General features: G+C 65.0%; 45 protein-coding genes (2 of these 45 cut by a window edge). 24 read left to right on the forward strand and 21 right to left on the reverse strand.

The window, feature by feature from the left end; genetic code table 11:
- A protein-coding gene (locus SH602x_RS06510; protein WP_479476015.1) for a phosphohexomutase domain-containing protein crosses the window boundary here: on the reverse strand, nucleotides 1-129 show its start. Its footprint begins 1,218 nt before the window's first position; 129 of the gene's 1,347 nt are visible here — the first part of the coding sequence; it begins with the start codon at nucleotides 127-129; its stop codon lies beyond the left edge, outside the window.
- A 161-nt stretch (nucleotides 130-290) separates the two neighbouring features.
- Here SH602x_RS06510 and SH602x_RS06515 point away from each other — a divergent pair, with 161 nt between their 5' ends.
- From SH602x_RS06515 to SH602x_RS06525, 3 genes are all read left to right on the forward strand, one after another.
- Entirely contained in the window at nucleotides 291-1,094 is an 804-nt protein-coding gene (locus SH602x_RS06515) for a hypothetical protein (RefSeq protein WP_479476016.1), read from the forward strand.
- Nucleotides 1,095-1,264: 170 nt separating this feature from the next.
- Nucleotides 1,265-1,819 carry a hypothetical protein gene (locus tag SH602x_RS06520; RefSeq protein ID WP_479476017.1) on the forward strand — a complete coding sequence of 185 codons (555 nt, stop codon included), beginning with the start codon at nucleotides 1,265-1,267 and terminating at the stop codon, nucleotides 1,817-1,819.
- Between the two features lie 343 nt (nucleotides 1,820-2,162).
- Nucleotides 2,163-3,926 (forward strand): serine/threonine-protein kinase, encoded by a 1,764-nt coding sequence (locus SH602x_RS06525; RefSeq protein ID WP_479476018.1) that lies wholly within the window; start codon nucleotides 2,163-2,165, stop codon nucleotides 3,924-3,926.
- Between the two features lie 34 nt (nucleotides 3,927-3,960).
- Here the strand turns inward: SH602x_RS06525 and SH602x_RS06530 are convergent, their stop codons facing one another.
- A complete protein-coding gene (locus SH602x_RS06530; RefSeq protein ID WP_479476019.1) occupies nucleotides 3,961-5,310 on the reverse strand; it encodes a hypothetical protein in 1,350 nt (449 codons plus the stop codon).
- A 258-nt stretch (nucleotides 5,311-5,568) separates the two neighbouring features.
- Between SH602x_RS06530 and SH602x_RS06535 the strand changes: the two genes are divergently transcribed.
- On the forward strand, nucleotides 5,569-6,102 hold the full coding sequence (locus SH602x_RS06535; protein WP_479476020.1) for a hypothetical protein: 534 nt from the start codon (nucleotides 5,569-5,571) through the stop codon (nucleotides 6,100-6,102).
- Between the two features lie 267 nt (nucleotides 6,103-6,369).
- On the opposite strand, the gene SH602x_RS06540 is transcribed toward SH602x_RS06535, so the two are convergent.
- Nucleotides 6,370-7,032, reverse strand: a complete 663-nt coding sequence (locus SH602x_RS06540; protein WP_479476021.1) for a hypothetical protein — start codon at nucleotides 7,030-7,032, stop codon at nucleotides 6,370-6,372.
- Nucleotides 7,033-7,217: 185 nt separating this feature from the next.
- Here SH602x_RS06540 and SH602x_RS06545 point away from each other — a divergent pair, with 185 nt between their 5' ends.
- The 4 genes from SH602x_RS06545 to SH602x_RS06560 all read left to right on the forward strand — a co-directional run bounded on the left by SH602x_RS06545 (nucleotide 7,218) and on the right by SH602x_RS06560 (nucleotide 14,376).
- Entirely contained in the window at nucleotides 7,218-8,708 is a 1,491-nt protein-coding gene (locus tag SH602x_RS06545) for a sulfatase family protein (RefSeq protein WP_479476022.1), read from the forward strand.
- 195 nt (nucleotides 8,709-8,903) lie between these two features.
- Nucleotides 8,904-9,917 carry a YybH family protein gene (locus tag SH602x_RS06550; protein ID WP_479476023.1) on the forward strand — a complete coding sequence of 338 codons (1,014 nt, stop codon included), beginning with the start codon at nucleotides 8,904-8,906 and terminating at the stop codon, nucleotides 9,915-9,917.
- 51 nt (nucleotides 9,918-9,968) lie between these two features.
- Nucleotides 9,969-11,777 carry a protocadherin gene (locus SH602x_RS06555; RefSeq protein WP_479476024.1) on the forward strand — a complete coding sequence of 603 codons (1,809 nt, stop codon included), beginning with the start codon at nucleotides 9,969-9,971 and terminating at the stop codon, nucleotides 11,775-11,777.
- Between the two features lie 103 nt (nucleotides 11,778-11,880).
- A complete protein-coding gene (locus SH602x_RS06560; protein WP_479476025.1) occupies nucleotides 11,881-14,376 on the forward strand; it encodes an arylsulfatase in 2,496 nt (831 codons plus the stop codon).
- Between the two features lie 84 nt (nucleotides 14,377-14,460).
- Here the strand turns inward: SH602x_RS06560 and SH602x_RS06565 are convergent, their stop codons facing one another.
- Nucleotides 14,461-15,204 carry a hypothetical protein gene (locus SH602x_RS06565; protein ID WP_479469415.1) on the reverse strand — a complete coding sequence of 248 codons (744 nt, stop codon included), beginning with the start codon at nucleotides 15,202-15,204 and terminating at the stop codon, nucleotides 14,461-14,463.
- Nucleotides 15,205-15,418: 214 nt separating this feature from the next.
- Here SH602x_RS06565 and SH602x_RS06570 point away from each other — a divergent pair, with 214 nt between their 5' ends.
- The 3 genes from SH602x_RS06570 (at nucleotide 15,419) to SH602x_RS06580 (ending at nucleotide 16,882) form a co-directional block, all read left to right on the forward strand.
- On the forward strand, nucleotides 15,419-15,574 hold the full coding sequence (locus SH602x_RS06570; RefSeq protein ID WP_479476026.1) for a hypothetical protein: 156 nt from the start codon (nucleotides 15,419-15,421) through the stop codon (nucleotides 15,572-15,574).
- A 69-nt stretch (nucleotides 15,575-15,643) separates the two neighbouring features.
- Nucleotides 15,644-16,237 carry a methylated-DNA--[protein]-cysteine S-methyltransferase gene (locus tag SH602x_RS06575; protein ID WP_479476027.1) on the forward strand — a complete coding sequence of 198 codons (594 nt, stop codon included), beginning with the start codon at nucleotides 15,644-15,646 and terminating at the stop codon, nucleotides 16,235-16,237.
- Between the two features lie 138 nt (nucleotides 16,238-16,375).
- Nucleotides 16,376-16,882: an FxsA family protein gene (locus SH602x_RS06580; protein ID WP_479476028.1), complete on the forward strand. Its 507-nt coding sequence runs from the start codon at nucleotides 16,376-16,378 to the stop codon at nucleotides 16,880-16,882.
- A 93-nt stretch (nucleotides 16,883-16,975) separates the two neighbouring features.
- Here SH602x_RS06580 and gap read toward each other — a convergent pair whose 3' ends face one another.
- Nucleotides 16,976-18,013 (reverse strand): type I glyceraldehyde-3-phosphate dehydrogenase, encoded by a 1,038-nt coding sequence (gap, locus tag SH602x_RS06585; RefSeq protein ID WP_479469419.1) that lies wholly within the window; start codon nucleotides 18,011-18,013, stop codon nucleotides 16,976-16,978.
- Between the two features lie 267 nt (nucleotides 18,014-18,280).
- On the opposite strand from gap, the gene SH602x_RS06590 reads away from it, so the two are divergent.
- The 7 genes from SH602x_RS06590 to SH602x_RS06620 all read left to right on the forward strand — a co-directional run bounded on the left by SH602x_RS06590 (nucleotide 18,281) and on the right by SH602x_RS06620 (nucleotide 22,484).
- Entirely contained in the window at nucleotides 18,281-19,093 is an 813-nt protein-coding gene (locus SH602x_RS06590) for a class I SAM-dependent methyltransferase (RefSeq protein ID WP_479476029.1), read from the forward strand.
- 39 nt (nucleotides 19,094-19,132) lie between these two features.
- Entirely contained in the window at nucleotides 19,133-19,462 is a 330-nt protein-coding gene (locus SH602x_RS06595) for a thioredoxin family protein (protein WP_479476030.1), read from the forward strand.
- A 237-nt stretch (nucleotides 19,463-19,699) separates the two neighbouring features.
- The gene (locus SH602x_RS06600; protein WP_479476031.1) at nucleotides 19,700-20,494 is read left to right on the forward strand and encodes a thymidylate synthase; all 795 of its coding nucleotides are present in this window, start codon (nucleotides 19,700-19,702) and stop codon (nucleotides 20,492-20,494) included.
- Nucleotides 20,491-21,018, forward strand: a complete 528-nt coding sequence (locus tag SH602x_RS06605; RefSeq protein WP_479476032.1) for a dihydrofolate reductase — start codon at nucleotides 20,491-20,493, stop codon at nucleotides 21,016-21,018. The genes SH602x_RS06600 and SH602x_RS06605 overlap by 4 nt, the downstream gene beginning before the upstream one ends.
- 202 nt (nucleotides 21,019-21,220) lie before the next feature.
- A complete protein-coding gene (locus SH602x_RS06610) occupies nucleotides 21,221-21,610 on the forward strand; it encodes a DUF4440 domain-containing protein (RefSeq protein ID WP_479476033.1) in 390 nt (129 codons plus the stop codon).
- On the forward strand, nucleotides 21,607-22,038 hold the full coding sequence (locus SH602x_RS06615; RefSeq protein ID WP_479476034.1) for a VOC family protein: 432 nt from the start codon (nucleotides 21,607-21,609) through the stop codon (nucleotides 22,036-22,038). The genes SH602x_RS06610 and SH602x_RS06615 overlap by 4 nt, the downstream gene beginning before the upstream one ends.
- Entirely contained in the window at nucleotides 22,035-22,484 is a 450-nt protein-coding gene (locus SH602x_RS06620) for a DUF6941 family protein (protein WP_479476035.1), read from the forward strand. The genes SH602x_RS06615 and SH602x_RS06620 overlap by 4 nt, the downstream gene beginning before the upstream one ends.
- 69 nt (nucleotides 22,485-22,553) lie before the next feature.
- Here the strand turns inward: SH602x_RS06620 and epmA are convergent, their stop codons facing one another.
- Together epmA and efp are read right to left on the reverse strand one after the other, a co-directional pair.
- Entirely contained in the window at nucleotides 22,554-23,537 is a 984-nt protein-coding gene (gene epmA, locus SH602x_RS06625) for an EF-P lysine aminoacylase EpmA (protein WP_479476036.1), read from the reverse strand.
- A gap of 182 nt (nucleotides 23,538-23,719) precedes the next feature.
- On the reverse strand, nucleotides 23,720-24,289 hold the full coding sequence (gene efp, locus SH602x_RS06630; RefSeq protein ID WP_479469427.1) for an elongation factor P: 570 nt from the start codon (nucleotides 24,287-24,289) through the stop codon (nucleotides 23,720-23,722).
- Nucleotides 24,290-24,417: 128 nt separating this feature from the next.
- On the opposite strand from efp, the gene epmB reads away from it, so the two are divergent.
- Complete coding sequence (gene epmB, locus SH602x_RS06635; protein ID WP_479476037.1) at nucleotides 24,418-25,539, forward strand: EF-P beta-lysylation protein EpmB; 1,122 nt, start codon at nucleotides 24,418-24,420, stop codon at nucleotides 25,537-25,539.
- A 30-nt stretch (nucleotides 25,540-25,569) separates the two neighbouring features.
- On the opposite strand, the gene SH602x_RS06640 is transcribed toward epmB, so the two are convergent.
- The 4 genes from SH602x_RS06640 to SH602x_RS06655 form a co-directional block, all read right to left on the reverse strand.
- Complete coding sequence (locus SH602x_RS06640; RefSeq protein WP_479476038.1) at nucleotides 25,570-28,422, reverse strand: O-antigen ligase family protein; 2,853 nt, start codon at nucleotides 28,420-28,422, stop codon at nucleotides 25,570-25,572.
- Nucleotides 28,423-28,424: 2 nt separating this feature from the next.
- Complete coding sequence (locus SH602x_RS06645) at nucleotides 28,425-30,788, reverse strand: polysaccharide biosynthesis tyrosine autokinase (protein WP_479476039.1); 2,364 nt, start codon at nucleotides 30,786-30,788, stop codon at nucleotides 28,425-28,427.
- An 89-nt stretch (nucleotides 30,789-30,877) separates the two neighbouring features.
- Nucleotides 30,878-32,362 carry a polysaccharide biosynthesis/export family protein gene (locus SH602x_RS06650; protein ID WP_479476040.1) on the reverse strand — a complete coding sequence of 495 codons (1,485 nt, stop codon included), beginning with the start codon at nucleotides 32,360-32,362 and terminating at the stop codon, nucleotides 30,878-30,880.
- Nucleotides 32,363-32,654: 292 nt separating this feature from the next.
- Entirely contained in the window at nucleotides 32,655-33,467 is an 813-nt protein-coding gene (locus SH602x_RS06655; protein ID WP_479476041.1) for a M90 metallopeptidase family protein, read from the reverse strand.
- A gap of 204 nt (nucleotides 33,468-33,671) precedes the next feature.
- Here SH602x_RS06655 and SH602x_RS06660 point away from each other — a divergent pair, with 204 nt between their 5' ends.
- Nucleotides 33,672-34,469: an RMD1 family protein gene (locus SH602x_RS06660; protein WP_479476042.1), complete on the forward strand. Its 798-nt coding sequence runs from the start codon at nucleotides 33,672-33,674 to the stop codon at nucleotides 34,467-34,469.
- Between the two features lie 148 nt (nucleotides 34,470-34,617).
- Here SH602x_RS06660 and SH602x_RS06665 read toward each other — a convergent pair whose 3' ends face one another.
- The 4 genes from SH602x_RS06665 to SH602x_RS06680 all read right to left on the reverse strand — a co-directional run bounded on the left by SH602x_RS06665 (nucleotide 34,618) and on the right by SH602x_RS06680 (nucleotide 43,169).
- Entirely contained in the window at nucleotides 34,618-37,926 is a 3,309-nt protein-coding gene (locus SH602x_RS06665; RefSeq protein WP_479476043.1) for a redoxin family protein, read from the reverse strand.
- A 241-nt stretch (nucleotides 37,927-38,167) separates the two neighbouring features.
- Nucleotides 38,168-40,060, reverse strand: a complete 1,893-nt coding sequence (locus SH602x_RS06670) for a hypothetical protein (protein WP_479476044.1) — start codon at nucleotides 40,058-40,060, stop codon at nucleotides 38,168-38,170.
- A gap of 183 nt (nucleotides 40,061-40,243) precedes the next feature.
- Complete coding sequence (locus SH602x_RS06675; RefSeq protein ID WP_479469242.1) at nucleotides 40,244-40,690, reverse strand: response regulator; 447 nt, start codon at nucleotides 40,688-40,690, stop codon at nucleotides 40,244-40,246.
- Between the two features lie 121 nt (nucleotides 40,691-40,811).
- Complete coding sequence (locus SH602x_RS06680; protein WP_479476045.1) at nucleotides 40,812-43,169, reverse strand: alpha/beta hydrolase family protein; 2,358 nt, start codon at nucleotides 43,167-43,169, stop codon at nucleotides 40,812-40,814.
- A gap of 227 nt (nucleotides 43,170-43,396) precedes the next feature.
- Between SH602x_RS06680 and SH602x_RS06685 the strand changes: the two genes are divergently transcribed.
- On the forward strand, nucleotides 43,397-46,456 hold the full coding sequence (locus SH602x_RS06685; RefSeq protein WP_479476046.1) for a PSD1 and planctomycete cytochrome C domain-containing protein: 3,060 nt from the start codon (nucleotides 43,397-43,399) through the stop codon (nucleotides 46,454-46,456).
- Between the two features lie 8 nt (nucleotides 46,457-46,464).
- Nucleotides 46,465-47,940 carry a DUF1501 domain-containing protein gene (locus tag SH602x_RS06690; protein WP_479476047.1) on the forward strand — a complete coding sequence of 492 codons (1,476 nt, stop codon included), beginning with the start codon at nucleotides 46,465-46,467 and terminating at the stop codon, nucleotides 47,938-47,940.
- Between the two features lie 180 nt (nucleotides 47,941-48,120).
- Here the strand turns inward: SH602x_RS06690 and rpsU are convergent, their stop codons facing one another.
- Entirely contained in the window at nucleotides 48,121-48,315 is a 195-nt protein-coding gene (gene rpsU, locus SH602x_RS06695; protein WP_479469236.1) for a 30S ribosomal protein S21, read from the reverse strand.
- 364 nt (nucleotides 48,316-48,679) lie between these two features.
- Between rpsU and SH602x_RS06700 the strand changes: the two genes are divergently transcribed.
- The gene (locus SH602x_RS06700) at nucleotides 48,680-49,012 is read left to right on the forward strand and encodes a hypothetical protein (RefSeq protein WP_479476048.1); all 333 of its coding nucleotides are present in this window, start codon (nucleotides 48,680-48,682) and stop codon (nucleotides 49,010-49,012) included.
- A 30-nt stretch (nucleotides 49,013-49,042) separates the two neighbouring features.
- Here SH602x_RS06700 and lpdA read toward each other — a convergent pair whose 3' ends face one another.
- From lpdA to SH602x_RS06715, 3 genes are all read right to left on the reverse strand, one after another.
- Nucleotides 49,043-50,479, reverse strand: coding sequence for a dihydrolipoyl dehydrogenase (gene lpdA, locus SH602x_RS06705; protein ID WP_479469234.1), 1,437 nt, complete (start codon nucleotides 50,477-50,479; stop codon nucleotides 49,043-49,045).
- Between the two features lie 99 nt (nucleotides 50,480-50,578).
- A complete protein-coding gene (odhB, locus tag SH602x_RS06710; RefSeq protein WP_479476049.1) occupies nucleotides 50,579-51,940 on the reverse strand; it encodes a 2-oxoglutarate dehydrogenase complex dihydrolipoyllysine-residue succinyltransferase in 1,362 nt (453 codons plus the stop codon).
- Between the two features lie 272 nt (nucleotides 51,941-52,212).
- Nucleotides 52,213-55,050: a 2-oxoglutarate dehydrogenase E1 component gene (locus SH602x_RS06715; RefSeq protein WP_479476050.1), complete on the reverse strand. Its 2,838-nt coding sequence runs from the start codon at nucleotides 55,048-55,050 to the stop codon at nucleotides 52,213-52,215.
- A gap of 363 nt (nucleotides 55,051-55,413) precedes the next feature.
- Between SH602x_RS06715 and SH602x_RS06720 the strand changes: the two genes are divergently transcribed.
- On the forward strand, nucleotides 55,414-55,884 hold the full coding sequence (locus SH602x_RS06720; RefSeq protein ID WP_479476051.1) for a CBS domain-containing protein: 471 nt from the start codon (nucleotides 55,414-55,416) through the stop codon (nucleotides 55,882-55,884).
- A gap of 76 nt (nucleotides 55,885-55,960) precedes the next feature.
- Here the strand turns inward: SH602x_RS06720 and SH602x_RS06725 are convergent, their stop codons facing one another.
- Both SH602x_RS06725 and SH602x_RS06730 read right to left on the reverse strand, forming a co-directional pair.
- On the reverse strand, nucleotides 55,961-56,452 hold the full coding sequence (locus tag SH602x_RS06725; RefSeq protein ID WP_479476052.1) for an NUDIX domain-containing protein: 492 nt from the start codon (nucleotides 56,450-56,452) through the stop codon (nucleotides 55,961-55,963).
- A 380-nt stretch (nucleotides 56,453-56,832) separates the two neighbouring features.
- On the reverse strand, nucleotides 56,833-57,671 hold the 3' portion of the coding sequence (locus SH602x_RS06730; RefSeq protein WP_479476053.1) for a glycosyltransferase family 9 protein. It continues 214 nt past the right edge of the window; only the last 839 of its 1,053 coding nucleotides appear in the window; the start codon falls outside the window, past its right edge; it ends in the stop codon at nucleotides 56,833-56,835.

A 57,671-nucleotide genomic window follows, 5' to 3' on the forward strand; every position in this document is an offset into this window, starting at 1 on the left:
GCCCAGCACGACGACGCCGTGCGGAAGCTCCGCCGCGAAAGCGGAGACGTATCGCACGATGCGATCAGGCGTGAGCGACTGGCCCACGATTCCGCGGAGGCCGGAGACGCTGATAATCGGTTCGCTCATGCCGACCGGAAATCCTGACGATGAATTAAAGAATCTGCGATGGATCGCTTCGGAGGCTCGCGGCGAAGTCGCCGTTGTCGCAATCGAGGTTGTCCACTAATAACTCGGTTGAAACTGTCCGAGTTCGCGATTCTACTACCGTTCGTTCAGGCGTCTGGCTCGTGAGCGATTTGCGTCTTTCCGCGATCTCCCGTCGGCGACTGCTGGCGCTCGCCGCCGCAGCGGCGGGGTGCGGGATCGCGCGCGGGCTCTACGCGGACCAGCGTCCGTGGCCGGACGAGCGTTCGCTCGGCCCCTACATCTGCCACGCGGACTTCAATCTCGATCAGATCGCCGCAGAGCTGGAACAGATCGTCCTGTTGCAGCGGGACGTGTCGCGCACGCTCGGCATTCCGGGGCCGACCCAGCCGATTCACCTGTTCCTGTTCTCCGGCGTCGGCCCGTACCAGCGCTACCTGGCGACCTATCTGCCGGAAGTCCCCCGGCGTCGGGCGGTCTTCGTCAAGGCGGGCGGGCCTGGCATGGTCTTCGCCTACCTCAGTTCGGAATTCGAGGTCGATCTTCGACACGAAACGACGCACGGCATCCTGCATGCGGCACTGCCGTTTCTGCCGCTCTGGCTCGACGAAGGCATCGCGGAATACTTCGAAGTGGCGGCGGCGAATCGCGGAACGCAGCATCCGCACCTGCGAACGCTGAGGTGGACGGTCCGCTTCGGCGGGCTCGCGAAGATCGAGGATCTCGAAGCGATCGAGGATATCAACGACATGGGCCAGGCGGAGTATCGCAACGCCTTCGCCTACGTCCACTTCGCCCTGCACGGCGACGCCGAAGCGCATGCCGAACTGATCCGCTATCTCGACGATATCGGGTCGGGGCGCGACGCCGGCAAGTTCAGCGAACGCCTCCGCTCGCGGGTCGCCAATCTCGACGCCGCCGTCGTCGAGCATCTGCGCAACTGGTAGGCGAAGCTCTCTCGGTCACATCCCTGATGGCTGCGGCAATCTGGGCAGGCCGCGCAGCTTGCTCCAATCTTTTCGCGACGCCCTAATTGGCTGTTCCGCGAAGCCGCTCGCCGTCGATGGAAGCAGATATCTCGGCTCCGCTCGTGTCCATGTTGCAAGGGAATGCGACGTTGGCTGGCGTGCAATTCCTGCGGCAGATCTATCTCACTCGCTTCTCGCATCCGGCTCAAAACCGCGATGTCTTTCGCGAGTTCTATCGCCGCAAGCCGACGTCGGTGTTCGTGCTGGGCGTCGATTCGTCGACGCTGGCGATCGAACTGACCGGCCTGATGCACGAGTGGCATCCGACGGAGCGGCTGCGTTTGGCGTTGCTCGATCCGTTCGATGCACGCCCCGCTTCGGCGCCGAAGCTGACGGTTCGGGAAACGAACGCTCAGTTCGCCGAACTTCCCGTGCGGCTGACGCTCCACCCGGGCGATCCGACGTTTACGCTGCCGCGGGTGGCGAACCAGCTCGGAACCGCCGACGTGATCTTGCTCTCGCCCTCGATCGACGCCGAGGCCTTCGCTCCGTCGTGGTATTTCCTGCCGCGGCTGATGCATGCGACCTCCGTGCTTCTGGAAGGGCACGTCGGTCCCAGCGGTGCAGGTTATCGCGCCGTTACCGCGGAGGAAGTGTCTCGTCGGGCGGAGCGAGCCGGGTCGAAGGTCCGCCGCGCGGCGTAGGCCCGGCCGGGCGGGCGACAGGGAACGCGGCGGACTTTTCCCTCAGGATCGCCTGAAGGAGGCATCGCCGCCGTTGCCGTTCTTGGCCGGATCATCTGGTCAGTCGAAAAACCGACCGAACGCTTTAGCTCTTTCGCCTCCTCCCGCTAGAATGGGGGCGATTTCCGGTCGAAGGGCGCAGGATCAGCGGGACAGTCTGTCCTTTCGCGTCAGGTTTCGCCGCGAACATCGTCAGTCCGAACGGGCTCCTGGAAACGTCGCATCGGCGACGGATCCGCGGCAGATCGATTCCATCCGAATCGCGACGCAGGAGCAGGGATCGAACCGGCAGACGAGAGCCCTGATGAGTTCATCCGCCCCTTCTTCCGGTCCGCTCGACGTCACGCTGGCTGCCGTCGACAAAGACCTCGTCGACGTCGTCGGCGACAGCGTCCACGCGAGAGTTCCCTTCTTCGCCCGATTCGTGCGGGTCTGGAGCAAGTCGTCCAAGCGCCACCCTTGCTCGCTGGCGCTGGAGAGCGATTCGAACTGCGACAGTTCGAGCGACACGCTTTTGCTCCTGCGGAGTCGCCTGCGTGCGGTGGCCCTGCTGACGACGATCGCGTTCTTGTCCTTTCTTATCTTTCACCTGGCGGCGATCTTCACGTTCTACGACGACGGAACGCTGAAGCGAGGTTCCGAATTCGACCTGCTGCCGACGCACCTCGTCGTCACCGCGGCGGTCGCGTTGATCTTCGCCTATCTCGCCTTCGGGAAGTGCGTTTCCAAAGCCAAGCTTCAGGCGGCGGAGTGGATCGTGTTCGGCGCCCCTGCCGCTTTCACGCTGCAGTGGCAATATCTGAATATCACGACGATGGCGGAACGGTTCGACTTCCTTCCGCCGCTGAATCCGCTCTGGCTCGTTCTGATGTTCACGTACGCGTTGTTCATTCCGTGTACGTGGAAGCATGCCGCGATCGTGCTTTCTTCGATCGCCGCCGCCCCGCTCGTGCTGGTCGCCTTTCTGCTGGCCACCGACGTCGAAGTGCGTAACGCTCAGAACACGAACATCCTTTACTTCGTCGAGCACACGCTGGAGTTAGGAATCGCCGTCGCGACCGGCGTGGTCGGCGTGGCCGCGATTCAGAAGCTCCGCCGCGAGGTCTTCGAGGCGCGCCGGCTGGGACAGTACCGCCTGGGAGCTCTCATCGGTCAGGGGGGGATGGGCGAGGTCTATCTGGCCGAGCACCAGATGATGAAGCGACCTTGCGCGATCAAGGTCATTCGCCCCGAGAAGGCGGGCGACCCCACGAATCTCGCTCGGTTCGAGCGGGAAGTGCGGCTCACTGCCCGGCTCTCCCACTGGAACACGATCGACATCTTCGACTACGGCCAGGCCGAAGACGGCACGTTCTATTACGTGATGGAGTACCTGCCGGGTCTGAGCCTGAAGCAACTCGTCGCACGGTTCGGACCGATGTGCCCGGGCCGCACGATCTATCTGCTCCGGCAGACGTGCGAAGCGCTGGCGGAAGCGCACGGCGAAGGACTCATCCACCGGGACATCAAGCCGGCGAACATCTTCGCGGCGCATCGCGGCGGGGTGTACGACGTCGCCAAGCTGCTCGATTTCGGGCTCGCGCGACCTATCGCGTCGACGCTCGATTCGGAGTTGACCAACGCCGGATCGATCACGGGATCGCCGATGTTCATGTCGCCGGAGCAGGCACTGGGCGAGGAACCGGACGAACGATCGGATATCTACTCGCTCGGAGCGGTCGCGTATCACCTGCTGTCGGGCCGCCCGCCGTTCGAGCACGACAATCCGGTCCGCCTGATCGCGAGCCATCTCCACGAGACGCCGCGGCCCCTGCACGAGTTGCTGCCGAACGTCCCGAAGGATCTCGAACGGGTCGTAATGACCTGCCTGCAGAAGCGTCGGGAAGATCGTTACCAGACGGCGGAAGAGCTGCTGAAGGCGCTCAACGAGTGCGAATCAGCCTACGCCTGGGGGCGCGAACAGGCCGCCGTCTGGTGGAATGAGATGGAGCGCACCGCGTCGTGCGGAAGTTCTGCCGATCGCGTCGAGAAGCCTGCCGAGCGCTCCGTCGCGTCGCTTCCGGCCTGATCGCGGATTCGGCGGAACGTCATCCGTCGATCCTTCATTCCAGTTCGGCCTCCGCTTCGAGGCCCTGCGCCGTCCGCTTCACCACGACGCGAACGGTATCGGAATCCTCGACTCCCAGTTCGTCCCGAACGGTCAGCGTCACGCGAGTCGTGCCGATCGGGAAAGAGCCGGCGGTCTCGCGTCGCGTCGAGTCCTCGAACCGGACGCCTTTCGCGGACCATCGGTACCGCAAACCGTCCCCGTCGCGATCACGAGAGGCTCTGCCGTCCAACTCGACACGGGCTCTGTTTCTCGACGTCCGAACGACGATCGAATCCTTTGCGATCGCGGCCACGGGCGGACGATTGAGAAAAGGGAGTACGGCCCGGAACGACGAGTCCCAGGCGAGCCCGACTACGACGCGTCCGCTTTGCGAGCAGTCGACCGCCTCTTCGAGATCCCAGTCGGTCAAGTCGACGCCTGCGGCTTCCAGCACATCTCGCAGGTAATAGGGTTCGCGGTCGATCCAGACCGCCGCGGCCTCGTCGATGCGGCCGACGATGACCGATCCGTCGCCGTTCGCCGAGTTGGCGCAACCGCCGTTTCCTTCTCCGACGGAGAGTTCGACGATGCCTTCGCGATCGGTCCAGACCCACGGCCGGTCAGTCTTCGAGCGAGGATCGCGTTCGACGCCGACGATGACGCGACCGTTGCCCGACAGGCCGAGCGCCTGGGTCTTGGAGACGTCTCTACGGGAAAGCCTGCCGAGGTCGGTCATTCCGTCCCGCTCGGTCCATCGAAAGGCGCGCAGGTTGCCGCGTTCTCCGTCCGACGTTCCGACCGCGACTCGACCGTCGTCAGAGACCGCGGTCGCGGCGCTTTTTCCGCCGTAGAGCGTTCCCAGATCGTGCGCTCCTGCGCCAGCGACCCAGCGGAACGCGTGTCGCTTGCCGCCGGAAACCTGGAACTCGCCCACGACTACGTCGCCGTCGTACGAGACGCCTGATGCAGAACTCTCGACCGAACCCGGCGGCGCTACCGACAGCATTTGTCCGCCGACGAGGTATCGAAAGGCGCGAAGTCCCGTGTAGGGAGGTTCGTAGACCCAACCGACGAACGTGCGCCCGTCGCCCGAAACGTCGGTCCCTTCGCTTATACGCTCGTCTCCGGAGGGAAAATGGCGAGGTCCCTTCGGCGTCAAATAGAAACCTACTTCGGTGTAGATGTCGTCATCGAGAACCCGCCCTGTTATGGCGACCCCGTCGCCTGAAATCGCGGTAGGCTCCACGGGATAACCGCTCATGTAGGGAAGTTCTTCGATCGAGGCTTCCTGGCCCCATGAACACGCCGCGAACCGCCCGAGGCAGCAGACGAGAACGGCGATGCGGAACGTCGTGACTTTCACGGGGCTCATCTCGTTTAATGCAGGCGAATAAGTTCGTGCGGCGAGCGACCGTCTGGCGTTCGGCTGTCGCGAACGCCGCTCCGGGTCGTTCTTTAACGCAACATCGCGCGACGACGGTCGCTCCTTCTTGACCGAAGTCGATGTCGACTACGACCGAATATCTCGAGACATTCGCTTCAGCGTCCGACCGGCCGCGGTATCATGCAAAGCGAGCCTGAACCGTCGCGCCGCCGTCGCTTCCCGTGCGAGGATTTTTATATGTTCCGCGCCGCTTTCGCCAGTCTTTGCTGCGTCGCCTCATTCGTTTTGTTCGCTGCCCCGACTCTGGTCGTCGGTCAGGAGAAGTCCGAAGAGGAGCGCTTCCAGGCGTTCGCCAAGACGATGGCGAACGTGAAAATGGTCGGGAGCTTCACCGTCGCGGGCGAAGCCGCGGCGCCGAAGCAGGACGGTGCGTACGTCATCAAGAGCGTGCGTAAGATCCCCGAAGGCGATTATTGGGTGTTCGACGCCCTCGTCGAACATGAGGGCAAAGAGATGCCCCTGCAGATCCCGATCGAGGTGAAGTGGTCGGGCGACACGCCGGTCATCACGCTCGAGAACCTCACGATCCCCGCCCTCGGCACGTTCAGCGCCCGGATCGTGATCTACCGCGACTCCTACGCCGGGATGTGGGTGCACGGCCCCGTGAAGGGGCACATGTACGGCGTCATCGAGAAGGCCGCCGCCGCAGCGCCCGCTGGCGAAGCAAAGGCGGAGGAAGAGAAGAAGCCGGCCGACAAGAAGCCTGAATAAAGTCAGCCGACGACGCACAGCCCCCTGTGTGCCATGGCGGGGTTGATCAGCCGCGCGTCTCGCGTATCGACGATCCACTCGTTCGGGTTAGCTCGCCCAAGGCGCTCGTAAAAGCGCCTGCTGCGTGGGCGACCGCCCGCTCGCTTCCTGCACGGCTGGACAAGCCAGCCATGGCACACGGAGAAACTCGTCAACTCTGGCCGAGCCTGACAGTCGCACTTCAGTAGGACGCAGCAGCAGAATAGGGGCGACCCTCGCCGCGTTCGGTCAACTCTCTTCTTCGCCCAGGTCCGGCGCCGAGTTACGACGCTCGGGCGGGTTCTTCCCCGGCTCCGACTCGTCGCCCGGGATCTTCTTCTGCCGCGCCTGAGCGAGGATCTCGGCGGTCAGCGCAGCCTTCTTCGAGGGCGCCGACTCCTGGGCCCCGCGTGCGGCGGCGAGGATATCGGCCGTCGACAGCTTTCGCTTCTCGGCAGGAGCCTCCGTCGCCGCCAGCGAATCGACGCTGTCGTCGGAGATCGACGTTTCGGCGTTCGCGTCGACCGTCTGGTTATCCGACTCGGCGGTCAGCGAATCGACGGTATCGTCGGCGGACTTCTTCGCGGCCTCTTCGGCAGACGCCCGACGCACGTTCTCGGTCGAAGCCTGCACGACGTCGCGCGGCGGAGCCTTGGGCTTCGCCGGACCGGCCGTCGGACTCCGCTCGAGCGCCGGCGCGGCGACGACCCGCAAGCGGGCCAGGTCGATGTCGTACCAGCCGATGTCGTTCGTCCCGGCGAACTGCACGAGCGCGTGACCGTTCATGTTGACGGTCATCACGCGTCCGACGCGTCCGGCGAAGCGACTCAGCGCGGGAACGCTGGCGTCGGCTTCGACGTACTTATCGCTCCATTCCCGACGGAGGCGATCGATCCGGTCGAAGTCTTTCATCGCATACGTCGAGGTCGGGAAACGCGGCAGAGCCCACGCTGCATCTTCGCACTGCATTGTCCGACCGTCGGCGCCGGGTCGCAAGGACGGCGGGAGTCCCGCGAACGCTGAAGCAGCACGGGTTGCATGGTCCTCGGGTTACACTGGGAACGCCCTCTCGTTCCTACTCGAAGCTGGGAATTTCCATGTCGTTCCGCTCGGCGCCGCATCTGGTTTTCGCGCTCGCGCTGCTCTCGCCCTGCCTGTCGAAGGTCGAAGGTCTGCGAGCGCAGGAGGCGGTCGACTCTCCTCCCAACGTCGTGCTGATCTTCTGCGACGACCTGGGGTACGCCGATATCGGACCGTTCGGCGCGAAAGGGCACGCGACGCCGCATCTCGATCGGATGGCGGCCGAGGGGCGGAAGTTCACGCATTTCTATGTCTCGCAGGCCGTCTGCGGAGCGTCGCGAGCGTCCCTTCTGACAGGCTGCTATTCCAACCGCGTCAGTTGGCTCGGAGCGCCGGGGCCGAACGCGACGACGGGGTTGTCGCCCGACGAGACGCTCCTGCCGGAGATCTTCAAGTCGCGGGGCTACGCGACGGCGATGGTCGGCAAGTGGCATCTCGGGCATCTGCCGCCGTTCCTGCCGACGAAGCAGGGCTTCGACGAATACTTCGGCCTGCCCTATTCCAACGACATGTGGCCCTATCATCCCGAGAAGATTAAGTTCCCGCCGCTCCCGCTGATCGAAGGCGACCAGATCGTCGACGACGACGTCACGGCGGAGGATCAGCAGACGCTGACGAAGCGTTACGCCGAGCGGGCGGTCGATTTCATCGATCGCAATCACGAGCGGCCCTTCTTTCTCTACCTCGCGCACTCGATGCCGCACGTGCCGCTGTTCGCGTCGGAGGCCTTCGAGGGGTCGCAGCCGTCGGGCCTGTACGGCGACGTGATTGCGGAAATCGACGACTCGGTCGGGCAGGTGCTCACCGCGCTGGCGAAGCACGACATCGACGACCGGACGCTGGTGATCTTCACCTCCGATAACGGCCCGTGGGAGTCTTACGGCAATCACGCCGGCGACGACGGCGGCCTGCGCGAAGGGAAGGGGACGGCCTTCGAGGGGGGCGTCCGCGTCCCCTGCGTGATGCGGTGGCCGGGGAAGATTCCGGCGGGGACGACGTGCGATTCGCTCGCGGCGACGATCGACGTGCTGCCGACGCTGACGGAACTGATCGGCGCCGAACTGCCGGAGCGCAAGATCGACGGCCTGGACATCTCGGAACTGATGACGGCGGAAAAGTGCCCTCCCTCGCCGCACGAATTCTACGCCTTCTATTACGGAGCGCCGCTCTGTGCGGTCCGCAGCGGAGACTGGAAGCTCGTCTTTCCCCACGAGTTCCGCAGCCTCGTCGGCGAGCCAGGCCGCGACGGCATGCCCGCAGGCTACGCCCAGCGGAAGACCGAACTGGCGCTGTTCAATCTGGCCGACGATCCGAACGAATCGCGCGACGTGCAGGCCGAACATCCCGACGTCGTCGCGAAGCTTCAGAAGTACGCGGACGAGATCCGTTCCGAACTGGGCGACCCGCTGACGCAGACCCGCGGCAGCGAAGTCCGTCCCCACATGACGCTGGAGGAGGCCGTCCGACGCGACTCCGCCGGCGTAACGTCCCACGGGGACGCAAAATGAAGAGCGAAGATTGACGGTCGGCCGGGCGAAAGTCTGTGGCTCGCCTCGTTTTCCGTGGTACGCTTTTTGGGGGGCGGATCGAAGCGTAAACCCGATCATCGAAGGGGTTGCGGGTCAGTCCGCCGCGGATTCCATGACGGACGAATCGTCCTGCGCACGGCTGCGCGTTTCACGCACAAGCTGGGAGCGTATGAGATGGGGTTCCGTTTCGCGTCGTATTCTTTCGCCGTCTTGATCCTCGCGGGGTCTGCCGGCGTCTCTTTCGCACAGACTGCGCCGCATCTGCCCGCGGAGATTCCGGTTGATTCGCTTCAACCGGTCGAATCGCCGGAGGTCGCCGCCGCTCCTGCAACTCCTGCAGTTCCCGCAGCGGTCGACAGCGCGTCCGAAGCGGACGTCGCGGCGATCCGTTCCGCTTCGCTCGCCTTCGTAGACGCGTTCAACGCGGCGGATGCGAAGGCCGTCGCTGCGGCGTGGACGACAGACGGCGCTTACGTAGACGAAGCGGGTCAGACCTTCGAGGGTCGCGAGGCGATCGAGAAGGAATATGCCGCCTTCTTCGAGGCGGCTCCCGGCGCTCGACTGCGACTGTTCGTCGATTCGGTTCGCCTGCTGAGCGACAGCGCCGCGATCGAGGACGGACGCGCGTTCGTGGATACGCCGGACGGCGCTTCGCCCGCATTCGGGAAGTACGTCGCCATTCACGTCAAGTCGGACGGCAAGTGGCTCATGTCCCTCGTGAGGGACACGCGGGTGGAGGTGGCGTCGGCTCACGCGAACGTCACGGATCTCGACTGGCTGATCGGCGAATGGTCTGCCGAGGAGCGGGGCGCCTCGATGACGTCGGTCTGCCGCTGGGTCGCCAACAAGAGTTTCGTCGAGCGTAAGTACGCCCTGACGCGGCCCGACGGCACGACGACCGCCGGCGTGCAGATCATCGGATGGAATCCCCAAGCGGGCCATGTGCAGTCGTGGAACTTCAGCTCCGACGGCGGTCATGCCGTCGGCGTCTGGTCGCCCGTCGAAGGCGGCTGGGTCGCGGAGCTGATCGGCACGACCGGCGACGGCGCTACGACGCGGGCGATCAACCGATTGACGAAGCTCGACGACGACGCCTACGCCTGGCAGTCGACGGAACGCTCGGTCGCGGGAGCGCCCCTGCCCGACTCCGAGGAGATCGTGATGAAGCGAAGCAGCAAGGACGACTGACCTCTGCCCTCGCCTGTTTTCGCTCCCCACTTCAACGACCGGACAAGACTCATGCTTCGACGAACGCTGGTGACCGCGCTGCTTTTGCTTCTGACCGCTGCGATCGCTCCCGCGGAATGCTGGGGGCGCGGATTCGGCGGCGCCCGCGGCGGCGGAGGAGGAGGCGGAATGCGCGGCGGCGGCGGCTTCTCGGGAGGCGGTTTTTCCGGAGGCGGATTCTCCGGGGGCGGATTCTCCGGCGGGAGCATGCGCGGCCCCAGCATGACCGGCGGCGGCTTCTCCGGGGGGAGCATGCGCGGTCCCAGCATGACCGGCGGCGGCGGCTTCTCGGGAGGCGGTTTTTCCGGAGGCGGGTTCTCCGGGGGCGGCTTCTCCGGCGGAAGCATGCGCGGTCCAAGCATGACCGGCAGCGGCGGATTCAATGCCGGCGGGTTTAACGCGGGCGGATTCAACGCCGGAGGTTTCAACGCCGGCAACCTCGACGCCGCCGGAGCACGCAGCGCCGGAGGTTTCAACGCCGGCGGATTCAACTCTGGCAACCTCAACGCTGCGGGGGCGCGCAACGCTGGAGGTTTCAACGGCGGCGGAGCGGGCGCGGGTAACTTCGACCGAAGCGGATTCGGGGCTGCCGGAGAGTATGCGGCCGGTCGCGGCGGCGAAGGCGGCTTCAACGCGCGGAACGCGGCGCCGAACAACGCTCAGCTCGGAAACTTCCTCGGGCTTCCCTCTGACGAAGGCATGCACTCGGTCAGCGGCGAAGGGACGGGCCGATACGGCAACGTCGACTACAGCTATGGAGCCGCCGAAGGCCCTCGCGGCAATGCGATCGGCGGAGCCACCGCGACAGGTCCGAACGATAACACGGTCGGCGGCGCGCGAGCCGTCGGCGCGGACGGAGGCGTCGCCGGGGCACGCGGATTCGAAGGAGCGAACGGAGCGTCGGGCTTTCGCGCGGCAGGCGTCGGCGCGGATGGCGGAGTCGCCGGAGCGCGCGGATTCGAAGGAGCGTACGGAGCGGGAGGCTTCCAGGCGGCAGGCGTCGGACCGGACGGTCGCGCCGCAGCAGGCGAAGCGGTGCGCGGCCCTTACGGCGGAGCGGCGGCACGCGGCATCGCTGCCGGTCCTGCAGGCGTCGCGGGCGGATACGCTCGCGTCACTCCGGCAGGTCGCTATACGTGCGCGGCGGGCGTCCGAACGAACTTCGATCGCTGGGGCATGTACGGCGGCGGCTGGTATACCGATCACCCCGGCGCGTGGTACGCCGCCGGCTGGGCGACCGGCGCCGCCTGGAACGCGGCGACCTGGAACTCGCTCGGGGCGTGGATGAATTACTATCCCGCCCAGCCCGTGTACTACGACTACGGAAATAACGTCACGTACCAGGACGGAAACGTCTACGTCGACGATCAGGCGCAAGGAACCTCGGAACAGTACTACGACCAGGCGTCCCAGGTCGCTTCGACCGGCGCCGAGGCGGAGGCTTCGCCGGAGGACCAGTGGCTCCCTCTGGGCGTGTTCGCCCTGACCAAGCCCGAGGATCCGTCGAACAACCTCACGCTGCAGTTGGCCGTGAACAAGCAGGGCGTCATCCGCGGCAACTATAGCGATTCGTCGACCGGCACGACGCAGACGGTGCAGGGAGCCGTCGACAAGCAGACGCAGCGGGCCGCTTTCACGATCGGGGATCAGACCGAGGACGTGGTCGAAACCGGCATCTACAACCTCACCAAGGACGAGGCGCCCGTGCTGCTGCACTTCGGCAAGGAACGGACCGAGCAATGGCTGCTCGTGCGATTGAAGAATCCGGAATCGACGACGTCGAATGATTCCGGAGTGGACTCGACGAACGTCGACAGTTGAGGTCGAATCAGTTCCTCTGGATTCGCATTGACTGGCGCTTTCCCTTGAACAGAGCGGTGCGGCGATGACGTCGAACGGATTGCGGGGATTCGGCAGGGTCGCGATGGCGACCTTGCTCGTTTTCATGACGGGGGTGACGGGGGTCGACGGTGACGACGCCTTTACGCCTCAAGTCACGGGCGCCCTGGGCTCGCCCAGTGCGACGACGACGATCCCGGGCGATCAGCTCCCGGCCCCTCCGCCGAAGTTCGGAGGCGTCATCGAAGGGAACGCGTCGCAGTCCAAGGCCTGGTGGCCGCCGCGGGTCGTGCCGCCGAAGGGGGCTCCGAACGTCCTGTTGATCATGACCGACGACGTCGGTTTCGGCGCTCCGAGTACGTTCGGCGGCGTCATTCCGACGCCCGCTCTCGACCGCATCGCGAACTCCGGCCTGCGTTACACGCAGTTCCATTCGACCGCACTCTGTTCGCCTACTCGCGCGGCGCTGATCACGGGACGGAATCACCACTCGGCGGGCTTCGGCGTCATCTCGGAGCAGTCGACCGGCTTTCCAGGCTATGACAGCATCATCGGGCCCGAGTGCGCGACGGTCGGACGCGTTCTCAAGGAACACGGCTACGGCACTTCGTGGTTCGGCAAGGATCACAACGTACCGACCTTCGAGGCGAGTCAGGTCGGCCCGTTCGACCGGTGGCCGATCGGCATGGGCTTCGACTATTTCTATGGATTCGTGGGCGGCGACACGAGCCAGTGGCAGCCCAATCTGTTTCGACAGACGACGCCGATCTATCCCTACGTCGACGATCCGGAGTGGAATCTGACGACCGCGCAGGCGGATGAGGCGATCGACTGGATGGGCGACCTGAACCAGATCGACCCGACCAAGCCCTTCTTCTGCTATTACGTGCCCGGCGGCACGCACGCGCCCCATCATCCGACGAAGGAGTGGGTCGACAAGATCCACGAGATGCACCTCTTCGACGGCGGATGGAACGCGCTCCGCGAAACGATCTTCGCCAATCAGAAGAAGCTCGGCGTCATTCCGCAGGACGCCAAGCTCACGCCCTGGCCGGACGATTTGCTCAAGAGGTGGGACGCGTTGAGCGAGGACGAACAGAAGATGTTCATCCGTCAGGTCGAGGTGTACGCCGCGTATCTGGCGTACACCGATCACGAGATCGGACGCGTCATCCAGGCCGTCGAGGACATGGGCAAGCTCGACGATACCCTGATCATCTACATCAGCGGCGATAACGGCGGAAGCGTCGAGGGGACGCTCCTCGGCACGCCGAACGAAGTCGCTTCGTTCAACGGCGTCAACGTTCCCGTCGAAGTCCAGTTGAAGGATTTCTATGACGTCTGGGGTACGGACCAGACGTACAACCACATGGCAGTGCCGTGGTCCTGGGCCCTGAACGCTCCGTTCAGCTGGTCGAAGCAGGTCGCTTCGCATCTCGGCGGGACCCGGCAGGGGATGTGCGTCTCATGGCCCGGTCACATCGAAGACGAGGGCGGCATCCGGACGCAGTTCCATCATGTGATCGACGTCGTTCCGACCATCCTGGAAGCCGTCGGCGTTCCGGCGCCCTCGACGGTCGACGGCATCGAACAGCGACCGATCGAGGGGACGAGCTTCGCCTATACCTTCGCTGAAAAAAACGCGAACGCGCCCTCCACGCACACGACCCAGTACTTCGAAATGATGGGAGACCATGCCATCTACCACGAGGGGTGGATGGCGAGCACGAAGGTGGTTCGGCCGCCCTGGGTGATCGTCGGGCCGGTGAATCAGGACCCGCTCGATAACGTGACATGGGAACTGTACGACCTGACGAAGGACTGGACGCAGGCTGACGACGTCGCCGCGAAGTTCCCGGAGAAGGTCGAAGAGCTGAAAGCCGTCTTCCTGGCGGAGGCGAAGAAGTACGACGTTCTACCGCTCGACGCGACCGTCGCCACCCGGCTCGTCGCTCCGCGACCCAACATCACCGCAGGTCGCACGGAGTTCGTCTACACCCGACCGATAACCGGCATTCCGCAGGGAGACTCGCCTTCGATTCTGAACAGTTCGTACTCGATCGTCGCTGAGGTGGAGATCCCCGCGGAAGGCGCCGAAGGGGTGCTTCTCACGTCGGGAGGTCGATTCGGCGGCTACGGCTTCTACCTGTCGAAGAGCAAGCCTGTCTTCATCTGGAACGTCGTGGATCTCCAGCGAGTCCGGTGGGAAGGTCCGCAATTGGCGCCCGGCAAGCACACGCTGGAATTCGCGTTCGAGTACGACGGGCTCGGCTTGGGAACGCTCGCCTTCAACAGCCTCAGCGGCATCGGAAGGAGCGGCACGGGCACGCTCAAGGTCGACGGCAAGGAGGTCGCGACCGAGAAGATGCCGCATACGATCCCGCTCATCCTGCAATGGGACGAGACGTTCGACATCGGCTCCGACACCGGCACCTCGGTGAATGACGCCGACTACGCGTCGCCCTTCGCGTTCACGGGCAAGCTCGACAAGATCACCTTGAAGGTCGATCGACCGACGCTGTCGCCCGAGGACGTCAAGAAGCTCGAAAGCGCCTTGCGGAACAACGCGTCCAGCGAGTGACCTCCGAAGCCCAGCGTTCGGGAGGGCCTTCGTTCGGTCCGCAATTCGATTCGCGGACCGAACTCGTGACGGCGCCTGCTGGCGTTACTTCATCGAGATCGCCTGCTGCAGCGGGGCGAGCACGTGCTCGGCGAGGTAGCCCTCGACCAGTTCGCGACCCGTTCGCGCGAGGCGTTCCATGATCGAGACGAACGTCTCGCCCGTGCGGAGCGAGCCGAGGTTGCGCATCGTCAGGTAGACGCTGAGCTGCTCGTCCGGAAAGTCGCCGACGCGAACATGGTAGGCGGTCGTCCGCGTCTCCATGCTGATGCGGCATTGCGTGCGGCACTCGGCGTCGAGCGCGAACTGATACGCCGGTTCGTACAGCAGCGCGGCGGAGCCTTCGATCTCCAGCAGTTTCTCGAACGCGGGGCTGACGCCCAGAGCCTCGGTCAGCAATTCGTTCTGGTTGCCGCGGTACGTGAAGTCGAAGCCGTACGTCACGTTCAGCGATTCGCAGTCGAGCGGGCTGATGGAGAGCGTATAGGGGACGTTCTCCATCACCTCATGATGCTGCCGCATCGCTTCGTCGACGCTGGCCGGGTTCACGAAGCCGGACGAGACGCGGCGATTCTCGATCGTGCACCAGCGGTACGAGCCCGAGTCCTTATCCTCTTCGAGGACGAACTCCTGCCTCTCGCGGGCGAAGAAGTTTCGCATCGACGGGTACTTCTTCTGAATCTGCTCGAAGAAGTGGAGCACCGTCTCGCGGTTCTGCGGCAGGTCCATCTCCGTGTGGAGATTGACGTTGACGTAGTAATCGTCGGCGTACGACGTGAAAGGATTCAATCCGGCGCCTTTCCGTTGTCGTGCGTGCGGCGGGGCGATGCCTCGAACCAGTCTTCGCATCCTGCGAAAGCGTACGCGGCGGGCCCCCTTCCAGTAGGGTATCGCACGACGTACGGCGGTTCGATCGTTCGCCGTAACCCGTAGAATATAGCCGTTCTGCGAGGGGTCCGTCAAAGAGGCTGCTGTCGTGTCGAACCCGTACGAGCCTCCGAAGATGTCGCAACCGGAGCAGGCGCCGCCGCGCGTGGAAGTCCAGCCACATCGCGAGGCGCTGCGGGCGGTCTTCGCCTTCGCGCTCATGACGATCGCCCTGGCGATCATCGCGGTCGCCGTCTTCGCGTTCGGCATCTCCTTCCAGCGCGGCGGCTGAGTCTCCGTTCCTCGACCTGATCGAGAGCGCGAAGCCCCTCGTTTTCTGCCGTTACCTCTGAACGTCGCTATGTCTCGCGATTCGGTCGCGTCCGTTCCCGTCGTCGACCTCGTACGAACCGAGTTCGGGTGGTGCGCGTTCCGCTGGGAAGGCGAGGCGCTGGCGGGGATCGTCGTGGGATACGATTCGCCGGTCGAGGCCGCCCGGGCATCGCTGGGCCAGACGAGCGGCGATATGAACGTTCGCAGCGAACTGGGAACGGGGAAGGCGATCGCGAGGGCCGGCTTGCCCGATGCGGCATCGAATCTGGCCGACGCGTTCGTCGCCTACGCCGCCGGGGAACGGATCGAGTTCCCGCCGGTGAAGCTCTCGCGCATTCCGTCCACCTCGTTCGCGACGGCAGTCCTCGAAGGCTGCCTGGCGATTCCGTACGGCGAAGTGCGGTCGTACGGCGAACTGGCCGCGACCGCCGGCTCGCCGAGGGCGTCGAGAGCGGTCGGGAACGTGATGCGGACGAACCGGTATCCGATACTGATCCCCTGCCACCGCGTGATCGCGGCGCAGGGCCGCCTGGGCGGCTACTCCTCGCCGAAGGGCCTCGACTTCAAGCGGCGTCTGCTGGCGATGGAATCGCGCGAAAGGACCCCCGCGAACGGCTCCTGAGCGGAAGGGTCCGCTTCCTCGGCGAGCGGCGAAGCTGCGCGAATGTCCGCAGCGGAGCTAGAATTCTTCGGCGGGCGCCCGATCGAACGGCGCTGACTCGACCTGAGACGACCGACTTTCCGCGAAGACAGAAGTAGCGTGCGCCGAATATTCTTCGCCATCCTGACGCTGTTCATCGTCGTTCCGATCGTGGAACTGACGCTGCTGCTGCTCTTGGGCAGCTACACGGCGTGGTGGGTTCCGCTCGCCATGGTGCTGGTGACCGGCATCGTCGGATCGTTGCTCGCCCACAGCCAGGGCTGGCGGACCATGAAGACGATCCGCTCGCAGCTCAGTTCGGGGCGGATTCCTGCCGACTCGCTCATGGACGGCGCGATGATCCTCGCCGCAGGAATCATGCTCCTGACGCCGGGTCTGATCTCGGACGCCGTCGGGATCAGCCTGTTGCTGCCGCCCATTCGCCGGCTGTACAAGCACTGGCTCATCGGCTGGTTCGCCGGACGCTTTCATGTGAGGACGATGCTCTCGCACTTCGGTTCGGGCAGGGCCGACGACGACGAGGACGATCTGCCGATGCGTTCGACGCGTCGAACGACGGGCGACGTCGTCGATTCCTACGTCGTGAAGGAAGAGCGTCGTCCGTAGCGTCAGAAAGCGCCTCGATCCGGTCTACGAAGAAAGCCCGATCGGATGCCGACCGGGCTCTCTGAATGATCGCGACGCTCAGGCGAGCGAAGGCTACATCTTGCCGAACATCGCGCACAGGTCGGCGGTGCGGCAGCTATAGCCCCACTCGTTGTCGTACCAGCTCACGACCTTGATCATCTTGCCCGTGTCGCCGCCGCCGTCAGCAAGGACCATCGTCCAGGGCGCGGCGAAGATCGAGCTGTGCGGGTCGTCGATGATGTCCGACGAAACGATCGGGTCCTCGGTGTAAGCCAGGATTCCCTTCAGCGGGCCGTCGGCCGCGGCCTTGACCGCCGCGTTGATCTGCTTGACCGAGACCGCCTTCGACAGGTTCGCGACCAGGTCGACGACGCTGCCGGTGCCGACAGGAACCCGCATCGAGATGCCGGTCAGCTTGCCGTTCAGGGCGGGGATGACTTCGCCGACCGCCTTTGCGGCGCCCGTCGACGTCGGGATGATGTTCAGCGCCGCGGCCCGGGCACGATACGGATCGGCGTGCGGAAGATCCTGCACGTTCTGATCGTTCGTGTAGGCGTGCGTCGTCGTCATCAGGCCCTGCTCGATGCCGAATTCGTCGTTCAGCACCTTCGCCAGCGGGGCCAGGCAGTTCGTCGTGCAGCTCGCGTTGGAGATGCACTTCATCTCCGGCTTGAGCTGATCGTCGTTGACGCCGAGGACGACCGTGAGGTCCGGCTTGTCCTTCGCCGGAGCGGACAGGATCACCTTCCGGGCGCCCGCCTTCAGATGCGAATCGTAGCCTTCCTTCGTGTCGGTGGCCTTGCCGGTGAAGACGCCCGTCGATTCGATCACGACATCGACGCCGAGATCCTTCCAGGGAAGCTTCGAGGGGGTCCGCTCGGCCAGCGCGGCGATCTTCTTGCCGTCGACGGTCAGGCTTTCCGCATCGTAGGAGACCGTTCCCTTGTAGCGACCGTGAATGCTGTCGTACTTCAGGAGCGTCGCGAGCATCTTGTTGTCGGTCAGGTCGTTGATCGCGACGACCTCGAACTCGCTCGATCGCTCGAGCAGATTGCGGAACGTCAGGCGACCGATGCGACCGAAACCGTTGATGGCGACCTTGATGGTCAAGACGAGGCTCCTTAGGGAGAGTCGGAGTGAAATCGGCTTCGGACGCTGTGCCGAAGGAGGGGCGCAGAGTAAAACGTCGGATTATAGAAACCGCCGGATGGCCCTTCAACGGGGCCGAAAACGCCGCTGATCGGACGTTATTTCCGGCAATCCGACGAACGGCTTCGCGGCGGACGCTAGCCGCCCGCGTCGGGCGTCGCTCCCGCCGCTGGGGAATCTTGCTCCCATCTTCGCTTCTCGCTCCGACTTGCTGCACGGTCTCGGTTCATGACGAAAACTCCGACCGACTGGCAGCTTCCGCCCGGCGTGACGCGATCGCTGTGGGATTATTTCCAGCGCGACGCGATCGCGGAGGACTACGACGCCTACTTCGAACATCACGCGCTCCTGCAACTCGATCAGCGGCTGGTCGAGGGCGTGGTCGCGAAGACTCCCGCACGAGCCGGCGGCCCCGCGACGCTCGCCGATCTCGGCTGCGGCACCGCGAGAGCGCTGATCCCGTTCGTCGAGCGGGGGCATCAGGGACTGGCCATCGATCTTTCCTGGAAAATGCTCGGCGTGGCGAAGCGCAAATCTGCGGAACTGCCGGGCATGCAGTGCCTGCGGGCGAATCTCGTCGACCTTGGCGCAGTGAAGGAGGGCGTCGTCGACGTCGCCTTCTGCCTGTTCAGCACCCTCGGCATGATTCGCGGCAGCGAGCATCGGGCCGCCGTGCTGAAGGAAGCGTTTCGCATCCTCAGGCCGGGCGGTCGCCTGGTCGTTCACGTCCATAACTTCTGGTTCAACCTGTACGACCCCGGCGGCTGGCGTCGCACGCCGACCGACCTCTTGCGACCCTTATGGAACCGCTCGTTCGAGCGCGGCGATCGGTACTTCTACTACCGCGGCGTGCCGAACATGTTCCTGCACAGCTTCACCGCGGGTGAGTTGCACGCGCTGACGCAGCAGGCGGGGCTCGTTCTCGAAGAACTGATTCCGCTGGCCTCGACCTACGACGGGCCGTTGAAGAGTCCCGCGATTGCAGCCAGCTTGCGAGCCATCGGATGGATCGTCGTAGCGAGTAAGCCGGAGGCAGGGTGAATGATGGACGCTCGCCCATGGGCGCCCGGGTCTCCGCCGGTGAAGGCGGGAGAGTTGACCGCGATACTGGCAACGCGCCGTGTGGCGGTGTTTCACTTCTGGGCGATCTGGAACGGCGTCGATCGTCTGTTCGAGCCCGACTTTCGAACCGTGCGAGAGGAGTTCGCTGAAAGCGTCGAATTTCGTTCAGTCGACGTCGACGACCCCGAACTGGTCGATTTCTGTAGAGCATGCGGAATGACGAACGTGCCTGCATTGGCCGGCTTCGTCGGAGGTCAGCGCGTCGAGACGCTGGTCGGGAGACGGCCGCCTCTAGAGTTGCGAGCATGGATCGATCGGTTGCTCGCAAAGTCGAGAGAACCGGACTAATCGACGCGCCGACGTCATCGCGATAAATTGGCGAGCGACTGAAGCGAGAGGAAATGGTCGGCCCCGATTGCTCGTCAATCAGGGTTCGACGCAGTCGAACAAGAGGATTCGACGTCGCGTCTCGATCCTGGCCGGCGTTTCGTCGTCGACCGGATTCCTCTTGCGGCTGACGCCGCCCGGATTGCAAGCAATCCGGGCCACCCAGGAGACGGCTCCGTAGCCAAGTAGCAGAAACGTATGCGTGCCTATCTCAACCTGATGCAGGAGATCCTCGATCGCGGGACGGTGAAGACCGACCGCACGGGGACGGGTACGCGATCGCTCTTCGGCAGGCAGCTTCGCTTCGACCTCTCCGAAGGCTTCCCGCTCGTCACGACGAAGAAGGTCCATCTCCGCTCGATCCTCGTCGAGCTGCTGTGGTTCCTGCGGGGCGAGACGAACGTCGCATGGCTCCGCGAGCGGGGGGTGACGATCTGGGACGAGTGGGCCGACGAGAACGGCGAACTCGGCCCGGTCTACGGCAAGCAGTGGCGCTCCTGGGCGGCGCCTGACGGACGCGTCATCGACCAGTTGTCGCAGACGATCCAGGCAATTCAGAAGACGCCCGACTCTCGTCGGCTGATCGTCTCCGCCTGGAACCCGGCGGACGTGGAGAAGATGGCGCTGCCGCCCTGCCACGTGCTGTTTCAGTTCTACGTGGCGGACGGTCGACTCTCCTGCCAGCTTTATCAGCGGAGCGCCGATTACTTCCTCGGCGTGCCGTTCAACATCGCGTCGTACGCGCTGCTGACGATGATGGTCGCCCAGGCGACGGGACTTCAGCCGGGCGACTTCGTTCATACGTTCGGCGACGTCCATCTCTATTCAAATCATTTCGAGCAGGCGCAGAAGCAACTGGCCCGCGAACCGCGCCCGCTGCCGACGATGAAGCTCGACCCGAGCGTGAAGTCGGTTTTCGACTTCGAGTACGAGCACTTCGAACTCGTCGGGTACGATCCCCATCCGCACATCTCGGCGCCGGTGGCGGTGTGACGAACGAAGCTGATTCGAGTCGCGCGGGCGCGCGACCGCACACGCTTTCGATCATCGCCGCGCTCGGGCCGGGAGGCCTGATCGGCGACCGCGGCGATCTGCCGTGGCGTCTGCCGGCGGACCTGCAGCGGTTCAAGCGTCTCACGATGGGCCATCATCTGCTTATGGGCCGCAAGACTTTCGATTCGCTCGGCCGTGCGCTGCCGGGACGGACGTCCGTCGTGATGTCGCGATCGGACGTCGAACTTCCGGAAGGAGCGCTGCTCGCGAACTCTTGGGAGCGGGCGCTGGAACTAGCTGCCGGAGACGAGGAGGCCTTCGTCATCGGCGGGGCCGACCTGTTTCGGATCGCTCTGCCCCAGGCCGACCGGCTCTACCTGACCTTCGTCGAAGGAGAGTTCCAGGGGGACGTCTTCTTCCCCGACTGGGATCCGTCGCAGTGGCGGCTCGTCGCGGAGGAGGCACGCACGCCGGACGAAAAGAATCGTTATGCTTACCGCTTCTGCGATTACGTCCGGGCCTGAACTACTGGACCGTTAACGTTCGCTGTCAGGTTCGATCTTGTTGCATTTCTGAGTGCCATGCCCACATCGCCGAAGGCAGGGTGGGCATGCAAAGGGCCGCGCGAACCTGGCATGCCCACGCTGCTGCGCGACGTGGGCATGGCACACATGCATGACGTCGAACGAAATACGGACCACTTCCACTCCAATCGACTACTGACTGATGACTCCGCAAGAACGCCAGATCGTCGACCTGACCGCGAAGCTGCTCGCCTCGATCGCCGCCGCCGACTGGAAGGCGTACGCGGAACTCTGCGACGAATCGATCACCTGCTTCGAGCCGGAAGGGAAGGGCCATCTGATCGAAGGGCTTCCCTTTCACAAGTACTACTTCGACCTGGGCGCCGCGAAGAGTCCGCCGCAGAACACGATCGGCTCGCCGCATATCCGCTTCCTGGGCGAAAACGCCGCGGTCATCAGCTACACCCGGCTCACGCAGAAGCTGAACGCGGAAGGCGCTCCGATCACCGCGCTCGCCGAAGAGACGCGCGTCTGGGAGAAGAAGGGCGCCGCCTGGAAGCACGTCCACTTCCACCGGTCGTTCCCGTCGTGACGAACGCTTCCGACGTAACGCGGGTGCACGCCGGATTCGTCGTGCCTGACCCGCACGGATCGGCGGAATTCTTCGAGCGGTTCTTCGCCTTCCGTCGCACGACCGACCGGCCGGAGTACGTGCAGGTACGTCGCGAAGACATTCATGCAGAACTGGGATTCGTGCTGGCGGGGCTGCTCGCTTCGCCGGCTGCCTTTCGCCCCGAATTCACCGGCGCGGGAGCCTGGCTGACGATCGAAGTGACCGACCTCGAAGCGACGCTCGCCCGGTTCGTGCAGGCGGACTATCCGCTGGTCGAGCCGCTCGTGAATCGCAGCTTCGGCGAGCGGCACTTCGTGGTGAGGGCGCCCGGAGGGATCCTGGTCAACGTCGTCGCACGCAGCGATCGTATCGCAGGCGAACTGAATTCTTCGGGAGAGACGCGATGACCCGCGGCGACAACCGTCCGGTTCCGATGGCGCTGGCGATCATGATCTGCGACACCACGATTCGCGACAGCGAAACGGGGAAGATCAGCGTCATCAATTCGTTCAACAACATCGGGTCGTCGGTCTTTCCCTGCGTCCATCCGACGCTGACCGTGTTCCTGTCGCTGACCGACGTGATCGGCGAGGTGACGCTGCGGGTCGATCTGCTGCGGATCGACGACGAAGGCGCCGACGATCAGACGATCTTCTCCACCGGCGATCTGCCGCTGCAGGGCGAAGATCCGCGGCTGGTCTACGAGATCCCCATCCGCCTGAACGGCGCCTCGTTCGAAAAGGCGGGCGAATACCGCTTTCATCTGTACGCGAACGAGGAGTACGTCATCGGTCGCCGGTTCTTCGTCACCGACACGGAAGGCGCCAAGCCGGGCGAAGAGCCTTCGGAGTAGGGTGGGTCTCGACCCACCGTTCCGCCGGCCCGAGGAAAGGCACGCGAGGCGTCTGCCCTGCAAGAACGATCACGCTCGATCCCACGGGAAGGCGATCACCTCCTGGATCGACGTCTTTCCCAGAGCGAGCATGACGACGCGGTCGAAGCCGAGGGCGACGCCGGCGCAGGCGGGAAGGCCGGCGTCCATCGCGTCGAGCAGCCGGCTCTGCTCCGGCAAGAGTTCGGCGTCGCGTGCGACCCTCGTCGCGTTATTCGCCCCGTTGCGTCGTCTCAATTCGTCGGCGTCGAGCAGTTCGCGATAGCCGTTCGCCAGTTCGACGCCGCGATAGAAAAGCTCGAAGCGGCCCGCCGCGGGATAAGGATCGTCGAAGGTCTCGGCGAGCGCAGCCTGCGACGGCGGATAGTGCGAGATCACGACCGGACGTTCGTGGCCTAGCTTCGGCTGCACGATCTCGGCGAACAGCAGATTCAACCATCCGTCGCGGTCGTCCCCGAGAGTTTCCGGCGCGAGGACGTCGCGATTCTTTGCGCAGGAGCCGAATGCCTCGATCGGATCCTCCCAGGCGTCGAGACCCGTCGCCTCCGCGAAAGCGTCGCGATAACGCACGACGTCAACCGCGTTCGACGCGAACAGGTCTCCCGCCAAATCGGCCAGCAGGTCGATCCCCTCGTCCAGGCCGTGGCCGGGGACGTACCACTCGACCATCGTGAACTCGGGGTTGTGAAAGGGTCCCGATTCTTCGCGGCGGAAGACCCGGCTGATCTGATACATCGCACCCGCGCCGGCGGCGAGAAGGCGCTTCATGTGGAACTCGGGCGACGTCTGCAGCCAGAAGCGCCCCTTGCTTCCAGGGCCGGTCGGGCTTCCCGGATCCGTCAGTCCGAACGGGTCGATATAGAGATCGACTACCGTATCGCGGGAGAGCGCCGGCGTCTCCACTTCGATCAGGCCGCGATCGTCGAAGAAGCGTCGCACCCGCTGGAGCAGTTCCGCCCGGGCCTGCAGCGTCTCCCACGTCGCGGTCGGTCGCCATTCGTCGTTCGCGGACATGTCGCCGGCGTTCCGTCGAGACGAGCGCATTCGGCATCGACACGTCGCGTGTCGGCTCTGCCACGGAGGGCTGACACCCTCCGCTCGCCAAGGATTGGTTGCATTCACGAAAACGACCGCCCGGCAGATTCGCCGCGCGGTCGCGAGTGTTCGATTCGAAGGGGGAGGCGAACGTCGGCGAATCAGTTCGTGACGCGGCCCAGGTACTCGCCGGTCCGGGTGTCGACCTTGATGACATTCCCTTCCTGGATGAAGGCGGGGCACTGGATCTCGCCGCCCGATTCGACCTTCACCGGCTTCGTGACGCTGGTCGCCGTGTCGCCCTTGGCGCCCGGCTCGCACTCGATGACCTTGAGCTCGACGTGGTTGGGCGGGTTCATCGTGATCGGGTTCCCGTTCCAGAGAACCATCGAGCACTCCATCCCTTCCTTCAGGTACTTCCAGGAGTCGTCGACCTGGTCGAGCGACAGTTCGAACTGATCGAACGTCGTGTTGTCCATGAAGAAGAACGAATCCTGCTGGCGGTACAGGAAGTTCGCGCGGATTTCCTCGACGTCCGCCGCTTCGAGCGTGTCGCCGCCCTTGTAGGTCCGGTCGAGCATCGTGCCGCGGATCAGGTTCCGCATCTTGCACTTGTACATGGCGTTGCCCTTGCCGGGCTTGACGAAGTTCATCTCCGTCATCAGGTAAGGTTCGTTGTCGATTTGAACCTTGATCCCCTTGCGAAAATCGCTCGTCTTATACGTTGCCACGGCAGGCGCCCATTCTCGGAAATGACGTTTCGGCGTACGATGAAATCGGTCGCTGCGGGAGCGTTTGCGCTCTCCCGGCGGCAGTCCTCTCGATCGTCCGCTCGCGGAAGAAGAAACAGATTACGTCAATGCCGCGAAATGCGGAAGAGGGACCGCCCGTTTCGACCGCCTCGGCGACGGCTCGAGATGCGCTCCTGGAGTCGCCGAACGGCACGTCCGTCACGCCGCAGGACTCGACTTCCCTGACGCCTCAGGACTGGAAGTCCGTGTTGCCCCAGGACTGGAAGTCCTTGCTGCGGGGCGCCATCCGGACGGCGGAGGAACTGTTCGCTGAACTGGCTCTCGATCCCGCCGATCTGCCGGCGGCGATTCGCGCGGCGGGCGACTTCCCGGTCGTCGTTCCGCGGCCCTATCTGAATCGTATCGAGCGCGGCAATCCCCGCGATCCGCTGCTGTTGCAGGTTCTGCCGGCGGCGGAGGAACTGCTCCCGGCGCCCGGTTTCGTCGCCGATCCGCTGGAAGAGTCCCGTTTCTCGCCCGCTCCCGGCATGCTGCAGAAATATGCGGGCAGGGCGCTGCTGGTGCTGACGGGGACGTGCGCCGTCCATTGCCGGTACTGTTTCCGGCGAAGCTTTCCCTACGACGAGCGTCCGCGGAACTGGTCCGACTGGGAGCCCGCGCTGCAGCGAATCGAGGCGGATTCGTCGCTGCGGGAAGTCCTGCTGTCGGGCGGCGATCCGCTCTCGCTGGTCGACGAGACGCTGGAACGCTTTTTCGCCCGGCTCGACTCGATCGCGCATCTGGAGCGGATCCGTCTGCATACCCGCCTGCCGATCGTCGTGCCGCAGCGCGTGACCGACCGACTCCTTTCGCTCCTGCGATCGCTGCGGGCGAAGCCGGTCGTGGTCGTTCACGCGAACCATCCGCGGGAACTGGACGACGAAACGCTGGCCGCGCTCTCGCGGCTGCGCACGACGGGCGCGATCGTGCTGAACCAGAGCGTCCTGTTGCGGGGTGTCAACGACGATGGGGATGTCCTGGTCGCGCTCAGCGAGCGACTGCTCCAAGCGGGGACGCTGCCCTACTACCTGCACCAGATGGATCGGGTCGCGGGAGCCTCGCACTTCGAGGTCTCGATCGAGCGGGGCAAGGAACTTCACCGCGAACTGCTCGCGCGGCTACCGGGCTACGCCGTGCCGCGGTACGTGCGCGAGACCCCAGGCGAAGCGTCGAAGCTGCCGATCGACTGAGGGTCGGCGATCGTTCGACACGGAGTCGAGTCAGCGCGTCGCGAACGGACGGGCCGCTGCGGCTTCGCGGGCGGCCGCCTGGCGCCGTTCGATACAGACCTTTCGCTTCTGCTGCACGTGCGGATCGTCGGGACGCATCTGCAGGCAGCGAGCGAGTTCCTCGTCCGCCCGGTCGTACTGTCCGATCGCGAGGAGAGCGTACGCCAGTCGACACCGCAGCACGTACTCTTCCGGCGCGAGCTTCACGGCCTGTTCCAACGCCTCGGACGCACGATCGACGCGGTGCAGCTTTTCGTAGGCGTCGGCGAGCGCCGTCCAGCTTCGGAGCGTGTTGCCGTTTTCCGGGAGGCTTCCGCCCGCGAGCGCCGCGGTCCAGCGGTCGGCGGCGAGCGACGCTTCGGCGGCTCGGCCCCCGCTGACGTAATACTCCGTCAGGCGGCGACAGCCATCGACGCTCTCGCCGAGTCCCAATTGGTCCAGAAGCAAGTCGGGCGGAAGCGACGGCCCCAGCAGGCTCAGGATGCGAGCACGCGTGGGCGGAACGATCCGATAGGCCGTACGGAAGCGTTCCAGCGCCGCAGCGTCGTCGCCCTGTCGAGCGGCGAACTCTGCCGCCTGGAGCAGCGTCGTGCCGTCATAAGGCCGCGACGCCAGCGCCTGCTCGATCAGCAGGTCCGCGTTCGGAGCATCCTGATCCGTCAGCGGTCCAACGGCGGCGAGATAGACGTAGGCTTCGCCGTCGAGTGGCGAGCGACGAATCGCGCGTCGCGCGCAGATCGCTGCCGCGTCGAGCAGTTTCTGCCGGTCGCCGACGACCTTCGCCATCCAGGCGCGCTTCGCGGCGGCATCCGAGAAGCCCGAACGCTCGACCGTCTCGCGCAGATCGGCGAGGGAAAAGGCGTTATCGCTGGCCGACTGTTCTTGCTCGAAGCGTCGCAGGCAGAGCCCTGCCAGGCGGACGCTGGCGCGGTGATCGTCCGGAGTTTCGCGGAGCCTGACCTGAAGCGCCTGCATCATCTGGCGGAGTTCGTCGGGCGAAGCGGCTTCCTGCGACTCGTCGAACATTCCGCGGCCTTCGAACCGGACCGCGATGCGCATGTAGTCGTCCCAGGCGCGCGCTCCCCGGACCTGCGGCAGGTAGGCCGTGACGGCGATCGAGCCGATCGCGCCGACGCCGAGCAGGACGAACACAGGGCGCCAGGCCAACAAGGGATCGGGTGAATGCGACGCATCGACCGGATCGGCTTCCCGTGCGGGCGCTCCGGCGCTTTGCCAAATGGCTGCGGCGCGACAGGTCGCAGCCGCCAGAAGCAGCGTCAGCGAGAAGCAGCCCGGAACGAACCACGCGAAGTCGAAGACGTTATGCACGACGCTGACGACGAACGACGCGGCGAGCGCGCCCCAGATCAGATCGCTTCCCGGTCCGGCGATCGAGCCGGATCCTTTACGGCGAGCAGCGAGCTTGGAAGAAGGCCGGTCGACGACGGAAGGTCGCGCGGAGAACAATCGCCACGCGACGATTCCGATCGCGACGCTCGCCAATAGAACGCCGACGGCTCCGGTCTCGACGAGCAGGTGGACGTAGCCGCTTTCGGCGTAGCGATAGTTCTTCGGATACCAGAAGGCGAAGAAGGCGGGATAGATCTCGCGATGGCTTCCGATCCCGGTCCCGAATAGCGGAAAGCTCTTCCACGCTTCCAGGTCTGCCAGCCAAAGCCTGGTGCGAACCAATCCGGGGTCGAGACGCTCCCACGCCGAAAGCTGGTCCGCATCGAGTTCGCGCAGCAGCCGCTCCCCGCCCAGCAGCACGGCGAGAACGATCGTCGCCGCGACCGCAGCCCCGGCGGCGATCGCCAGCTTCGCGGGAATCGCTCCCCGCCAGGCGTACCAGGCGACGGCGACCGTCGCGGCGATCAGGTAAACGATCGCTCCTCCGCGGGAGAACGTCAGAAGCGCGGCGGCGACGCCGAGCAGACAGGTCGCCCCCGCGAGAAGGCGCGCGTCAGGACGCGACGCCGACTGAAACTCCGTCCGCGATCGAGGCCGTGATTTCCAGAACCCGGGAATCGCGCATCCTCGGGCAGCGGCTACGAGGAACCAGATCGCCGGTCCCGCGCAGAGCGCCAGGTAGTGGGCCAGGTGATTGCCGTTCGTGAACGGGATCTTGGCCGAGTCCTGCGCGTCGCGGGTCGGATAGTCGTACAGCCAGAGGTACTTACCGTTGCCCAGGAAGTACTGTGCCAGAGCGAGCGCCGCCATCCCCAGGCCAAGGCAGGCAGCCAGAATCAACGTCCGTTCCAGGTCGGCTCGTCCGCGCAGCGCGCAGGCCACGCAGGCGAAGAAGAGCCCGTGCGCGATCAGCATCCCGAGACCGAGTCCGCCGCCGCGCGGAACGAGCGAGAGCGTCGTCCATCGACCGAACTTCGCGTCGCCGTCTTGCGCCGCATCGCCGCGCCAGGCAGGCAGGAGTTCGCTGTAGCCTTTCCCGAAGGCGTCGAGCAGGGCGGGCGGAAGCGGCAGAAGCTGCACCGCCACCAGGCCGATCGCGAGCAGCCAGAGCGCGCCGAGCCCGGTCGAAACTCGCTCGCGGCGGGGCAGCGCGAACGTCTGGTACAGCGCCAGCGTCGCGACGAGGCCCAGATAGAGCAGCCTTCCGAGCGGATGCAGCCCGCCCAGAAAGAGCGTCGGAAGCGCCAGGCAGGCGGCGATCAGCGCCCACTCGATCGAACGTTCGAGGGGAAGGCCTTCCGAGGTCGGCGCGGCGCCTCGCGAAGGCTCCGTCGATCGACGGCCTGACGATCGACCGCCACCTCGCTTCGATCGGCGTCCGCCGTCGAAGGTCGTGCCGCGCGAGCGTTCGGAGGTCGCCGGGGGATACGTCATCGTCAGCCCGCTCGACGGCGGGGAGCGGCGGCGTCTTCCGGTTCCGCGTCCCACGCGACCTGCCGGCGCGGGCTCTTCACCGCGATCGGTTCGCGCGCGGCGAACGCGACGGGCGAGTCTTCATCCTCGAAGTCGTCGTCCTGATCGTCTTCGGAGCCGTAGGCTTCGCCATACCCGTAGCCGTAACCATATCCGTAGTAGCCGTGCCCGCTGGAGGCGTCGACCTGATTGGCGACGACGCCGATCAGCGGCGAAGCCATCGCGCGGAGGTCCGCGGCGGCGCGAGCGACCACTCGCCGGCGATTCTTATGCGGCGTCACGACGAGCAGCAGCCCGTCCGCGTGCGACGCCACGATCGAAGCGTCAGGCCCCGCCATCGCCGGAGGACAGTCGATCAAGACCTGGTCGTAATGCTCGAGCGCCCACTGCAACAACTCCCCGAGGCGGGCGCCGCTGAGAAGCTCCGAAGGGTTGCTCGGCTTGGCGCCGGAGGGGATCACGTAGAGGAGTTCGACCTCGGTCGACTGCACGCAGCGCCGGGCGAACGCGTCGAGCGACTCGCGACCCCGAAGGAGGTCCGAAAGCCCGCGCAGGCCGCGCAGCTCGAAGAACCGCGAGAGACCCGGACGCCGCATGTCGGCGTCGATGAGCAGCGTCCGCTTTCCTGCCTGGGCGTAGGCGACGCCGAGGTTGGAAACGACCGTCGTCTTGCCGTCGCTCGGTTCGGAACTGGTGATCGCGAGCAGTTCACGACTCTCCTTGCTGAAGGAGAGCGTGGTGCGGAGCGTTCGGAACGCCTCGCACTCGACCGCCTGCGGGCGAGCGTGCACGAGCAGTCCGCCGGCGCCGAACTCGTCATCCGACGCAGGAAGCTTCCGCACGACGGCCAGCGTCGGAACGCGAAGATACTCTTCCATTTCTTCCGGCGATCGGAAGCGGTCGTCGAGCAGATCGTGTACGTAGGCCAGCGCGCCGCCGACGCCGAGGCCGAGCGAGACGCTCGCGAAGACGACCAAGTAGAGCGCGGGCCAGACGGGATCGGGATCGGCGTGCGGACGTCCGACCACTTCCGCCCGGACGCTCGCCTTGTCCTGTCCGATGTCGAGCGCGGCTATACGATCGAGCATGACGTCGTTCAGACGTCGAAGATTCGCCGCTTCGTGTTCGAGGATCTCGATCTGCGCCAGCTTTCCGACCAGTTCGACGGCATCCCGTTCGCCGGCAGCGTACTCCTGAGAAAGTTCGGCCTCGTACGCCCGCGCTTTCGCCAACTGATCGGCCAGGGTCGAGCGGACCATCTTCGACAGTCGCTCGCGCGAGCTATCCGTCGCGGAGTCGGTCATGGATTGGAACGAAGCGACGTAACTTTCCCGCGACGCGATCGACGCCTTGAGTTCCTGAATCTCAGGGTTGCTCTCCCCCAGATAGCGGCTCAGACTTTCGAGCCTCGCCCGATCCTTGAGAGCTTCCTGTTCGATCTGGGCCAGGTTCTGCTGGTCGAGCGTGCCGAGTCCGAGGCCGCGCGCGAGCAGATCGCGTCCGACGTTCGGTTCGATCTCCAGCAGGTAGGTACTGAGGTCGGCGTTGCGAGCGACGGCCAACTCGACGGCGGCGGCGAGCGATTCCAGGCGAATCCGATCTCCCTGCGCCGCAAGGTAACCCTCATTGAGCTTGAGCACCCGCTGCACCGCCGGATGCGTGGCGGAATCTCCGGAGCGAAGCCCCAGATCGCCGAACGCCAGCTTGCACTGCAGGAGCTGCGATTCCTTCTCCCGAAGCTGCGATTCGTAGCCGCCCCGTTCGCGCTGCAGAATTTCGACGACCTGCGCGGAGAAGTCCTTGTGATTCGCGCGGATATAGCCGAGGTAGGCTTCGACCACGGCGCCGAGCAGAGCCTCCGCGGCGGCAGGAGATTTCGACCGGCAGCGAACCTGGACGATGTCCGTCTGGCGGATGCCGCTGGCGGAGAGCGTTTTCTTCAAGGCCTTGGCGTGATCTTCGTCGGGCAACCCCTCGAAGTCGATGCGCAGGGCCGGGTCCAGTTTGCTGATTTTTAGCAGAGCGTTTTCCAGGACGATCGGACTGGTGAGCAGCCGCTCCTGGGTCGGAATCAGGTTCTGGGCGGCGCCCCCGTCGGCCTGCTGCTGCGTGAGCAGATCGGCCCGGCTCTGAATCACCTGCAAGAGGGACGTCGCTTCGTACGTTCGTTCGGCCGTGACGAAGTAGACGACGCCGAGCGTGACGGCGAGCGCGAGAGCCGCGATCGGATAGCGCCACCGGCGACGCAGCACGCGGCCGAACTCCGCCAGCATCTGCACGGCCTGGCGGGCGGGCGAGTTCGTCGTCGATGGGATCAGGTCGGTCATCAGCGGTCGATAGTCCTGAGCGGGGGGCGTGACCCCCGAATCGGCGCTCTCGGGAAAGGCAGCCGGATCGGATCAGGCGTGCAAGGGGTTTAGAACGTGGTGACGCCGAACCGCAACAGCGTGCGGACAGTATCGACGGTGAAGGTCAGCGGCGTTTCTTCGACGCTCACGACGTCGCCGGGCATAAGGGCCAGATTGTCTTCGCCCCCCTGCTTGGCGTAGCGGACCGACGCAAGGATCACCACGGGTCGCGGTTCGCCCGGCATCTGTCGAATGATTTTGACCGAGTCGGCGATCTCCATCGTTCGACCTCCGGCGAGCGCGAGCGCGTCGAGCAGTCGCAGTTCCTGATCGTCGGGGTATTCGAACCGATCGGGCCGCTTCACCAGACCGAGCACCTGCAGCGTGCGCGGCGGCTTCTCTTTGACGACGATCACGGCGCCGTCCTGAATCGGATACGAGACGGCTTGCGCGCCCGCCGAGAGCAGATCGATCGTGACCTCGCCGTTCGGCCCCGCGACGTAATCGGCGGTTGAAGCCTTCGCCGGCTCGATCTCCTCCTCGGCTGAGGCCAGCTTGATATCGCCTTCGGCTTCCGACGTCTTCGATTCGTCGTCTTTCGTCGCCTTTTCGTCCTGCTTGGCGTCCTTCTTCGCTGCGGCGTCGTCGGCCGCGAGCTTCTCCGGTTCCGGCGTCTTCTCGTCCTTTGCGGAGTTCTGCTCGCGAAGCTTTTTCGGATCCTTCGCCTCGTCGGCCTGCTTCGTCTCCGCCTCGGCCAGCGCCGTGTCAGCGTCGGAGGCTTCGAGCTTCGCCGGTACCGAATCAGCCACCTTGGCGGCGTCGACCTTCTCCTTGTCGTCCGGGGCCGCAGCGTCGTCGGTAGCAGCTTCCGAAGTCGCTTCCGCCGCAGCGAGTTGCACGTCGGCGGTATAGCTGGGGTTCCGGAGGGCGATCTTGGTGTCGGCCTTTTCGCTCATGCCGCCCGCTGCGGCGATCGCCGTGACGAGGCTCGCCTGAGCGGCGGGGATCTCGTACGTCCCGGGCTGAATCACTTCGCCGACGACGGTGACGCGAACCGCGCGGTGATCCTTGACGACGACAGCGACATGAGGATTGAGGTAGATGTCGCGTTCGATCGACTTTTCGCGAATCAGTCGCTCAGCGTCGGTCAGTTCCAGTCCTTCGACGCGTACCGGGCCGATGAGCGGCAGATCGAGTCCGCCCGACGCGTCCACGCGAAGGGTCCAGGGAGCGGGCCGCTGGGCTTCGACGCCGCTGACGACCGTCACTTCCAGGACGTCCCCCGCGGCGATGATGTCCGGTCCGCTGCCTCCCACGGCGAAGCGTGAGAGATCCGCCGTCGAGGAGGCGACGAACGGCGGAGCCTTGTACTTCGAGGGAAGGTTCGACGCGTAGAACGACCCCGTCGCGCAGCCGCAGGCCGCGCAGAGAAACGCGCAGCCGCTGGCCGCATAAAGGAAAGCGCAGGCGACGACCTGAGCCGCGCACGCGAAGATTCGCTGCGTGCGGGCCGCGGATGCCTGGGTCGCCGTAGCCCCGGCGGCGCGGGACATGCGTCGCGAATGGCGGCGAACGAGCAAAACGCAGATCCTCATGCGCAGGACATCGACGTATTCCGTCGACGGATGACGTCGTCGCCGGCGCATGGAAACTCCGCTCCGCCGGGACGTGGTTACCGGACGGGCTACATAAGGCGCCGACGAAGCGTCGGGCAAGATCAATCGACGCGCCGAGAGCGTGCGAGCGGAACTTGCGGTTCGCGGCTTGCACGAAAGTTCGACGAACGGATACCGGAATCGTCGCCGACGGCAAATCGCGAGTCGCGCTCAAGCCCTTCGGACCGCTTTAGCGGGAGGAGCCGGCGGAGGGCGCCTCGGGCGCGTCAGGATCGCTCTTCGCGTCCGCCCCGCCCTTCTCCCAGATCTCGACCAGCAGGTCGTAAGTCTCCGTGTCGTGCCGGCGGAGTTCGGGGCGCACGAACGGGAAGAAGTCGTTCGCCGCGAGAAAGGCCTCCGTCATCTCGGCGAAGAATTCCTTCTCGTTCGAGAGCGCGTAGTGGCGCTCGACCTTGCCCGACGCGTGCAGCACGGAATCGTACAGCCCCGCCTCCTTCGCCGCCTCGAAGCGTTCGCGGATCCGCGGTTCGTCGAAGCCGAGAACCTGATCGTGATAAGCGTGGGCCAGTTCGTGCAGCAGGATCGACTGCTGGTCGCGGGAATACCGCAGGTACGATTTCGCGTCGGGGATCTCGATGCACTTCGCCTTTTCCGGATTGTGGCCGTTTCCGGCCAGCCAGCCTCGGCTCGGATGATAGACCGCCGGCTCGTTCGGTCGGACGTTCAGCCAGATCGTCACTTCCTGGAGCCTCGGAAGAACCTTCGCCGGCACGCGCGTCTTCACCTGCAGCAGATGGGAACGCATCTGCTCCAGCGCCCGGTCGCCGAGTTCGCGTTTCTCGTCTCGCAGGCTCTTATGGACGCGGACGGTCCAGCCTTCGAGCGACTGCTCGACGAAGTTTTCCGACCGTTCATAGTCGGGAAAAGGCGGCGCTGCCTCCTCCGCGACGACGCCGGCGAAGAACGTCGTCGGAAGCGTCGCGAGAGCGCACGCCAGCGCGAACGAACGAGCAAAATTCGCGACCGAAAGGGAACGGTTCATCAGGCGGAGGGGATAATCGGCGGAAGCAGAAGCGGCGGGGAGCGATCGCCCTATACTCACGACGTCGACTTGTCGGCACGAGCGGGCGCCCGACAATAAGGGTAACTCCCCCCGAGCGGAGGGCCCACCCGATTCGCTCGCCGGCGGCTCTTCTCCCCCGACCTCGTTCAGCGGCGATGACGTTCGCGTCGTCACGGATCTTCGATGGAACCCTGGTTCGGCAACGTCCGGCGCATCAAGGCTCGGGCCATGCTGCTGTCGCAGTGGATCGACACTCGACTGATCGAGAGGGCCGACGTTCTCGCCGTGTCGCCGATCGTCACGCGCGTGGGGCCGACGTCGTTCTCGGTGATCAAGAAGTACGGCGCCGTCGTGCTGTTCAACGCGACGGCCCTGGAAGAGGCCGACTTCCTGAAGCAGATTTCGGGGCTGCTCTCCGAACCGTACGAGGTCCCCGAGATCGAGGAACTGGTCATCGAGATCGTCGAGGACGATCGCGAGACCGTGCATAACGGCGTCTGCCGACTGGCGCAGATCACCGTCGAACATCTTCAGATCGCCGGCGAGACGCTAGCCAAAAGCGCGACGCTCGCCTTCTACGAAAAGCGCATCGCAACGCAGTTCGACAAGATCGAGCCGATCGCCGCGCAGATGCAGGAGCAGGGCTCGCGGCGGGTCGACGAGCAGGGCCTGATCAAGCATCTCGGCGGCGTCCTGATGGACGAGCAGAACATGATCGGCCAGGTCGAGGTGGGCGAGAAACCGGAGGTGCTATGGGATTTCCCGCACCTCGAACGGTTCTCCAAGCGGCTCGAAGACGAATTCGAGATCCGCGAGCGTCACTTGGCGCTCACCAAGAAGATCGAGACCATCCATCGTACGGTCGAGACCATCCTCCGAATCAGCGAGGCCTCGCGATCGATCCGCGTGGAGTGGTACATCGTGATCCTGATCCTGTTCGACATCATGCTGTCGATGTACGAAAGGTTCTTTCAGGGATGAGACGATCCGACGCTGACCGCGGCATCGTCAATTTCGCAGGGTGGGTCATTGACCCACCGTGTCGGAAACTGGACGTACGCCTGGCCGTTTAAAGTCTCGTTCAGCAAGAAGGAAGGTGGGTCAACGACCCACCCTGCGAAGAGAAGAATCACTTCGCGGCGAGAAGCTGCTCGGCCTTGGCGATCAGGGGCTCGGCCTGATGGCCGACCATCAGAACCGTGCCGTCGCGGTCGACCAGCATCATCGTAGGAATGCCGCGCACGCCGTAGCGCTCGGCAAGCTCCGTCGTCCGTTCGCCGGCCAAGGTCGCCCACTCGATCTGGTTCTCTTCCAGATACTCCGCGAGCGCTTCCTGATCCTCGTCCAGGCTGATACCGACGACGTCGAGTCCCTGCACGTGCAGCTTGTCGAAGGCCGCCTTCACGTGCGGCATCTCGCGCCGGCAGGGACCGCACCACGTCGCCCAGAAGTCGACGATCACCACCTTGCCGCGATAGGTCGCCCAGTCGAAGGAGCCGCCGTCGGCGAGGTCGCCGTCCAGTTCCAGCGGCTTGCCGACCAGATCCGTTTCCTCCGCGGCGGGGGGCTTCGCGAGCTTCTTGCCGTAGCGAGCAAGTTCCTTGTTCTCGCTCTTGGCGAAGAGATCGCCGAACGACTTGAATTCCGTCTCGCGCTTCGCGGCGAGTTCCTTCTGCATCGTCTCGTCCGCCGCCGGGTCGTCGATGCGATTGATGACCCGCACGGTGAGCGACGCCAGCCGAAGGTGACGCTCCTCCGCCTGGATCTTCGCGAAGTAAGCCTTCAGTTCTTCGAGCAGTCCGGGCAGCTTGTCGACCGAAAGGGCTTCGCCGGCGACGGCCTTGCGTTCCATCCGGACCAGTTCGACCCACGACTTCACTTCGGGGTCGGGCGTTTCCGCGAGCCGCTCGGCGTAGGACGTCAGTTGATCGTCCGCCTTGGCGTTACCCATCGTGCCCGCGCGATGCAGGCGCTTCATCTTGGTCGTGGCGGCCAGTCGGAGCTGCGGGACGGTCGCGTCCGGATGACGCCAGATTCGATCGCAGGCGTCCGCGATCGCCGTGTCGAAACCCTTCAGCGCCTGCACCGATCGCGGCTTCTCTTCCATGTCGAAGACGAAGTCGACCAGTTCTTCCAGCGTCAGATCGGGCGACGCGAAGAACAATTCCGCATCGCTCTCCGCCGGAACGTTCTCCGACTCCTCTTCGACCGCGTCCTCGGCGCTCGCCGCGTCGGTCGCTTCGACATCGGCGCTGACGAACCAGGCGCCGTCGTCGAACACGTTTTCGATCGCGCTCGACCGCAGCGGGGCGAGATCCGGGAGGCCATTGCCCGAAGGCGATGCGCCTTCCGCAGGAGCATCGACCGGCGGAGCCGGGTCGCCCGAGCCGGACGCTGCCGGAGCCGGAACCTCTTCGACCGGAGCCGACGAAGCGTTACCGGGCGCCGTCGGAGCGGGCTCGCCGTACAGTTCGGCCAGACGCTTGCCCAGGTCGGCGCCCCGCACATGGATATCGAGCACGACGCCTTCCTGGTCGACCAGCAGGACGAACGGAATCGCCTCGACGCCGTACTTCGTCGCCATCGGCGATTCGAACCCGACCTTGGCCGGGTCGTCGGTGACGATCGTCGTCCAGGGCAGCGGGTTCGCCGTCAGGAACTGGCTCACCGAGGACAGATCGTCATCCAGGTTGACGCCCACGACGTCGAATCCCCGATCCTTGTACTTGCGATAATTCGCCGCGACGTTGGGAAGTTCCTGAAGACAGGGCTGGCACCACGTCGCCCAGAAGTCGACCAGCACGATCTTGCCGCGATACGACTCCCAGTCGAACGGTTTGCCGTCGAGGGTGTTTCCGCTCAGATCCAGCTTCGTCCCGATCAGCGCCAGGCGCTTCAGTCCGCCGTCGGCGATGCGTCGGGCTTCGGAAGCGACGTCGGCTTCGGCAGACGATCCGTACGCCTCCGTCAGCAGCATGTAGACCTGCTTCGACTGTTCGTACTTGCGAACGTACTCCAGCGTTTCCGCGAACTCCTTCAGCATCCCGAGGTAGGCGAGCGGCGGCGGGGTCGTTTCCCCGATCAGTTGCCGCGCGACTTCGACCAGCCGATTCGCCGCGGCGTCTTCGCCCGTACCGATGTCGGCGAGCAGCTTCGCGATATCGAGCCTCGTCAGCTTCGCGCGGATCTGGGCGATCTCGCCCAACTGCTTCATCTCCGGATCGTCCGATTTGACGAACGCCTCGCCCAGCTTCTGCTGGACGGTCGCCGCCAGTTCCATGCGGTTCTGCTGGATCAGGATCTCCGCCGTGCTGCCGATCGTCTGAAACATCTGCTCGCTCGGAGCGGCCGAGGCGAGAACCTCTTCCAATCGACGGACAGCCGCGTCGACGCTTTCCTGGGCCGGATTCTCTCCCGCCGCGAGCTTCTGGAATTCGACGGAAACGAGCTGCGACTTCGCGCCGCCGACGTCGCTCTTGTACTGCTCCAGAAGTTCCGGATCCTGGACGTTGGCGTAGGCCGCATCCAGCTTCGCCAGAACCGCCGTCGCGAGATCGACCCGGTCGATGCTGGCCAGCTCGCTCGAAGCGCGGGAGAGGATGCCGAGCGTCTGCCAGTTCGGTTCGACCGCCGTGAGCAGCGAATCGACTTCGGCCAGCGCGGCGTCGGCCTGTTCCTGGGTCGCGTTCTCGTCCTGCGCGACGTTCATCAGCCCGGCGAAGACCGACATCGAACGGGTGAATCGCGAAATCACGGGGTCGCGATCCGTCGAGAACTGGACGAGGAACGCCTCGTAGTCCGCTTCGACGTCCTCGCCCAACTGACGCTTCAGTTGAAACGCCTTCATCGATTCGTCGACCGCCATCTGACGGGCGTTGTCTTCGGCGCCTTCGGCGGCAAGCAGCAGTTGCGCCGCTTCGAGGCGGTTCTTCTGCAAGTCGCCGACGTTTTGCCGGACCTCTTCCTCGGTCATGTTGCGAGCCATCTGCTGCAGCGCCGCCTGTCGCTCGTTGAGCGACTTGAGGTACTGCACCAGTTCCGCGGCCGAGGCGCCCTGCGGAACCGGATCGGTCTGGAACTCTTCCATCGCCAGCGACGGCGGCGGAACGACGGCGGACGCGTTCGGATTGCCCGGCGCTGCCGCGGCTGCGTCGATGCGGCTTTGCAGCCCTGCCCCGGAAGAGCCTGGCCCCGCGCCGTTCGTGCCCGCGTCCGTTCCGACCGCTTCGGTTTCCGAACCGCCTTCGCCGGCGACCTGGAAGCCCCCCTTCTTTTCGGCTTCCGGTTCGCCGCCGCAACCGGTCAGCAACAGGAGCGACAATAACGAACCGCCGCACGAGACCCGGGCGAGCAGCGTCAGCGAGCGAGAATCGCAGCGCAGGGTGAACGAACGAGACGATCGCAGCGGGGCGAACACGTTCCGAATGGCGATCGCCATCGAAGATCCTTCACGAGAGGCGGGAGACTCGCCCGGCGGACGCAAGGCCGCGATTTCGGGCGATGCGGCACACAGTCCGCGACGCGGTAAAACCTTGAATTCCGTTTCCGACTAGTGCATCGTCCAAGCATGAATTTAGGATTCGAGCTGTTCTCGATGCACTCGTTATTCCTTGCCGCCGAATCACTTCGTGATCGGCGGTCGCTACGCGTCACCCGGCAAAGCTGAGTTTGACGCTCCACTAGGGCTTCTTCGCTGCCGCAGCTTCGAACTCCCGAAGCTGCCGATTGAGCGCGCCGGAGTGTCGGTCGGACTCCAGCGCCTGCCGCTGCCGGCGGATCGCTTCCTCGACGTCGCCGCGAGCGAACAGAGCCCGCGCGAGCGTGTCGAGATACCCGGAGTTGCCCTGCCGGATCTCCAGCGATTCTTCCGAACGCCGCACGGCGTCGTCGAAGTCGCCGAACGTGTTTCCGACGAGCCAACTGTACTGGTTGCAGCTCAGAGCGAGTTGCCCTCTCGCCGCTTCGATGTTGCCGCTGCGACTGGCCGCTTCGACTTCCTGGCGTGCGGCGGCGATCTCCGCCTTGAAATGCGTCTGAGCCGCTTCGATGCGAGCCTTCGTCTTCGCTCGCCACTCTTCGGGCGCATCCGGCGTGCGGTGCATCGCGATCAACAGGTCGGCATCGTACTCGTAATCTCCGAAGCCCTTCTCGTACGCCTCGCGAGCTTCGGCCAGTTTGCCTTCCGCTTCCAGCGCCATTCCGCGGAAGGTCGCGTAGCGGGCGCGATGCTCCTTAACTGGCCACTCGAACTGATCCTCCAGGATCGAGCGAAACTGCTCGTTCTCCTCGAGGGCCTTGAGATAGGGCGTCAGCGCCTCCGCGGCTTCGACGTCGCGCTGCTGATCATGCAGCATCTCCGCGAGACGGCGACTGGCCCACGCGAACGCCGGATTCGGCGGCTGCAGCTCTTTTAGCCCGAGCCGGTACTCCCGCTCGGCCCAGTCGAAGCGTCCCCAACTCTCGAGCTCGCCGGCGATGTCGATGCGCTGCGGCGGGTCGATCCCGGGATCGTTCTCGATCCGCTCCAGCAACTTCGCGACGGCTTCGTCATCGCCCAAGGCCGCATGAGCCTCGGCCGCACAGTAGGCCAGTCCGACGTTCTGTTCGAACAGCGCGGCGTAGCGGCTCTCCGCGTCGAGCACGACGGGCCAGGCCTGACGCTCGACGAGCCAGCGGACCGTCACCAGCACCGAGGCGTCCTGGCTCGGGATCACCTGAAACAGTCGGCGGAGCGACTCGTAGGCCTCCTCCTTCCGATCGAGCGTCAGCAGAATCTCGCCGTGACGCTGCAGCAGTTCGGCGACGACGTTCGGATCCGTCAGTTCGGGCCGGCGGTGGTAGAGGTCGAGATCCTCCTGGATCAGCGGCTCCCACGCGTCGACGTTCGCCTGCGGATCCTGCAACGTCGCCGCATGCGCTGCCAGCCAGCGGGAACTGGGGCGTTTGCCCGAACCGGACAGGAGCGCCAGTCGTCGGCCCGCCTCGATCCGTTGCTCCCCGTCCAGGTTCTTCGCCGACGTGAGGTCCATCAATTGCAGGACCGAGCGCCGGCTGAGCGATTCGGAAGGCTCGAACCGGGCGATCCGACTGAGCGGCTCCATCGCCTCGGCCGCCGGAAGCCCCGACAGCTTGATCGCCATCTTTTCGCGTTCTTCGGTCGGCGACTCTTCGTACCGAGAGAGAATAATTTTGACCGCTTCGGAATCGCGATCTTCGACCCAGTCGACTTCGATGGTCGCGACCAGGTACTTCGCGCGGTGGGCGATCTCGATATCGTCATGCTCGATCGCCGCGTAGACGGCGTCGAAGGCGACGATCCCGAGGCGCTGCAACTCGCGCTGGGCCTTCTCGCGAACGAAGTATTCGTCCGCCCCCAGTTCCGCGACGAGCGATTCGAGCCGGGCCTGGAGTTCGCCCTGCGCCAGTTCCTGAGCCGCTGCGGGGGGCGAAGTCGGGGACGAATCGTCCGCTCCAAGGGCGACGCCCTGCATTCCCGAAGCGATCGCCAGCCACGCCGCTCCGGCGATCACGCGACGAGCGACGCGATTCGAGCGAAAGTCCGTCGCTCCCACGAGGCGATCTCCTGCAGTTCCGTCGAACCCCGAACCACGCTCGCCGGGGCGGCTTCGCGAGCGCATATTACGTCGCAGCCGCGACTTCGTGCGTTCATCCTACCCGCGCGGTTTCCGGCGAGGCAACACTTACTTGGGTTCGGAGCGACGACGCGGCGGCGTTTCCGACCGGGACTCTGCCCTTCAGGAAGTCTGCGGCCCCCGCTGCCGTTCCATTTCCTGGATGTAGCGGCGGAGGCGTTCGTTCTCGTCGCTGACCGACTTCAGTCGCAGCAGGACTTCCACCCGTTTGAGCAGTTCGGTCCGATTCACCGGCTTGGAGACGAACTCGTCGGTGCCGGCGTCGACCGCCCGTTCGATGTCCCCCTGCTCGTTCAGGGCGGTCACCATCATTATGAGCACGCCGCGGGACTCGGCGCTCTGCTTGAGCTTCTTGCAGACTTCGAAGCCCGACAGCTTCGGCATCATCACGTCCAGCAGGATCAGATCCGGGCCGAAGGACTGCGTCTTCTGCAGCGTCGCCTCGCCGTCGTAAGCGAATTCGACCTCGCAGTCGAAGTCGGCGAGGTAGGCCTCCAGGAGATCGCAATTCGCCTGGTTGTCGTCAGCGATCAGTATTTTGTGAGTCACTTCGGCGGCATTTCGTGGCGGTCGCTCCTCGTCGCGCCAGACAGAAACGGCGTCTCTCCGGCGGCGAAAGGGGCATTATAGAAATTCGCCGACTGCCGCGGGAGACGACTCGGCGCCTGCGTCACGGATCGGAAGCAGCCGGCTTCTGACCAGCCTGCTCCGGCTCCGGCCAGTTCAGATGCCGGTGCAGGAAGTCGAACGTCCCCTTTCCGTGGATCGTGTGGGGACCGACGAACCATTCGATCTCCGTCCGCTCCGGAATGCCGAGCTTCGCGGCGTAGAGCCGGCGGACCTTGGCGTATTCGTAGGCGACCCACTCGTCGGTTCCGACGCCGTCGAAGTGCCCCCGTTCGACCATGAAGGGCCGGGGCGCGATCAGCGCGGCCATCTCCGAGTAATTGAACGTGTTGCCCAGGTCGAATTCGAAAATCTCGTACTCGCCGGTCCAGACGTAGCTGAAGTCGTGCCGCGTGCTGGCGTTCTTGCGGACCCACTCGTTGAAGTCGGCAGAGCAGATCGAAAGCTTGTAATCGGTCACCAGCGCGGGGATCCGCATCGCGGACTTGCCGCCGTACGACAGGCCGTAGAAGCCGATCCGTTCGCCGTCGACGAAGGGCTGCGTCTGGAGCCAGTCGACGATCTGCTGGTGCTGCGGGACGATGATCGAAAAGAGCGTCGTCCCCAGCGGATAGCTCTTCCGCTGCAGCGTGCGAAAGCGGTCCTGAAAGATGTACGGGTTCTGCGGAGCGAAGACCACGAACCCCCTCTCGGCCAGCTTCCCCGCGAAGTCGTGATACGCCGGGTGGTCGTTCAGAAAGGTATCGGTCGGACGCCCCTCTAATCCGTGCTGACAGACGACGACCGGTCGCTTCTCCCCATCCTTCAGATCCTTCGGCACGAGGAGAGCCCCGTAGGCGAAGACGCCGTCGAACACGTCGAGGACGACTTCGTAGCCGGTCCACTTCTCCGTCTCCCACGTCTTCCGCGTGCGGGCGTTGAAGTCGTCGATCGGCAGGTCGTACTCGCCGATCACCTGCTCGCGAAAGATCGTGCGATAGTTCTCCACGGACTTCTCGTACGCCTCCAGCGAGGTCGTATCGAGGTCTTTCATAAACTCGTCGCGGACGAACTCGCACGATTCGAGCTGCCGCTGATTGAAGCGGTCGAGTTCGGCGATTTGGCGCGTGAGGCGTTCCTTCGCGAACTCTTCCGGGTTCGTTGCCGCGACCTCGGGGATAACGTTGTCGATGGAATCCCTGTAGCCTGCCACGACGATACCGAGCGACGCATAGAAACCGTTCAGCGTTCCCCAAGCCCGGAAGGGAGCGAACGGCTCTTCTCGAACGGGGATCAGAATGGGGTGAGCGTCTTGCTCGTTCTTCGCCGAATCGAGATAGGCGATCAGTCGCTCGAATTCCTTATTCGCCTCCGCAGATGACGGAGAGACAAGCTCGGAAGGTGCACCCCCCTCTCCCGGAAGCGTCAGTCTCGGGCCATGGTTCGCTTCGACGATCAGCTTTCGCGGCGAGATCATGAGTCCCAGCTCCGCTTCGCCGAATTCGCGCAGGAGGCCGACGACCGTTCGATCGAGCGGTTGCTTCCAGAGGTCCTGCTGATCGCCGAAGTAGCCGCTGACGAGGATTGAATCAATCCTCTCATCGACCGCTCCGGCGAACAGAGCGATGCGCCCTCCTTCGCCATAGCCGGCTATTCCGATCTTCGCGTCGGCGTTCTCTTTCGTCATCCAGTCGACGAGAGCGAGAACCTTCTGCACCTCGTACCCGGTCATCGTCCGGCCCAAGAGGAAGGCCGAGCGATGCAGGTATTCGCGGTGCGTCAGGTTGGCCCTGCCGTTGCGCTTCTCGAGGTCGCGACTGATCAGGGCGGGTACGACGACGGCGACGTCCGCCGCGGCGAGATCGAAGGCGAACGAATGTCCGGAACCCTTTCCCTCCAGATGAAGGAGACTCTCCGGCGTCTGCGCAGCGTCCGTGATCACGATGACGTACGCAGCAGGCTCTCGCTTAGGCAGGAACAGCAGGCCTTCACCATGAACGCCCTCGAAGACCGGCCAGCGAACGCGATGGACCTGCACGTCGCCCAGCGTCGCAATCAGGCTCGGCTCATCCGTCGTCGCGACCAGCTCGAGCGAGTCGAACCGAACCCGTTCGTCGATCAGTCCCAGCGCCTTCTTCAGACGTTCGACCGACGGCTTTCGCTGTTCTCGCGGCGCGTCTGCCGGAACCCAATGATCCGCGCGCTTCGCGACGGACTCCTCGATTCGCCGCAGCAAAAAGGCGTCGGCGGCATCGACCATCCGCGAGGCGATGTCGCCCTCCCAGTCGAGCGGCTGCGTCCCGGGCAGCGTCCCGGGCAGCGTCTCCGGCGCCTGAGCCGACGCGTCGGGAGAGGTTCCCGCTGAAAGCGCCGTCGCGAGCAGAACTGTCCAGGCGCAGGCTGCGATTCGTCGGACGTGCATGGCGGGAGATCGGCAGGTGGGGAGAGATGCTGGCGGCGACGAGACCCTGTGAAAGGCGGGCGGTTTCGATCATAGGGCGACGGACGGAGCGGCGAAAGCGATTCCCTTCCGACCCGGTCTGCGGACGATCGATCGACAATCGCTGCTCCGGCTTGTACCGTGAAAGAGTTCCGCCTGCCTGCTGCGTTCCTCGCCAGCTCGTCTCCTCGCTTCCGTCCCCGCTCCCCATGAAGCTTTTCGCGAAGCTATCTGCGCTCCGGTCGGCGTCCGCGACGGTCGCCCGCTGGGCGCTTTTCGTCGCCTGCCTGGGAGCCGCCGTCTCGCAGGCCCGCGCGGAAGACCTCGATTTCAATCGGGACGTGCTCCCGATCCTGGCCAACAAGTGCTTTCACTGTCATGGCCCCGACGAAGCGACGCGCGAGGCTGACCTGCGGCTGGATGAATACGAGGCGGCGGTCGCCGATCGGGGCGGTTACGCGGCGATCGTACCCGGCAAGCCCGACGAGAGCGTCGTGGTCGAACGCCTGTTCGAAGAGGATGCCGACCTCCGCATGCCGCCTGCGGCGTCGAAGATCGAACTGACCGAGGCCGAAAAGGGCATCCTCAAGGACTGGATCGGCCAGGGCGCCGAATACGTCGCGCACTGGTCGTTCGTCAAACCGATCCGTGCGTCCCTGCCGGCAGTCAAGCGAAGCGACTGGCCGGAGAACGCGATCGACCGGTTCATCCTCGCGAGGCTGGAGGCGGAGGGACTCGATCCTTCGAAGCCGGCGACTCGCGAGACGTTGATCCGCCGCGTGACGCTCGACCTGACCGGCGTGCCGCCGACTCCCGAAGAGGTGGCGGCGTTCGTCGGCGATCACGCGACCGACGACGAAGCCTTCGCCCGCGTCGTCGACCGGCTGCTCGCTTCGCCCCGCTACGGTCAGCGGATGGCGTGGAACTGGCTCGACGCAGCTCGCTATGCCGATACCGACGGTTTCCAGGGCGACCCCACGCGTTCGATGTGGCCCTGGCGCGACTGGCTCGTCGATTCGCTGAACAGGAACGTGCCTTACGACCGCTTCACCGTCGAGGCGCTCGCGGGCGATCTGCTTCCGGACGCGACGCCGGAACAGATTCTGGCGACCGGCTTCAATCGCAACCACATGTACAACGGCGAAGGGGGGCGCATCGCCGAGGAGACCCGCGTCGAGAACGTCTTCGACCGGACGGAGACGACCGCCGCGGTCTGGCTCGGCGTGACGATGACCTGCTGCCGGTGTCACGATCACAAGTTCGACCCGATCAAGCAGTCGGAGTACTACGGCCTCTACGCCTTCTTCAACAACACCTCCGAAACGGGCAGCGGCGGAACGGGCGGACGCGCGGCGCCGTCGATGCCCTATCTGAATCCGGAGCAGCGCACGCGGCTGGCGCAGGTCGAGACGGAAATCGACGAACTGTCGAAACGGCTCGACGAACCGATGCCGGACGTCGACCAGGCGCAGCTCGCTTGGGAGGCCGAAACGCTGGCGAAGCTCGAAGCGTTCGACCAGGACAACGGTCGGCTGGAGATCTCCCCCTGGCGCCAGCTCGGCCCCGTCCCTGCCGAGGGAGGCGTCGTCGAAGCGGTCGAGAAGGCGCTGACCGCGGAGGCCGCGACGATCGATCCCGACAGGAAGCACGCCGGCGACGAGTATGCCTGGACGCTGCGGGAGGAGTACGTCGACGCGAAGGTGCACGACCTCCCGGCGACGATCGGTTCCACGTTTCTCTACCGCACGTTCGAGACGCCGGTCCCGCGCACGGTGCGGGTGTCGCTCGGCTCCGACGATGGGCTCGTCGTCCGGCTGAACGGCAAGGAACTCCTGTCGAAGACCGTTCCCCGAGCGGCGCTGCCGGACCAGGAGTTCGTCGACCTCGATCTGCCCGCCGGGAAGAGCGTCTTCCTGCTCCGCATCATCAACACGGGCGGCATCGCCGGCTTCTACTTCCGCAAGGATAACGAGGCCGTCGCCGGTCTTCCGCTCGCGGTAGCCGACGCGATTCGCGTCGAAAGCGACGCGCGTACCGACGCCCAGCGTCGGGAGGTCGCACGGTGGTATCGCTCGCAGAACTCGCCCGAGTGGCAGGCGCTTTCGAAGCGAAGCGAAGAACTGACGAAGATGCGGGACGATCTGCAGAAGAACGCCCCCTCCGTGATGATCATGGACGAGCTGCCAGAGGATCGGCGTCGCACGACGAAGGTTCTCTATCGCGGCATTTACGACAAGCCGACCGAAGAGTCGGTCACCGAACACGTGCCGTCGTTCCTGCACGATCTCCAGCAAGAAGAGAAGAAACGTCTCGACCGGCTCGATCTGGCGAAGTGGATTCTCTCGCCCGAGAACCCTCTCGTCGCCCGCGTCGCGGTCAATCGCGCGTGGCAGACCTTCTTCGGCAAGGGGATCGTCTCGACCGCGGAAGACTTCGGCCAGACGGGCGAGCCGCCGACGCATCCGGAACTGCTCGACTGGCTCGCGATCGAGTATCGCGACAACGGCTGGGACGCCAAGGCCCTCCACCGCCAGATCGTCACCAGCGCCACCTACCGGCAGTCGTCGAGCGTGCACGATTCGCTGGGCGACGGCGTCCTCGCTCAGGAGCACGACCCGGAGAACAAGCTGCTCTGGCGTTCGCCCCGCTTCCGCCTGCCGTCGTGGATGCTGCGGGATCAGGCGCTCTCGCTGGGGGGGCTGCTGGTCGAGAAGCTCGACGGTCCGCCCGTGCGACCCTACCAGCCGGAAGGAGTCTGGGAGGGCGCGACGTTCGGCCAGATTCGCTACCAGACCGATACGGGCGAGAAGCTCTACCGCCGGAGCCTCTACATCTTCTGGCGCCGGATCGTGGGACCGACGATGTTCTTCGACTCGGCCAAGCGCCAGACCTGCGAAGTCAATCCGCAACGGACCAACACGCCGCTGCACGCGCTCACAACGCTGAACGAGACGGCCTACGTCGAGTCCGCGCGAGGGATGGCGACGCGGGTTCTCGCCGAGGGGAATCCCGCCGACGTCGATGCCCGCCTGCGAACGGCCATTCGGCTGGCGACGGCCCGGGAGGCTCAGCCGCAGGAGATCGAAATCCTGTCGAAGCGGTTGGCCGAACTGATCAACCACTTCGAGAGCCGGCCTGACGACGCGAAGGCGCTGCTCGCGGTCGGAGAATCGCCGGCTGCGGGCCCGATCCCGCCCGCGGACCATGCCGCGTGGACGGTCATCTGCTCCATGATCCTGAACCTGGACGAAGTCCTCACCCGCGAGTGATCTTCCCTATGGACCCCCGCGTCGAAAACCTCCTGCAACAATCCCGCCGGCAGTTCCTCGGTCGCGGCGCCATGGGCGTCGGATCGATCGCGCTGGCGTCGCTGCTCGCCCGCGACGGGTTCGCGGCGACGGGCGACGACCCCGCCGCGAACGCCGGAGACTCGGGCCTGCCAAGACTGCCGCACTTCGCCCCCAAGGCGAAGCGGGTGATCTATCTGTTGCAGAACGGCGCCCCGTCGCACGTCGACCTGTTCGATCACAAGCCGACGCTGGAGAAGCTCCACGGGACGCAGATCCCCGACGATATCGTCGGCGGCGCGCGTTTCAGCACCATGACAGGCGGCCAGGTCGAGCGCCCCTGCCTGGCGGCGATCACGAAGTTCGACCGGCATGGCGACAGCGGCGCCACGGTCAGCAGCTTCCTGCCGAAGACGGCGGAGATCGCGGACAAGCTCTGCTTCGTGAAGTCGATGAACACGACGCAGGTGAACCACGCCCCGGCGATCACCTTCGTCCTGACGGGCGACGACAAACCGGGCCGCCCCAGCATGGGCGCGTGGCTCAGTTACGGCCTCGGCAGCGAAGCGGACGACTTGCCCTCCTTCGTGGCGATGACGTCGCGGGACAAGGAAGCCTCCTGCGGCCAGATCTTCTACGATTACTACTGGGGAAGCGGCTTTCTCCCCAGCGAGCACCAGGGCGTTGCCTTCCGCGGAACGGGCGATCCGGTGCTGTACCTGTCCGACCCGCCCGGCCTGTCGCGCGACGTTCGGCGGAAGATGCTCGACGATATCGCGGCGCTGAACGAGCGGCGCTTCGACGAAGTCGGCGATCCGGAGATCAAGACGCGGATCGCGCAGTACGAGATGTCGTACCGGATGCAGACGTCGGTGCCGGAGTTGACCGACTTTTCCGACGAGCCGCAGCACGTGCTCGATGCCTACGGGCCCGACGTGACGCGGAAGGGATCGTACGCCTACAACTGCCTGATCGCACGCCGGCTGGCGGAGCGGGGCGTGCGGTTCGTGCAGTTGATGCACGCCGGATGGGATCAGCACCGGAACCTCAACACCCAGCTCGAGATTCAGTGCCGAGACGTCGACGCCCCTTCAGCGGCGCTGGTGAAGGATTTGGAACAGCGGGGACTGCTCGACGACACGCTCGTCATCTGGGGGGGCGAATTCGGCAGAACGCCCTTCCTGCAGGGGAAGATTTCCGAGACCGCCACGTGGGGGCGCGACCATCACCCGTACGCCTTCACGATCTGGATGGCAGGGGGCGGCGTGAAGCCGGGCATGACCTACGGCGCGACGGACGATTTCGGCTTCAACGTCGCGGAGAACCCGGTCGGTCCGCACGACTTCCAGGCGACGATCCTGCATCTGCTCGGGATCGACCACGAGCGCCTGACCTACAAGTTCCAGGGACGCCGATATCGCCTGACCGACGTGCATGGTCACGTTCTGAGCGACCTGCTGACGTGAACTTCCCGACCGCAGCGACGGGACGGCGGCTACAGGCCCGCAGCGACAGGCTGTGGACAGGTTCGACTCGCGCTCGGGAGTCCACGCGATAAATCGACGAGTACCGAGTTGGCGCATCGATACGGAGCCGCGCAGCGGCGCGGCGGTCCGAAAGAAGAGCGAGCGGCTCGAAGAGCGAGCTTAGCGCAGAGCCGTCTTGGGCTTCTTGTTGCGGCGTTCGGCGCGGAGCTTCGCGCGACGCTTGATTTCGCTGGGCTTCTCGTAGAACTCCCGGCGACGCATTTCTTTCTTGATTCCGCTCCGCTCGACGAGCTTGCGGAAACGACGCACCGCGTCCTGAATCGACTCCCGATCGCGAACCAGCAGCTTCACCATGTCCGTCGCGGACTCCTGCAGGAAGATGTAAATCCGGCGCCTGTCGCGACTTGGGATCGAATCCCGCCTGCGACGTTCCGCGGATTAAAAGGGTTCGCGCAAGGCCCGAAATACCTCGGCGAAAGGGGGTTGAGTATACCCGACATCGGATTTCCCCGTCCAGAGGCGCCGTGAAACGAGAAGCGAATCGATGCGTTCGACCCGAGCGGAGGGCGTGAGCCCTCCGAGTCCGAACGGCCGTCGCGCAGGAAACTCGGAGGGCTCACGCCCTCCGCTCAGAAGAGGAAGGCCCCCTACAGATTGCCTGACTTCTACCAGGCGAATCGAAGACCGGGGCGGTCATGCGGCGAGCGCGATTCTGCCGATGTCCGCTCTGGCCCCCGACGGATCGGGGCGGCGAAGCGTCACGGCGAATCGCGATAACGATTCTCTCGCGAATCCGCGAGGCGGAAACATGACCGAAGCCGACCGCACGCAGCAACACACGCTCGACGATATCGACGCCCGGCAGGACGAGGTCCTGGAACGGCTCGAAGCGTTGAACCGTCGGGTCGAGCATCTGCTCTCCGACTGGCGACCCGACCGCGCGCTTCCGCGGGCGAAAGCCCCGCACGCGAACGCTCCGGCTTCGATCCCGCTGACCGACGCCGCGACAGGCGAAGCGCCTGCCTCCCCTGCCGTTCGTCACGCGGCGTAGCAGGCCGCCGCTGGAACTCGCAGCAGCGGCTTACGTGTGGATCGCGCGCTTGTCGACGGCGAGCGCGGCCTCGTGGATCCCTTCCGACAGCGTCGGATGGGCGTGGCAGACGCGGGCGATGTCTTCGCTGCTGGCGCCGAACTGCATCGCGACGACGGCCTCGGCGATTAGATCGCCCGCGCGGGGTCCGATGATGTGGACCCCCAGCACGCGGTCGGTCTTGGCGTCCGCCAGGATCTTCACCCGGCCTTCGGCGTCGCCCATCGTGACAGCGCGAGCGACCGCGCCGAAGGGGCAGATCCCCTTCTTGTACTCGTGGCCGGACGCCTTCGCCTGGTCCTCCGTCACGCCGACGGTGGCGATTTCCGGGTGAGTGTAGACGATGCCCGGGATGTACTCGTAATGGACCTTGCCCGGGATGCCGGCCAGCTTCTCGGCGAAGGCGACGCCCTCTTCCGAAGCCTTATGAGCCAGCATGGGGCCGCCGATGCAGTCGCCGATCGCGTAGACGCCGGGAACGGCGGTGGAGTAGTCATCCTCCACGGCGGCGATGCGTCCTCGCGCGTCGGTCTCTAGACCGATGGTTTCGAGGCCCAGATCCTTCGTCGCCGGCGTCCGGCCGACCGCGACCAGCACGCGATCGACCTTGAACGGTTCTTCGCCTTGGATCGTGACCAGGCAATGCTTGCCCTGGATCTTCACCGATTCGACGCGGGCGCCGAGGCGGAACTGGATCCCCTGCTTTTCGAACGTCCGCTTGGCGATGTTCGCGATCTCGGAATCCATGCCGGGCAGGATCCGGTCGAGCGCCTCCAGGACGACGACTTCGGAGCCGAGGCGGTTCCAGACCGACCCGAGTTCCAGACCGATGTACCCGGCGCCGATGACGACCAGCTTCTTCGGCGGTTCCGGATAGGAGAGCGCGGTCGTGCTGTCGCCGACGAGATCGCCGTCGAATTCGACGCTGGGGATGCGGGTCGAGTAGCTGCCGACCGCGATCAGGATGTTCTTGCCCGCGACGACGCCCGCGTCGCGCCCTTCGACCTTGATGCGGCCGGGTCCGTCGAAGCGTCCGCGACCGACGAAAGTCTTGATCTTCGCCCGGTCGAGGAGCATCTTCACGCCCCCCGTCAGACGCTTCACGACTTCGTCCTTGCGGCCGAGCATCGCGGGCAGATCGAGCTTGACCTTGCCCGTGACGATGCCGTGCGACGCGAAGCTTTCCTTCGCCTCGACGTAGTGGTGGCTTGATTCGAGGAGCGCCTTCGAGGGGATGCAGCCGACGCGAAGGCAGGTCCCCCCCAGACGATCGTTTTCGTCGACGACGGCGACGCGAAAGCCGAGCTGCGCGGCGCGGATCGCGGCGACGTATCCGCCCGGTCCTGCGCCGAGCACGACGAGGTCGAAGGACTCGTTTTCGCTCTGCCCGTCAGAAGAACCTGAACCGGACTCAGTCGCTTCGCTCATGTTGGTCGCGATCGTTGGTCGGAGAATTTGCTGTGTTCCGGCGCTGCATCGCCCTGACGCGCCGCCTGTCGCTTTCGATTCCGTCAAGCCTGGGCGGGGCTACAGGTCGAGCAGCAGCCGCGACGGATCCTCGATCAGTTCCTTGATCGTCCTCAGGAACGTGACGGCCTCGCGACCGTCGACGATCCGATGATCGTAGGTCAGGGCGACGTACATCATCGGACGAATGACGACCTGACCGTTCAACGCGATCGGACGTTCCTGAATCGCGTGCAGGCCCAGCACGCCGCTCTGCGGCGGGTTCACGATCGGCGTCGACATCAGCGATCCGTAGACGCCGCCGTTGGTGATGGTGAAGGTGCCTCCCTCCATGTCGGAGGGCGTCAGCTTGCCGTCCTTGGCCTTGGCGGCAAAGCCGGCGATCCCCTTCTCGATCTCCGCGAACGAGAGCGTATCGCAGTCGCGGAGCACCGGGACGACCAGTCCCTTGCCGCTGCCGATGGCGATGCCGACGTCGTAGTACTTCTTGTAGATCAGGTGGTTCTCGCGGATCTCCGCGTTGATCGCGGGGAAGCGCTTCAGCGCCTCGACCGTCGCCTTGGTGAAGAACGACATGAAGCCGAGCTTCGCCCCGTGGCGCTGTTCGAAGCCGTCCTTGTGCTTCTTTCGCACTTCCATCACGGGGAACATGTCGATTTCGTTGAACGTCGTCAGCAGCGCCGCGGTCTGCTGCGCCTGGACGAGCCTCGCGGCGATCGTTCGCCGCAGCATCGACATCGGCTGCGACTCCTCGCGACGGGTCGCCAGTTCGCCCGACGCCGGAACCGAGGGAACCGTCGCCGGCAGCGGCCGGACAGGGGCCGCGGGAGCCGGCGTCACGCTCGGCCGCGCAGGCGCCGACTCCAGATGACGAAGCACGTCCTCCTTCGTCAGCCGGCCCGGCGTCTGGGCCGGGATCTTCGACGGGTCGAGGCCCTTCTCGCGAATCAACCGCTCCGCGGCGGGCAGCAGGTGCGCGTCCGCTCCCGCGGGAGCAGCATGCGGAGCAGAAGCGCCCGAGCTCGCCGGCGGGGCCGAAGTCGCAAGCGGGGCCGGAGGAGTCGACGGACGCGTCACGTCGCCCGACGGCGCGGCCTTGGCGCTCGCGGAGGCCGGCGGAGTCGCAGGGGTCACTGCGGCTTCCGGCTTCGCGCTGCCTGCCGAAGCTTTGCCGCTGGTGTTCAGGTAGGCGGCGACGGAGCCGACCTTCACGAACTCTCCCTCGGCGGCGACGATCTTTTCGAGGATGCCGGCGTTCTGCGCGACGAGCGGGACGTTCGCCTTCTCGGACTCAAGCTCGGCGACGTCTTCGTCCTTCGCGACGGCGTCCCCTTCTTTCTTGAGCCACTTCGCGATCTGTACTTCGACGACCGACTCGCCGACGGAAGGGATCGTCAGTTCCAGAAGCTCGGACGCGGCCATGGCTCTTCGATGGTGAAAGCGCGAGAGGCGTTTCGTACGAATCGCTTCCGCGGCGGGCGTCCACGACGCGTCGTCCGGAAACGGAAAAAGGATTCCGCGCCGATCGATCGGCCTCGGAATCCTTCAGAATGTCTTCAGTTCGTCATGTCAGGGAGCAGACGACGGCAACCGGAACCAGCTCGGCCCGAGGTCTCCTGATGCGGGGTTCTTCGATCGCAAGGATCGACGGACCGCGAAAAAGCCTCGGCTCGACGGTCTTCCCGCACGGAGAATCACCCGTGCAGCGCCGCCTCCAGCAGCTCCTTTTGCTCCAGTTTATGCATGTCCATCGACCCCGTCGAGGGGCTGGCGGACTCCGGCCGCGAAGCCAGACGCCACTCCCGAAGGCCGAAGAGCTTCTCGCCCAGTCGAATTCGCAGCGACCACCAGGCGCCCATGTTCTGCGGCTCTTCCTGGACCCAGATCGTCTCGGCAGCTTCCGGGTACTCCGCCAGTTCGGCCTTCAGTTCCTGCTCGGGCAGCGGATAAAGCTGCTCCAGTCGCAGAATGGCGACCTCGTCGGTCAGACCGCCGTCTTTCCGCTCTTTCCACAGGTCGTAGTAGACCTTGCCGGAGCAGATCAGGATCCGCTTCGTCTTCGCAGCGGCTTCGGGTCCGCGATCGTCCGGAATCAGGCGCTGGAACGAGCCGTCCGAGAACTCTTGAAGATCCGACACGACCCGCGGATGCCGCAACAGACTCTTGGGCGTCAGCACGATCAGCGGCTTACGCCACTTGCGAACCATCTGGCGCCGCAGCAGGTGGAAATACTGCGCCGGCGTCGTCGGCTGCGTCACCTGAATGTTGTGCTCGGCCGAGAGCATCAGCAGGCGCTCCAGCCTCGCCGAGGCATGCTCCGGACCCTGACCCTCGAAGCCGTGCGGCAGGAGGAGCGTGACGCCGGAAAGGCGGTTCCACTTATCCTCCGCGCTGCAGAGGAACTGGTCCACGATGACCTGGGCCACGTTCCAGAAGTCGCCGAACTGAGCTTCCCACGCGACGAACGCGTCGGGAGCGTCGAGCGAGTATCCGTACTCGAAGCCCATCACGGCGATTTCCGACAACGGGCTGTTGCAGATTTCGACCGGCGCCTGGTTCTCCGACAGATGCTGCAGGATCGAGTACGGCTTTCCGGACTCTTCGTCGAACAGCACCGCGTGACGCTGACTGAAGGTGCCGCGTTCGACGTCCTGCCCCGTGAGCCGAACGCGAATGCCGCCGTCGGCGAAGCTCGCGAAAGCGAGCAACTCCGCCGTCGCCCAGTCGAGCTGCCGCTGGCCGTGCTCCATTTCCTTCCGCAGAGCGTAAGCCCGTTCGAGCTTGCGATTGAGGCGAAATTCGTCCGGAACATGGTTGAGCCGGGACATCAGGCGCTTCGCCAGTTCCGGCGCGATGCCCGTCGGATCGACGTCGGCAGGCTCGGGTCCGCCGAAGTAGCCGTACCAGATCCCCTTGTTGGGATCGTCGTCGGAGCGGAACTCTTCCTTCTTCGCCAGTTCGAACTCGCGTTCGAGTTGCGCCTTGCGGCGTTCGGCGATCGCGTCCGCCTCTTCCTGCGTGATGCCGCCGAGCGTGAGCAGGCGCTCGAGGTATTTCTCTCGCACCGGCGGACGCGCGTCGATGATGCGGTACATCACCGGCTGCGTGAAACGCGGCTCGTCCCCTTCGTTGTGACCCAGCTTGCGATAGCAGTACATGTCTACCACGACGTCGCGGTGGAACTCCCGGCGGAAGTCCATCGCGAGCGAGATCACCTGAGCGACGGCTTCGGGATCTTCGCCGTTGACGTGGAAGATCGGCGCTTCGAGCATCTTCGCGACGTCGGTCGCGTAGCGGTTCGAGCGGGCGTCTTCAGGCGGCGTGGTGAAGCCGACCTGGTTGTTGATGATGACGTGGAGCGTCCCGCCCGTGCGGTAGGCTTCCAGTTCGCTGAGGTTGAGCGTCTCCTGCACGACCCCTTCGCCGGCGAACGAGGCGTCGCCGTGAATCATGATCGCCATAGCCTGCTCGCGCGCCGTGTCGCCGGCGCGATCCTGCTTGGCCCGGACGCGACCCAGCGCGACGGGGTTCACGAACTCCAGATGGCTGGGGTTGAAGCAGAGCGACAGGTGCAGGTTCTTGCCGGCGCGCGTCCGATAGTCGCTGGAGAAGCCGAGGTGATACCGGACGTCGCCGCCGCCGCGATGGCGTTCCGGCTTCGGATCCTCGAACGTCCAGAAGATGTTGGTCGCGCGCTTGCCGAAGATATTCGCCAGGACGTTGATGCGTCCGCGATGAGCCATCGCCATGACGACCTGGTTGAGCCCCTGCTCGCCCGCCCGTTCGAGCGCGAGATCGAGCAGCGGGATCAGCGTCTCCGCTCCTTCGAGCGAGAACGTCTTCGCCCCGGTAAATCGCCGACGCATGAACTCTTCGAAGATCAGCGCGTCGGTCAGGCGGGTCAGGATGCGGACCTGCGTTTCGCGGGTCAGTTCGAGGCGGTTCTGCGTCCGCTCCATGCGGCGCTGAAGCCACTGCCGGCAATAGACCTCGTCGATGTGCATCAACTGCACGCCGATCGACCGGCAGTAAGTGTTCTCCATCCGGTCGAGGATCTGCGCCAGCGTCGCGACGGTCGATCCTTCAATCGAATCGGTCGAGAAAAACTGGTCCAGGTGCTCGACGCCCAAGCCGTAATGGCCCGGGGTCAGTTCCTGATGGCTCGGACGGGGCATGCCGAGCGGATCGATATCGGCCTTGAGGTGACCGCGATTGCGATAGCCGCGAACGAGCTGATCGACGCGATCCTGAGCCTGCGCCCGGGAGAGCATCTGCTCCGTCTGGACCAGCATGGCCCGCGCCGCGTCAGGAGCCTCCGCGACCGCGACGGTCGACGATTCTTCCTCCGGCTCGAACTCCGCGGCGGGCGGCTCGAACGAGGCGCTCGCCCGGCCGTGACCATTGGGCTGCGGGCTGCTGAGGAAGGCGGGATAGTTCTCGAAATATCGCCGCCACTCGACGGGCACGCTCTCCGGATCGGACGTGAACTTCTCGTAGATATCGTCGAGGTACGCCAGGCTGAACGTATTCATTCGTGCGGTAGGGTGCGCCAGCGGGGCGCGGTTCGGCGTGGGCGGCGAGCGGAAGACACTCAATCGTAAGCGTCTGGGCCAGTGCGCGAAGGGCAACCTGGCTAATTTTTAACGTATAGGGAAGGCTTATTCCCCGTTGGTCATGCAATAAGGCGCGGGCTTACCACGCTAGCACGCATCAGAAATCATCGGCAGGGCGGCGGCGGATGGAGCGGTCCGGGCGAGAAAAATACTCTCCAAGCCTATTCTATTCTGATTCCTGATTGTGGAACCTTTATAATCGACGACGATCGCTGCGGAAAAGCGAAGATTTTTGCGGCGACTGTTCTCTCTTCTCTAGATCCAGGACGCGAGGCTGCCGCTATGAACGGACCGCTCGCTGCGCGCGACATCATGACGCGCAAGTTGGTCACGCTGACCCCGGAAATGGACGTCTTCGAGGCGATCGAGCTGCTGCTTTCCCATCGCATTTCGGGCGCGCCCGTCGTCGATCAGGAGGGGCGGTTTCTCGGCGTCTTCTCCGAAAAATGCTCGATGGGCGCCTTGCTCGACGGCTGCTACGAAGGGCTTCCTTCGCATGAGCTGCGATGCTTCTACGATCCCGCTCCGCTGACGGTGGAGGAGGATACGGAACTGCTCACGCTCGCGCAGATCTTTCAATCGACGGCCTACCGGCGCCTGCCCGTGGTTCGGGAGGGGCAACTGGTCGGCCAGATCAGCCGCCGGGACGTGATGGCCGCCGCCATGTCGCTGCTGAAGCCGCGGCTCGCAGCCGTCGAATCGCAGACGCTTTATCTGAGCGCCGTGCGTTCCTCGAACGACGTCGCCTGGTAAGAGGCTTCGCCGCGGCGATTCGATCGCATGCGAGAACGCGACCGCGCCGTGCGCCTCCATCGTCCGGAAGTCTTGTTCACGGACTTCGCTCAGGCTGCGGAGCGCCGGACAGGCGTTCCACGGCTCGCGCGAGGAGCGTGCGGGCGTCTTCGTGCTGCAGGATGTCCAAAGCCTGCTCGGTCCGGAACCAGCGTGCCTCGCAGACTTCCCAGTCGGGCTGCGTCTTGACCTGTTCGGTAGTCGCGAGAAAGAAGTCGACCGTGCGCCGGATCCGGCGTCCGCGATGACGAATGATCCACTCCAGGCGTTCGTGAAACGCCGGATTCAAAGCCTCGGGATCGATCTCGACGCCGGTCTCTTCGCGACACTCGCGAAGGGCTGCCTGCCGCGGCATTTCCCCCCGCTCGATCCGCCCCTTCGGGAACTGCCAGGCGGGACGCGCACGGCTGAACTTGGAGTCGATCAGCAGCCAGACGACGCCTTCGTCCGTCGCGCGGTAGACCAGCAGGCCTGCCGAAGCCCAGTGATCGCTCCACTCCTCGGCGGAGTTGTCGTTCCGAACCGTCATGTACGCATGCGATCGAGAGGAAAAGAGCCGCTCACCATTCCGGTCGCGTCCTGCCGGCCCCTGTCGGATCCGTCGAGTCGGCGGCTGACGAACTCGAACGGCGCTGGACTAAGGCCGACGCTTGCCGAATGGAGAAGAACGGCCACGCGCGACAGAAAGCGAACCGACCGCCGTCGCCGCCGATTCATGGAACGCGTCAGCGGCGAAATCGACCCCGGACAGCCATCGAATCGTTCGGAAAACGAAGGAGCCGAACGGTCGCGGAAGTTCTCGACCGAGACCGGCAGCGCTCGTTCCGAACGCCCCTAATCTTAATCGATATTCATCCGCAGGGGCAAAGGCGGTTTCAGCCTCAACGCCGGTCCGCATCGGCAGATACGTTACGCCGCCGCTCGCTCGGCGGACGCATCGAATTCGTCCAGAACCCGTTCGCAAGCCAGGAGAACTTCCGGGACCTCGATCGCCCGCAGGGCATGGTTCGGAGCGGAGCGCCGTTCCCGGCACGAACCTGCCTGGTAGTACCGCTGAAGGGTCACGTGCCCCGGGCCGTAAGGACCGCAGCGGGAGGGAAGCGTCGGACCGAACAGGGCGACGCAGGGCGTTCCCACCGCCTGCGCGAGGTGCATCGGGCCTGAATCGCCGCCGAGATAGAAGGCGGCCCGCTTGAGGATCGCTGCAAGCTCCCTGAGCGACGTTCGCGGAGCGAGAACCGTCGCCACCGGCGCGTGAGCGGCGATCGACTCCGCCCAGATCCGCTCCTCGTCGCCAGCCCAGACGACCAGCGAACGGACGCCGCGAGCCTTATAGAGGAGGTTCGCTGCATCGGCGAAGCGTTCGGGCGGCCAGCGCTTCGCCGGCCAGGTTCCGCCCGGATTGATGACCGCGAACGGCGCTTCGAGCCGCTCCTGGCGCACCAGTCTGTCGGCGAACTCCCGATCCGGGTCGGGCAGGACGAGGTTCCATCGCGGCTCGACCGGCTGCCGATTCAGACCCCGCAGCAACTCCAGCGTTCGATCGACCAGGTGCGGTTCGCTCGTACGGACGAGATCCGTCGCGAGCCACGGCGCCAGTTCGCGTCCTTCCGGTCGCGCTAAACCGATCCGGGTCGGAGCGCCCGAAAGCGCTGCCAGGCCCGCGCTTTTGGTGAGGCTTTGCGGATCGATCGTGACGTCAGGAGCGAAGGTCCGGACGATCTTCCGTGCCGCGATCCAGCCGCTCA

The sequence above is a fragment of the Lignipirellula cremea genome, assembly GCF_056501455.1.

Coding starts and splice junctions, on each gene's coding strand:
- SH602x_RS06680 (WP_479476045.1), bottom strand. CDS start 43,169: ATGCACGTCCGACGAATCGCAGCCTGCGCCTGGACAGTTCTGCTCGCG.
- SH602x_RS06535 (WP_479476020.1), top strand. CDS start 5,569: ATGTTCCGCGCCGCTTTCGCCAGTCTTTGCTGCGTCGCCTCATTCGTT.
- odhB (WP_479476049.1), bottom strand. CDS start 51,940: ATGGCCGCGTCCGAGCTTCTGGAACTGACGATCCCTTCCGTCGGCGAG.
- epmA (WP_479476036.1), bottom strand. CDS start 23,537: ATGTCCGCGAACGACGAATGGCGACCGACCGCGACGTGGGAGACGCTG.
- rpsU (WP_479469236.1), bottom strand. CDS start 48,315: ATGGTGAAGCTGCTGGTTCGCGATCGGGAGTCGATTCAGGACGCGGTG.
- SH602x_RS06640 (WP_479476038.1), bottom strand. CDS start 28,422: ATGACGTATCCCCCGGCGACCTCCGAACGCTCGCGCGGCACGACCTTC.
- SH602x_RS06645 (WP_479476039.1), bottom strand. CDS start 30,788: ATGACCGACCTGATCCCATCGACGACGAACTCGCCCGCCCGCCAGGCC.
- SH602x_RS06570 (WP_479476026.1), top strand. CDS start 15,419: ATGTCGCAACCGGAGCAGGCGCCGCCGCGCGTGGAAGTCCAGCCACAT.
- SH602x_RS06650 (WP_479476040.1), bottom strand. CDS start 32,362: ATGTCCCGCGCCGCCGGGGCTACGGCGACCCAGGCATCCGCGGCCCGC.
- SH602x_RS06620 (WP_479476035.1), top strand. CDS start 22,035: ATGACCCGCGGCGACAACCGTCCGGTTCCGATGGCGCTGGCGATCATG.
- SH602x_RS06715 (WP_479476050.1), bottom strand. CDS start 55,050: ATGAATACGTTCAGCCTGGCGTACCTCGACGATATCTACGAGAAGTTC.
- SH602x_RS06660 (WP_479476042.1), top strand. CDS start 33,672: ATGGAACCCTGGTTCGGCAACGTCCGGCGCATCAAGGCTCGGGCCATG.
- SH602x_RS06560 (WP_479476025.1), top strand. CDS start 11,881: ATGGCGACCTTGCTCGTTTTCATGACGGGGGTGACGGGGGTCGACGGT.
- SH602x_RS06525 (WP_479476018.1), top strand. CDS start 2,163: ATGAGTTCATCCGCCCCTTCTTCCGGTCCGCTCGACGTCACGCTGGCT.
- SH602x_RS06575 (WP_479476027.1), top strand. CDS start 15,644: ATGTCTCGCGATTCGGTCGCGTCCGTTCCCGTCGTCGACCTCGTACGA.
- SH602x_RS06725 (WP_479476052.1), bottom strand. CDS start 56,452: ATGACGGTTCGGAACGACAACTCCGCCGAGGAGTGGAGCGATCACTGG.
- SH602x_RS06550 (WP_479476023.1), top strand. CDS start 8,904: ATGGGGTTCCGTTTCGCGTCGTATTCTTTCGCCGTCTTGATCCTCGCG.
- SH602x_RS06590 (WP_479476029.1), top strand. CDS start 18,281: ATGACGAAAACTCCGACCGACTGGCAGCTTCCGCCCGGCGTGACGCGA.
- SH602x_RS06700 (WP_479476048.1), top strand. CDS start 48,680: ATGTCCGCTCTGGCCCCCGACGGATCGGGGCGGCGAAGCGTCACGGCG.
- SH602x_RS06555 (WP_479476024.1), top strand. CDS start 9,969: ATGCTTCGACGAACGCTGGTGACCGCGCTGCTTTTGCTTCTGACCGCT.
- SH602x_RS06610 (WP_479476033.1), top strand. CDS start 21,221: ATGACTCCGCAAGAACGCCAGATCGTCGACCTGACCGCGAAGCTGCTC.
- SH602x_RS06600 (WP_479476031.1), top strand. CDS start 19,700: ATGCGTGCCTATCTCAACCTGATGCAGGAGATCCTCGATCGCGGGACG.
- SH602x_RS06665 (WP_479476043.1), bottom strand. CDS start 37,926: ATGGCGATCGCCATTCGGAACGTGTTCGCCCCGCTGCGATCGTCTCGT.
- lpdA (WP_479469234.1), bottom strand. CDS start 50,479: ATGAGCGAAGCGACTGAGTCCGGTTCAGGTTCTTCTGACGGGCAGAGC.
- SH602x_RS06540 (WP_479476021.1), bottom strand. CDS start 7,032: ATGAAAGACTTCGACCGGATCGATCGCCTCCGTCGGGAATGGAGCGAT.
- SH602x_RS06545 (WP_479476022.1), top strand. CDS start 7,218: ATGTCGTTCCGCTCGGCGCCGCATCTGGTTTTCGCGCTCGCGCTGCTC.
- SH602x_RS06655 (WP_479476041.1), bottom strand. CDS start 33,467: ATGAACCGTTCCCTTTCGGTCGCGAATTTTGCTCGTTCGTTCGCGCTG.
- SH602x_RS06685 (WP_479476046.1), top strand. CDS start 43,397: ATGAAGCTTTTCGCGAAGCTATCTGCGCTCCGGTCGGCGTCCGCGACG.
- SH602x_RS06690 (WP_479476047.1), top strand. CDS start 46,465: ATGGACCCCCGCGTCGAAAACCTCCTGCAACAATCCCGCCGGCAGTTC.
- SH602x_RS06720 (WP_479476051.1), top strand. CDS start 55,414: ATGAACGGACCGCTCGCTGCGCGCGACATCATGACGCGCAAGTTGGTC.
- epmB (WP_479476037.1), top strand. CDS start 24,418: ATGCCGCGAAATGCGGAAGAGGGACCGCCCGTTTCGACCGCCTCGGCG.